At 53.3% G+C, this 57,671-nt stretch carries 56 protein-coding genes and 1 riboswitch (2 of these 57 only partly in view); of the genes, 42 read left to right on the forward strand and 14 right to left on the reverse strand.

Annotated features, from left to right (window positions below; translation table 11 throughout):
- Positions 1-12, reverse strand: the 5' end (the start) of a protein-coding gene (locus MKX70_RS11435; protein WP_042239353.1) for a CPBP family intramembrane glutamic endopeptidase. The gene continues 1,695 nt to the left of window position 1, outside the view; only the first 12 of its 1,707 coding nucleotides appear in the window; it begins with the start codon at positions 10-12; its stop codon lies off the left edge, out of view.
- Between the two features lie 286 nt (positions 13-298).
- Between MKX70_RS11435 and MKX70_RS11440 the strand changes: the two genes are divergently transcribed.
- A complete protein-coding gene (locus tag MKX70_RS11440) occupies positions 299-1,666 on the forward strand; it encodes a TrkH family potassium uptake protein (protein WP_042239351.1) in 1,368 nt (455 codons plus the stop codon).
- Between the two features lie 14 nt (positions 1,667-1,680).
- Positions 1,681-2,349: a potassium channel family protein gene (locus tag MKX70_RS11445; RefSeq protein WP_042239349.1), complete on the forward strand. Its 669-nt coding sequence runs from the start codon at positions 1,681-1,683 to the stop codon at positions 2,347-2,349.
- A gap of 94 nt (positions 2,350-2,443) precedes the next feature.
- Here MKX70_RS11445 and MKX70_RS11450 read toward each other — a convergent pair whose 3' ends face one another.
- Genes MKX70_RS11450 through MKX70_RS11460 form a run of 3 tightly spaced genes read right to left on the reverse strand, consistent with a single transcriptional unit; the run spans position 2,444 to position 4,442 of the window.
- Positions 2,444-3,136 (reverse strand): hypothetical protein, encoded by a 693-nt coding sequence (locus MKX70_RS11450; protein ID WP_042239338.1) that lies wholly within the window; start codon positions 3,134-3,136, stop codon positions 2,444-2,446.
- Complete coding sequence (locus tag MKX70_RS11455; RefSeq protein ID WP_340782768.1) at positions 3,133-4,074, reverse strand: ABC transporter ATP-binding protein; 942 nt, start codon at positions 4,072-4,074, stop codon at positions 3,133-3,135. The genes MKX70_RS11450 and MKX70_RS11455 overlap by 4 nt, the downstream gene beginning before the upstream one ends.
- Positions 4,071-4,442 (reverse strand): GntR family transcriptional regulator, encoded by a 372-nt coding sequence (locus tag MKX70_RS11460; RefSeq protein WP_340840038.1) that lies wholly within the window; start codon positions 4,440-4,442, stop codon positions 4,071-4,073. Before MKX70_RS11460 ends, MKX70_RS11455 begins: the two co-directional genes overlap by 4 nt.
- Positions 4,443-4,816: 374 nt before the next feature.
- On the opposite strand from MKX70_RS11460, the gene MKX70_RS11465 reads away from it, so the two are divergent.
- The 4 genes from MKX70_RS11465 to MKX70_RS11480 all read left to right on the forward strand — a co-directional run bounded on the left by MKX70_RS11465 (position 4,817) and on the right by MKX70_RS11480 (position 10,913).
- Positions 4,817-7,084, forward strand: coding sequence for a helix-turn-helix domain-containing protein (locus tag MKX70_RS11465; protein WP_042239330.1), 2,268 nt, complete (start codon positions 4,817-4,819; stop codon positions 7,082-7,084).
- A gap of 241 nt (positions 7,085-7,325) precedes the next feature.
- Entirely contained in the window at positions 7,326-8,282 is a 957-nt protein-coding gene (locus MKX70_RS11470) for an ABC transporter permease (RefSeq protein WP_042239326.1), read from the forward strand.
- Positions 8,283-8,296: 14 nt separating this feature from the next.
- Positions 8,297-9,196 (forward strand): carbohydrate ABC transporter permease, encoded by a 900-nt coding sequence (locus tag MKX70_RS11475; RefSeq protein ID WP_340782775.1) that lies wholly within the window; start codon positions 8,297-8,299, stop codon positions 9,194-9,196.
- A gap of 61 nt (positions 9,197-9,257) precedes the next feature.
- A complete protein-coding gene (locus MKX70_RS11480) occupies positions 9,258-10,913 on the forward strand; it encodes an ABC transporter substrate-binding protein (RefSeq protein ID WP_042239325.1) in 1,656 nt (551 codons plus the stop codon).
- A gap of 81 nt (positions 10,914-10,994) precedes the next feature.
- Here MKX70_RS11480 and MKX70_RS11485 read toward each other — a convergent pair whose 3' ends face one another.
- Complete coding sequence (locus MKX70_RS11485) at positions 10,995-11,894, reverse strand: LysR family transcriptional regulator (RefSeq protein ID WP_039306940.1); 900 nt, start codon at positions 11,892-11,894, stop codon at positions 10,995-10,997.
- Between the two features lie 454 nt (positions 11,895-12,348).
- On the opposite strand from MKX70_RS11485, the gene MKX70_RS11490 reads away from it, so the two are divergent.
- The 9 genes from MKX70_RS11490 (at position 12,349) to MKX70_RS11530 (ending at position 21,827) form a co-directional block, all read left to right on the forward strand.
- On the forward strand, positions 12,349-13,014 hold the full coding sequence (locus MKX70_RS11490) for a succinate dehydrogenase cytochrome b558 subunit (RefSeq protein ID WP_042239323.1): 666 nt from the start codon (positions 12,349-12,351) through the stop codon (positions 13,012-13,014).
- A 42-nt stretch (positions 13,015-13,056) separates the two neighbouring features.
- Positions 13,057-14,799: a succinate dehydrogenase flavoprotein subunit gene (sdhA, locus tag MKX70_RS11495; RefSeq protein ID WP_042239322.1), complete on the forward strand. Its 1,743-nt coding sequence runs from the start codon at positions 13,057-13,059 to the stop codon at positions 14,797-14,799.
- A 363-nt stretch (positions 14,800-15,162) separates the two neighbouring features.
- Positions 15,163-15,927 (forward strand): succinate dehydrogenase iron-sulfur subunit, encoded by a 765-nt coding sequence (gene sdhB / locus MKX70_RS11500; RefSeq protein WP_042139785.1) that lies wholly within the window; start codon positions 15,163-15,165, stop codon positions 15,925-15,927.
- A 333-nt stretch (positions 15,928-16,260) separates the two neighbouring features.
- Positions 16,261-17,094, forward strand: coding sequence for a DUF3891 family protein (locus MKX70_RS11505; protein WP_197072992.1), 834 nt, complete (start codon positions 16,261-16,263; stop codon positions 17,092-17,094).
- A gap of 110 nt (positions 17,095-17,204) precedes the next feature.
- The gene (locus MKX70_RS11510; RefSeq protein ID WP_340840039.1) at positions 17,205-17,990 is read left to right on the forward strand and encodes a potassium channel family protein; all 786 of its coding nucleotides are present in this window, start codon (positions 17,205-17,207) and stop codon (positions 17,988-17,990) included.
- 143 nt (positions 17,991-18,133) lie between these two features.
- On the forward strand, positions 18,134-19,066 hold the full coding sequence (locus MKX70_RS11515) for a metallophosphoesterase (RefSeq protein WP_052416718.1): 933 nt from the start codon (positions 18,134-18,136) through the stop codon (positions 19,064-19,066).
- Between the two features lie 55 nt (positions 19,067-19,121).
- Entirely contained in the window at positions 19,122-19,682 is a 561-nt protein-coding gene (locus tag MKX70_RS11520; protein ID WP_052416717.1) for a GNAT family N-acetyltransferase, read from the forward strand.
- 9 nt (positions 19,683-19,691) lie between these two features.
- A complete protein-coding gene (locus MKX70_RS11525) occupies positions 19,692-20,774 on the forward strand; it encodes an RNA-guided endonuclease InsQ/TnpB family protein (protein ID WP_340841646.1) in 1,083 nt (360 codons plus the stop codon).
- 297 nt (positions 20,775-21,071) lie between these two features.
- Positions 21,072-21,827 carry an NADPH-dependent oxidoreductase gene (locus tag MKX70_RS11530; protein ID WP_445323663.1) on the forward strand — a complete coding sequence of 252 codons (756 nt, stop codon included), beginning with the start codon at positions 21,072-21,074 and terminating at the stop codon, positions 21,825-21,827.
- Between the two features lie 116 nt (positions 21,828-21,943).
- Here the strand turns inward: MKX70_RS11530 and MKX70_RS11535 are convergent, their stop codons facing one another.
- Both MKX70_RS11535 and MKX70_RS11540 read right to left on the reverse strand, forming a co-directional pair.
- Entirely contained in the window at positions 21,944-22,753 is an 810-nt protein-coding gene (locus tag MKX70_RS11535; protein ID WP_042239316.1) for a histidinol-phosphatase, read from the reverse strand.
- Positions 22,754-22,812: 59 nt separating this feature from the next.
- Positions 22,813-23,715, reverse strand: coding sequence for a LysR family transcriptional regulator (locus tag MKX70_RS11540; RefSeq protein WP_042239313.1), 903 nt, complete (start codon positions 23,713-23,715; stop codon positions 22,813-22,815).
- A gap of 399 nt (positions 23,716-24,114) precedes the next feature.
- On the opposite strand from MKX70_RS11540, the gene MKX70_RS11545 reads away from it, so the two are divergent.
- The 5 genes from MKX70_RS11545 (at position 24,115) to MKX70_RS11565 (ending at position 28,992) form a co-directional block, all read left to right on the forward strand.
- Positions 24,115-24,570: a chemotaxis protein CheX gene (locus MKX70_RS11545; protein ID WP_042239310.1), complete on the forward strand. Its 456-nt coding sequence runs from the start codon at positions 24,115-24,117 to the stop codon at positions 24,568-24,570.
- 28 nt (positions 24,571-24,598) lie between these two features.
- Positions 24,599-25,375 (forward strand): SDR family NAD(P)-dependent oxidoreductase, encoded by a 777-nt coding sequence (locus MKX70_RS11550; protein ID WP_340782796.1) that lies wholly within the window; start codon positions 24,599-24,601, stop codon positions 25,373-25,375.
- Between the two features lie 164 nt (positions 25,376-25,539).
- On the forward strand, positions 25,540-27,027 hold the full coding sequence (locus MKX70_RS11555) for a DEAD/DEAH box helicase (protein WP_340840040.1): 1,488 nt from the start codon (positions 25,540-25,542) through the stop codon (positions 27,025-27,027).
- A complete protein-coding gene (locus tag MKX70_RS11560) occupies positions 27,024-27,770 on the forward strand; it encodes an ABC transporter ATP-binding protein (protein ID WP_042139777.1) in 747 nt (248 codons plus the stop codon). The genes MKX70_RS11555 and MKX70_RS11560 overlap by 4 nt, the downstream gene beginning before the upstream one ends.
- A gap of 1 nt (position 27,771) precedes the next feature.
- On the forward strand, positions 27,772-28,992 hold the full coding sequence (locus MKX70_RS11565) for an ABC transporter permease (RefSeq protein ID WP_042239302.1): 1,221 nt from the start codon (positions 27,772-27,774) through the stop codon (positions 28,990-28,992).
- Between the two features lie 279 nt (positions 28,993-29,271).
- On the opposite strand, the gene MKX70_RS11570 is transcribed toward MKX70_RS11565, so the two are convergent.
- From MKX70_RS11570 to MKX70_RS11580, 3 genes are all read right to left on the reverse strand, one after another.
- A complete protein-coding gene (locus tag MKX70_RS11570; RefSeq protein ID WP_209994562.1) occupies positions 29,272-29,388 on the reverse strand; it encodes a YjcZ family sporulation protein in 117 nt (38 codons plus the stop codon).
- Positions 29,389-29,542: 154 nt separating this feature from the next.
- Positions 29,543-30,844 carry an aminotransferase class I/II-fold pyridoxal phosphate-dependent enzyme gene (locus tag MKX70_RS11575; RefSeq protein ID WP_042239300.1) on the reverse strand — a complete coding sequence of 434 codons (1,302 nt, stop codon included), beginning with the start codon at positions 30,842-30,844 and terminating at the stop codon, positions 29,543-29,545.
- 99 nt (positions 30,845-30,943) lie between these two features.
- Positions 30,944-31,486, reverse strand: coding sequence for a hypothetical protein (locus tag MKX70_RS11580; protein ID WP_340840041.1), 543 nt, complete (start codon positions 31,484-31,486; stop codon positions 30,944-30,946).
- Between the two features lie 200 nt (positions 31,487-31,686).
- Here MKX70_RS11580 and MKX70_RS11585 point away from each other — a divergent pair, with 200 nt between their 5' ends.
- A complete protein-coding gene (locus tag MKX70_RS11585; protein ID WP_042239294.1) occupies positions 31,687-32,472 on the forward strand; it encodes a helix-turn-helix domain-containing protein in 786 nt (261 codons plus the stop codon).
- 332 nt (positions 32,473-32,804) lie between these two features.
- The gene (gene gpmA / locus MKX70_RS11590; protein WP_042139774.1) at positions 32,805-33,554 is read left to right on the forward strand and encodes a 2,3-diphosphoglycerate-dependent phosphoglycerate mutase; all 750 of its coding nucleotides are present in this window, start codon (positions 32,805-32,807) and stop codon (positions 33,552-33,554) included.
- Between the two features lie 1,033 nt (positions 33,555-34,587).
- Here the strand turns inward: gpmA and asd are convergent.
- Together asd and MKX70_RS11600 are read right to left on the reverse strand one after the other, a co-directional pair.
- Positions 34,588-35,379 carry an archaetidylserine decarboxylase gene (asd, locus tag MKX70_RS11595; RefSeq protein ID WP_042141610.1) on the reverse strand — a complete coding sequence of 264 codons (792 nt, stop codon included), beginning with the start codon at positions 35,377-35,379 and terminating at the stop codon, positions 34,588-34,590.
- Between the two features lie 91 nt (positions 35,380-35,470).
- Entirely contained in the window at positions 35,471-36,568 is a 1,098-nt protein-coding gene (locus tag MKX70_RS11600; protein ID WP_340840043.1) for a YheC/YheD family endospore coat-associated protein, read from the reverse strand.
- Between the two features lie 253 nt (positions 36,569-36,821).
- Between MKX70_RS11600 and MKX70_RS11605 the strand changes: the two genes are divergently transcribed.
- The 8 genes from MKX70_RS11605 to MKX70_RS11640 all read left to right on the forward strand — a co-directional run bounded on the left by MKX70_RS11605 (position 36,822) and on the right by MKX70_RS11640 (position 45,515).
- Positions 36,822-37,418, forward strand: coding sequence for a hypothetical protein (locus tag MKX70_RS11605; protein ID WP_340840044.1), 597 nt, complete (start codon positions 36,822-36,824; stop codon positions 37,416-37,418).
- Positions 37,348-37,980, forward strand: a complete 633-nt coding sequence (locus MKX70_RS11610; RefSeq protein WP_340840045.1) for a hypothetical protein — start codon at positions 37,348-37,350, stop codon at positions 37,978-37,980. The genes MKX70_RS11605 and MKX70_RS11610 overlap by 71 nt, the downstream gene beginning before the upstream one ends.
- A complete protein-coding gene (locus tag MKX70_RS11615; protein ID WP_340840046.1) occupies positions 37,977-39,080 on the forward strand; it encodes a hypothetical protein in 1,104 nt (367 codons plus the stop codon). The genes MKX70_RS11610 and MKX70_RS11615 overlap by 4 nt, the downstream gene beginning before the upstream one ends.
- Positions 39,062-41,887 carry a WIAG-tail domain gene (locus MKX70_RS11620; RefSeq protein WP_340840047.1) on the forward strand — a complete coding sequence of 942 codons (2,826 nt, stop codon included), beginning with the start codon at positions 39,062-39,064 and terminating at the stop codon, positions 41,885-41,887. The genes MKX70_RS11615 and MKX70_RS11620 overlap by 19 nt, the downstream gene beginning before the upstream one ends.
- A 214-nt stretch (positions 41,888-42,101) precedes the next feature.
- Complete coding sequence (locus tag MKX70_RS11625) at positions 42,102-42,950, forward strand: glycosyltransferase family 2 protein (RefSeq protein ID WP_340840048.1); 849 nt, start codon at positions 42,102-42,104, stop codon at positions 42,948-42,950.
- Positions 42,947-44,002 (forward strand): glycosyltransferase family 2 protein, encoded by a 1,056-nt coding sequence (locus MKX70_RS11630; RefSeq protein ID WP_340840049.1) that lies wholly within the window; start codon positions 42,947-42,949, stop codon positions 44,000-44,002. The genes MKX70_RS11625 and MKX70_RS11630 overlap by 4 nt, the downstream gene beginning before the upstream one ends.
- Positions 43,999-44,736: a glycosyltransferase family 2 protein gene (locus MKX70_RS11635; RefSeq protein WP_340840050.1), complete on the forward strand. Its 738-nt coding sequence runs from the start codon at positions 43,999-44,001 to the stop codon at positions 44,734-44,736. The genes MKX70_RS11630 and MKX70_RS11635 overlap by 4 nt, the downstream gene beginning before the upstream one ends.
- Before the next feature lie 47 nt (positions 44,737-44,783).
- The gene (locus tag MKX70_RS11640) at positions 44,784-45,515 is read left to right on the forward strand and encodes a sugar phosphate nucleotidyltransferase (protein ID WP_042239281.1); all 732 of its coding nucleotides are present in this window, start codon (positions 44,784-44,786) and stop codon (positions 45,513-45,515) included.
- Positions 45,516-45,544: 29 nt separating this feature from the next.
- Here the strand turns inward: MKX70_RS11640 and MKX70_RS11645 are convergent, their stop codons facing one another.
- Positions 45,545-46,117, reverse strand: coding sequence for a GNAT family N-acetyltransferase (locus tag MKX70_RS11645; RefSeq protein ID WP_340840051.1), 573 nt, complete (start codon positions 46,115-46,117; stop codon positions 45,545-45,547).
- A 514-nt stretch (positions 46,118-46,631) separates the two neighbouring features.
- Between MKX70_RS11645 and MKX70_RS11650 the strand changes: the two genes are divergently transcribed.
- From MKX70_RS11650 to MKX70_RS11700, 11 genes are all read left to right on the forward strand, one after another.
- A complete protein-coding gene (locus tag MKX70_RS11650) occupies positions 46,632-46,925 on the forward strand; it encodes a nucleoside-diphosphate sugar epimerase (RefSeq protein WP_081751236.1) in 294 nt (97 codons plus the stop codon).
- 27 nt (positions 46,926-46,952) lie between these two features.
- The gene (locus MKX70_RS11655; RefSeq protein ID WP_042239271.1) at positions 46,953-47,294 is read left to right on the forward strand and encodes a hypothetical protein; all 342 of its coding nucleotides are present in this window, start codon (positions 46,953-46,955) and stop codon (positions 47,292-47,294) included.
- On the forward strand, positions 47,291-47,581 hold the full coding sequence (locus MKX70_RS11660; protein WP_042139766.1) for a hypothetical protein: 291 nt from the start codon (positions 47,291-47,293) through the stop codon (positions 47,579-47,581). The genes MKX70_RS11655 and MKX70_RS11660 overlap by 4 nt, the downstream gene beginning before the upstream one ends.
- A gap of 20 nt (positions 47,582-47,601) precedes the next feature.
- The gene (locus tag MKX70_RS11665) at positions 47,602-48,006 is read left to right on the forward strand and encodes a hypothetical protein (RefSeq protein ID WP_216626658.1); all 405 of its coding nucleotides are present in this window, start codon (positions 47,602-47,604) and stop codon (positions 48,004-48,006) included.
- A 189-nt stretch (positions 48,007-48,195) separates the two neighbouring features.
- Positions 48,196-48,720 carry a GNAT family N-acetyltransferase gene (locus MKX70_RS11670; protein ID WP_042239269.1) on the forward strand — a complete coding sequence of 175 codons (525 nt, stop codon included), beginning with the start codon at positions 48,196-48,198 and terminating at the stop codon, positions 48,718-48,720.
- Between the two features lie 139 nt (positions 48,721-48,859).
- Positions 48,860-48,958: riboswitch (purine riboswitch) on the forward strand.
- A gap of 62 nt (positions 48,959-49,020) precedes the next feature.
- Positions 49,021-50,358 carry a 5'-deoxyadenosine deaminase gene (locus MKX70_RS11675; protein WP_042239267.1) on the forward strand — a complete coding sequence of 446 codons (1,338 nt, stop codon included), beginning with the start codon at positions 49,021-49,023 and terminating at the stop codon, positions 50,356-50,358.
- A gap of 264 nt (positions 50,359-50,622) precedes the next feature.
- Complete coding sequence (locus MKX70_RS11680) at positions 50,623-51,261, forward strand: RNA polymerase sigma factor (RefSeq protein WP_081956677.1); 639 nt, start codon at positions 50,623-50,625, stop codon at positions 51,259-51,261.
- Positions 51,261-52,493, forward strand: coding sequence for a hypothetical protein (locus MKX70_RS11685; protein WP_042239264.1), 1,233 nt, complete (start codon positions 51,261-51,263; stop codon positions 52,491-52,493). Before MKX70_RS11680 ends, MKX70_RS11685 begins: the two co-directional genes overlap by 1 nt.
- A gap of 228 nt (positions 52,494-52,721) precedes the next feature.
- Positions 52,722-54,620 (forward strand): LTA synthase family protein, encoded by a 1,899-nt coding sequence (locus MKX70_RS11690; protein WP_042239261.1) that lies wholly within the window; start codon positions 52,722-52,724, stop codon positions 54,618-54,620.
- A gap of 8 nt (positions 54,621-54,628) precedes the next feature.
- Positions 54,629-56,062: a glycan biosynthesis hexose transferase WsfD gene (wsfD, locus tag MKX70_RS11695; RefSeq protein ID WP_042239260.1), complete on the forward strand. Its 1,434-nt coding sequence runs from the start codon at positions 54,629-54,631 to the stop codon at positions 56,060-56,062.
- 96 nt (positions 56,063-56,158) lie between these two features.
- Positions 56,159-56,332, forward strand: a complete 174-nt coding sequence (locus MKX70_RS11700) for an aspartyl-phosphate phosphatase Spo0E family protein (protein ID WP_081956676.1) — start codon at positions 56,159-56,161, stop codon at positions 56,330-56,332.
- A gap of 126 nt (positions 56,333-56,458) precedes the next feature.
- Here the strand turns inward: MKX70_RS11700 and MKX70_RS11705 are convergent, their stop codons facing one another.
- Positions 56,459-57,253, reverse strand: coding sequence for an AAA family ATPase (locus tag MKX70_RS11705; RefSeq protein ID WP_340840052.1), 795 nt, complete (start codon positions 57,251-57,253; stop codon positions 56,459-56,461).
- A gap of 272 nt (positions 57,254-57,525) precedes the next feature.
- Here MKX70_RS11705 and MKX70_RS11710 point away from each other — a divergent pair, with 272 nt between their 5' ends.
- Positions 57,526-57,671 carry the beginning of a CgeB family protein gene (locus tag MKX70_RS11710; RefSeq protein ID WP_442950494.1) on the forward strand. Its footprint extends 952 nt past the window's final position, so only the first 146 of its 1,098 coding nucleotides appear in the window; its start codon is at positions 57,526-57,528; the stop codon falls past the right edge of the window.

The raw sequence follows: 57,671 nt of genomic DNA on the forward strand, positions 1-57,671 counted from the left end.
GACGGAATTCATGAAACGCCTCCTTGAAATGAAGTACTCTTGTAATTTCCATTATAGTATTACTTGCCGGGCAGTTACAAAAAAATGCCGTATTATCGTTTTACGTGGAGAGGTCCAGACTTATGCTTGTTTATTTTCAAAGCGTATTATAAGAAAGAGAAGGATTTATATGCTTCACAAGCCGCTTCTGCTTGTATCGAAAATGAATCTTTGTGAAGTCAGGCAATAACGTATATAATTTTGTATGTTTATTTGATATTGATGAATTCGTAATAGCTAATATGGATACTGTGAAAGGATGAGAGGTTTGGCTTCACCATTCTCAAAGATTAAAGGATTCAAATTTCTGAAGCTCTCTCCGCCGCAAATTCTGGTGATTGGGTTTGCTGCTATGATTAGCATAGGTACCCTGCTCCTTATGCTCCCGTTGTCCAGTGTAACCGGGCATCCACTGGGCTTCATCGACGCGCTGTTTACGGCTACCTCTGCAGCCTGTGTGACCGGACTGGTCGTTGTGGATACGGGAACCTATTTCACCGGATTCGGACAAGCTGTCATTCTTGTACTCATTCAAATTGGCGGACTGGGCTTCATGACCATGGCCACTCTGTTTGCGCTGCTGCTGAAACGCAGAATCTCGCTGCGCGACCGGCTGATTCTTCAGGAGGCTATGAATCAGAGCTCGATGGAGGGAATCGTGCGGCTGATCCGCAAGGTGCTGGTATATTCCCTGGTGATTGAAGCTGCCGGAGCAGCCGTGCTGACCATCCGCTGGGCCGTTGATATGCCGCTGAGCCGTGCGCTATATTATGGTCTGTTTCATGCAGTATCATTGTTTAATAATGCCGGGTTTGATCTTTTTGGCGGCTATCGCAGCTTGACCGGATATGTAGCTGATCCTGCGGTAAATCTTGCAACGATATTCCTGATTGTATCCGGCGGTATCGGCTTCATTGTCATGTCGGATCTCGTGGAATTCCGCCGTACGCGCAGGCTGTCTTTGCACAGCAAGGTGGTGCTGTCGATGACCGGGGGACTTATTTTTACGGGGATGGTCGTCATCTTCATCTTCGAGTTCACCAATACCCGCACTCTTGGGCCGCTGAATTTCGGGGGCAAGCTGTGGGCTGCCCTGTTCCAATCGGTCACTCCCCGGACGGCCGGGGCCAATACGCTTGATATCACGGGGCTGCGGCAGGCAACGCAGTTTTTCATTATCATTCTGATGTTTATCGGTGCCTCTCCAGGTTCAACCGGCGGCGGAATCAAGACGACGACCTTCACGCTGATGGTCGGAGCTGTAATCTCTATGCTGCGCGGGCGGGAGGATATCGTACTATTCCGTTACCGGCTGGCCCAGGAGCGTGTGTTCAAGGCGCTGACCATTACGCTGCTGGCCCTGCTGCTGATCGTTGCGGTCTCGATGGTGCTCTCCACCACGGAGGACCGCGCTTTTCTGATGATTCTATTCGAGACAACCTCGGCGTTTGCCACCGTGGGGCTGAGTCTGGGACTGACGCCGGAGCTTACTCAGGTCGGCAAAATCCTGATCTGCCTGACCATGTTCGCCGGACGGCTTGGACTCCTGACGCTGGCCTATGCACTAGGGCCAAAACAGGGTAAACCTTTGTATAAGTATCCGGAAGGCAAAATGATAATTGGATAAGGGGAAATCGAGACATGAAAGCACAGCAATTTGTTGTAATCGGCCTGGGCCGCTTCGGTTCAAGTCTGGCGCTTGAGCTGATGTCCATGGGCTATGAGGTGCTTGGGATTGACCACCAGGAGGAGCGGGTGGAGGAGATGACCGGCAAGCTGACCCATGCGGTGATGGCGGATGCTACGGATGAAGGGATTATGCGCTCCCTCGGGGTGCGTAATTTCGACTGCGGAGTTGTGGCGATCGGGGATAATATGGAGCGGAGCATTCTGGCTGCAATTCTGCTCAAGGAGCTCGGCGTCAAGCAGGTGGTCGGCAAAGCCATCTCGATTCTGCATGGACGCGCATTGTCGAAGCTGGGCGTGGACCGGGTGATTTTTCCGGAGCGTGATATGGGAATCCGTGTGGCCCACCAGCTGGTGACACCAAACTTACTGGACTATATTGAGATCTCCAAGGACTACAAGATCGTTGAGCTGACGGTGCCTGCCTGCATGGACGGCAAAAGCCTCGCAGAGCTGAACACACGGGGCAAATACGGCTGCAGCATTATTGCCCTGAACCGCGAGGACGGCATTATCGTTGCCCCGACCGCACACGACTATGTGCATCAGGGGGATATCATGGTGGTGATCGGCTCCAATGACAGCATCGGGGAGTTCGAGGATGAAGCGGTGAATGCGGATTAGGTGCAGAATTCCAGTCTGCGTATCTCTATAAGAGAATGCAAAAAAACGCCAGGCTGACGTGCAGCCGGGCGTTTTTTGCTCTTCAGAAAGACGGCTACATCCGGATGTCAGTCCGGCGGTATACCATCCACCCAGCCCCCGCGCATAGGGCGATGATCCCCCACAGGAGGAGAGTGGTTCCAGGCTCGAACATTGCGGGATCTGTCGAGAATAATGCGAAGTTCTCCATGTACTCCATAGAGGGGAACATTTGGGAAATGAGGGCGACAGATCCGAAATACACGATGGCCAGGAGGGTTCCAATGATTACTCTGAATCTGTAAAAACAGGCGCCGATCAGGAAGGTGGCTACCGAGACATCGAGCAGCGTCAGCATGAACATGTACGCGGAGAGCAGGAGCGGCCGGTCCACATCAACCGGGAGTCCAATCGAAGGAAGAACAGCCCGGCCGATCAGATACACGGCAGTCTCCGCCAGCGCAGCCGTTATGCAGAAGGCCAGCAGGGCAAACAGCGAGCTGACGTAGAAATTGCGGCGGGTCACACTGAAGCTGCTCATCAGCGGAAAGGTAATAGCCACTGTAACGATCATGCTGACGATCATGAAGATAGACATAATATTCCGGTTCACGCTGAAGATATTGTCCGCCGTTCCCATATCCCAGGCGGGCAGAAACTTCATCATCAGTACCAGGGCGGTGTCCACACAAATGAATATACTCAGCAGAATCAAGGCGCCTCTGCGGTAATCCTTCAGGTGAAACATCATTAAACTACGGTAGCTCATCGGTTTCCGCCTCCTTGCGAATTCTCTGCATCGCGCAGCGTCAGATATACGAACAGCTTCTGCAGCGGAACCGGAGACAGCTCAATGCCCTGATCCTGGAGCATTCTGTGTTCGGCGGGGCCGGAGAGATTCTCAAGCGCAAGCAGCAGCTTGCCTCCCAGGCGTTCACTGTGCAGTACGCGGACATCCCCCAGCAGCTTCTCCAGCACGGTAGCGGGCCCGGAAGCATAGACGGCGTTGGCGGCAAAATCCTCTACAGGACCTTGGAAGGCGATACGACCTCTTTTGAGATAAACCATCCGTTCAAACAGGTTCTCCGCTTCTTCGATCAGGTGTGTAGTCATTACAAAGGTGCGTGGATAATTGCTGTAATCCTCAAGCAGGGTCCGGTAAAAGATTTCGCGCATCGAGGCATCCAGGCCGATTACCGGTTCATCCAGCAGCGTCAGCGGAGCACGGCTGGCCAGCCCCTTAATGATCCCTGCCATGGATTGGCCACCGCGTGACAGCTGCTGGTAATTCTTGCTGCCTTTAAGCTGGAATTTGTCCATCAGCTCTCTGGCCAGCGGCTCATCCCAATAGGGGTAGAAGATCGAGGCGAACTTGAAGATTTCCTTCAAGGAGTAGTTCTCCCAGGAGCGTTCATAGGTCTTGACCAGACAGATCTGACTTAGTGCCGCTGCATGCTCATTCACGTGAACGCCGCCATACGTGACCAGTCCGCTGTCTGCGAACCTCTGGCCGGCAATGAGGGAGAGCAGGGTGCTTTTGCCGCTGCCGTTGGCTCCGATCAGTCCATGAATCATCCCCGGCTCCAGGCTCAGCGAGATATCATGTACGCCCTGGCCTCCGCGGAAAATCTTGCTCACATGGCTCAAATCGAGCTTTGCGCCGGATGGAATTACCGCTGCTTCATGCTTCTTCTCCGTACCCGTCATCGGTTCTCATCCCCCTTACGGATCATTTCAGACAATTGCTCCGTAGTAATGCCCAGCTTCGCGGCCTCACGGATCATTGCCACCACATATTGCTCATAGAACTGCTGTTTGCGCTTATTCGTCAACTCGGAGCGTGCTCCCGCTGCAACAAACATTCCGATCCCCCGCTTTTTATACAAGATTCCCTGCTCTACGAGCAGATTCACACCTTTGGCCGCCGTTGCCGGATTGATGCTGTAAAAGGCTGCGAACTGGTTTGTGGAAGGCACCTGTGTCTCCTCAGGCACGGTTCCATCGATAATGTTATTCTCAATCAGCTCCGCAATCTGCACGAAAATCGGCCGGTTGTCATCCATCTGGATACCCACCGCTTCACCACCTAACTGGTTAATTACTTATGTAACTAACCTTAGTTGGAAATCGGTCCGGTGTCAAGTGACAATCCCCTGCAAAGACGGAAATGGGCTTCGGCTAAGGAATAAGTGGCAGGTGGCTTGCTAATATTTCGAAATTGTTTGAAAAAATTTCCTATGCACATATGTAAAAAGTAATTTGAAATGTTAAACTAAAAACATTGAAGTGATCCGGACGGAGAGATTTGCCGCGAGGCACAGAATAATTGTATCAGGGGGTTGGAAAATTTAAATGTAAGCGGTAACATATCGATACGGCCAGCTGAGATATGGACATAAGATAATTTCAAGGCAGCTACATATAGAGACATCCTTAGGGGGATACAAATATGAAAAAAACACCGATGATCCTGCAGCTGGCACTGATTCTATTCTGCATCATGGCAATTCCGACAGCGATTCTGACATGGTACAGCGGGTCACAGATTATACAGAACTCAGAGGTAGCCATTGGAGAATCCACGCTTGCCGGGCTGAATGCGAGCCGCAAGTTAAATGAGAACGCGCTTGCCAATCTGGCTCAGGACACGTCGCGTCTGGCGGCGACGAATATTTTTGACCGTATCCGCAGCTTTGAGACCTACGATGAAATTAACGCAAATTACAACAACGTGAGCCTGGCACTCTCCGTAACGAAAGAACTGCTGAACTTGAACCGCCGGGTAGACGGTGTGTACTCTTCGTACTTTTATCTGAATGATTCGGATTATGTGTTCTCTACTGACAACAGCATCACGACGCTGGAACGGTACGAGTCCATCGATTGGATCAATGAAGCGCTTGAAGGACGCAGAGGTATCAGCGGGGTTTGGGTTCCCCGTAAGCTGGAGTCGGGAGAAAATGTTGTATCGTATGTGTATCCCCTCAATCGTCTGTCATCCACAACCCGCGGAATTATCGTAGTCAACCTGAAAGAGAGCCAGATCGGCAAATATCTGCATGCAACAGAGAGCGGAGACAGCAACTATCTGCTGCTGGACTCGGACGGCAAAGTCATTTCCTTCAATGACCAGTCCCTGCTGCTCTCCGACGGCCTAAAGCTGCCTTTCCTTCAGGAAATACTGAACCAGGGAGCTAGTGAAGGCTACACTTTCCGCGAACTGGACGGCAAGCGGATGGTGTACGCCTGGAGCCGCTCGGCATTGTCCGGATGGTGGAATGTAAGCTGGAGCTCCATGGATGAGCTGATGATCAGATCACGGGATATGAAGGGGAATATCATTCTGCTTACCGGAGCTATCATATTGCTCGGGACGCTGCTTGCCATCTTTCTTGCAACCTGGCTGTCCAGGCCCCTCCGGCAGCTGGTACGGACGATCCGCTCGAAGAGCGACCTGGGTGTGGTCAATAAGAATGAGCTGGCCTTCCTGAATATGGCGTTCAAACGCATGCAGGAGGAAGAGGAAAGCCTGTTCCAGCTGCTGCAGGAGCGTGAGCAGGATACCCGGAGTCTTGCTGTTCACCGTCTTTTGCGGGGTGAGATTCCGCCTCGGATCACGGAGGCTTTTCCGGAAGTATGCTACAGAGTTGTTGTGGTGTCTATCGACCAGTACCGGCGGTATGTAGGCAATACCAATGTGGAGACACGCAGCTATCACCGGTATCTGCTCAATGCGAAGTATGAGAGCTTCTTCCCGGAGGGGATACTCGCCCGCAGTGTATATCATAACGATGGCTGTATAGTGATTGTGCTGAACTTTGCTCCAGATGAGTCCGGGGAGAAGGAGGAGCTGCTCCGTCAGGCGCTGGAGCAGATCCGGGATCAATCCCTCGAAATGCTGGAGCATTCAGTCACGATCGGGGTAAGTGATTTGGCTGATGCACCCGAGAGGGTTGCCCTGCGGCTGTTTGAAGCGATGGAAGTCATCAAACACCGGATGATCAACGGGGCGGGAAGCATTATGTACTGGCACGATGAAGAGGAGGGCAGCCGCAAATATCTCGATTCCGAGAGCAGTGAGCGGAGGATTCTCAACTTCCTGGATGCCGGTGATCTGGCGGGGATATTCAAAGAGCTTCAGAGCATCCGCAGCCAGATCGCTTCGGAAGAGAATATTTCCTACGATAATATTATGTTCATCTACTATCAGCTGATGGGGGCAACGATCAAGCACCTCCGCGAGAATCATATCAGCACAGGCCGGATGGTTATGGGCAGAGGGAATGTGTACTCCATTCTTGCTGCAATGGATACACTGGATGAGCTGGAGGAATATCTGCATGGTTTCTTCACTGAAATCGTACAGAGCCTGGACCGCAGCACGTGTGAAACCAATCATGCAGAACGAATCATTCATTATTTGAAGAAAAATTTCCGTGAAGAGATTGTGTTCGAGGATATGGCCAAGGAAATCGGCATCAGCTATTCTTATATGCGCAAGATCGTCTATGAGCAAACCGGCAATAGCATGATTGATTTTGTGAATCAGCTGCGGATCGAGAAGGCCAAAGAGCTGCTGCTCGATACAGAATGCTCAATCAAGCAAATCGCAGCAGAGGTTGGCTATTATAATGTTCAGAGCTTCAACCGCTTTTTCCGTAAATATGAAGGCATGCCGCCAAGCAGCTACAAATCGGCCAAGAGTAAGAGCTCCTAGGAGCCTTTTCCTGGCCGGAGGGGCTGCTTTCTTTACTTCTTGAAAGCGCTTTAATTTTGGGAATGCCTATCATATTTGATCATTATAATGCTGCAGAGGCCTTTGAGAGCGCACTTCAATCAAATTTGATGGTGATCATCAATACTCATGATTTTCAATATCAGGCAAAGGGGCTAGCATAGAAATCGAGCCGGAGGACATTGGCCGGCAAGAAGAACATTGGAGGCAGGAGGTGACAATTTTGAAAGTTGCGAGCGCTTCACAAACAAATCACAGTCCTTTACTAAAAAAGAAACAGGGATTCGGATATTATTTGCAGCGTGACTGGCAGCTCTACCTGCTCGTTATGCTTCCGCTGGCATTTGTAATCGTATTCAAATATTTGCCGATGACCGGACTTGTAATCGCTTTTAAGGATTACAAAATTGCTCGGGGCTTCTGGGGCAGTGACTGGGCCGGAATGGAGGTTTTCCAGGAGCTTTTCGCCAAGGCTGATTTCATTAAGGCCGTCCGGAATACGCTGCTGCTCAATGTGCTTGATCTCTGCTTCAGCTTCACGATGCCGATTGTACTGGCGCTGCTGCTGAATGAGGTCAAAAGCATACGCTTCAAGCGCATTAATCAGACGATACTGTACTTGCCTCACTTCCTGTCCTGGGTCATTATCGGGGCTATCGCTTACCAGCTTCTCAGTGAGGGAGGCGGTGTGGTCAACAATCTGATTGAACTCATGGGCGGTACCCGTATTCCGTTCCTGCAGGAGGACAATAACTGGCTGATCAGCTATCTGGCCATCGGCGTGTGGCAGAGTATGGGCTGGGGTACCATTATCTACCTGGCGGCGATGAGCGGGATTAACCCTGAGATGTATGAAGCGGCTACGGTCGATGGAGCAGGACGCTGGAGAAAAGTGTGGAATATCACGCTGCCTTCCATCCGTGCGACTATTGTGACCTTGCTGATCATGGCTCTGGGGAAAGTGATGGACGGCTCCTTCGAGCGTATTTACGCTCTGCAGAATAAAGCCACCACAGAGTTCACAACGACCATTCCGGTGCTGGTATACCGCTGGGGGATCGAGAGCGGCAACTTCAGCCGGGCGACAGCCATCGGATTATTCCAGTCCGTTATCGGTATTATTCTGGTCATCTCCGCGGACCGTGTAGCCAAGAAACTTGGCGAGGATGGAATATTGTAGAAAGGAGAGGAACCATGAAAGCAACAGCCGGGGGCTCTGCCGCACCCCATAAAGCACGTATAGATACCTGGGAATTTCTGATCCGCTTCGCAATCATCGTAGTCTCGCTCATATGCCTGCTGCCGTTTATTCATGTCGTATCGAAATCCCTGAGCTCTGACTCCTTTGTCATTGCCAATAAGGTCTTTCTGTGGCCGCAGGGCTTCACCATCGAAGCGTACCGTAAAATCTTCGCGGATGCCAGTATCCTCCGTTCACTGTATATCACGGTTATCGTGACTGTACTGTTCACCATTCTGGGGATGATTCTGACCATCTGCGCCGCTTACCCGCTGTCGAGAGCCCAGTTCAAGGGCCGCCGGGTCATCACCTTCATCTTCCTGTTCACGATGTACTTCAGTGGAGGCATCATCCCAGACTATATGAACATTAACAATCTGGGACTGATGGATACGATCTGGTCACTGGTTCTGCCCTTGTCGTTCAGTGCCTTCAATCTGCTGATTATGAAGACTTCGCTAACACACGGTATACCGGTAAGTCTGGAAGAATCAGCGCGGATCGACGGTGCCGGGCATTTCCGGATCCTGTTCAGCATTGTCCTGCCGCTGTCCAAGCCGATTATGGCGACACTGGCGCTCTTCTACGCAGTCGGCCGCTGGAATGCTTACCAGGATGCCCTGTTCTATATTAAGCATGAGATCTCCCTGCGGCCGCTGCAGCTCAAGCTCTATTATCTGGTTATCCAGGCGAGTGAAAGCTTCCAGCTGGAAGCCACCCAGGTCCAGCTTAGTAATCCGGAGGTCCTTAAGGCATCCGTTGTAGTATTTGCTACTCTGCCTATTCTCTGTGTGTATCCGTTCGTCCAGAAATACTTCGTTCAAGGTGTTATGCTCGGAGCGGTCAAGGAGTAATCTGGGGCTCCAGTATATAGTAATTCTATTTGAATCCGAAAATTAGAATGGGGGAATTTTGATGAATAAAAGAAAAATGTATTCGTTAATGATGGCATCAGTCATGACGGCTGGCATGCTGGCCGGATGCTCCGGGGGAAATAACAACGCTAAAAATGCAAACACTGATCCTACCACAGCCCCGGCAGAATCAGCAGCAGCCACGAACCAGACTGAAGGCAGCTTCCCTGATTACTCCAAGGGCTTCGAGAAGAAGGTCTCGCTGGATATTCCGGTCTACGAACGGGCGTATGAGGGCTGGAATGTGTCCGATAACTATTATACCCGCTGGGTACAAGCGGAATTTGGCGACAAGTACAATATCGAAGTCAATTACGTGCCGATTACCCGCGCCAAAGAGGTAACAGATTACGAGCAGCTGCTGGCATCGCATAAAGCCCCTGATATCATCTTCCATTACGATATGCCGCAAGCGCTTACTTATTATGGTGAGGATGTTATGCAGCCGCTGGACCATGCTGAAATCGAAAATTACGCACCAACGTATTGGAAAAACATGGGTCCTACTATTGAGCAGTATGGTACAGTGGATGATCAGAAAACCTTCTTCTTCGCTGCCCGCCCTGAAGCCGACAACTTCGTCAACATTATCCGCAAGGACTGGGTTGAAAAGGTTGGCATGAAGGTTGAGGATTTGACTTCGCTGGAGAAGTACAACGAGATGCTGGCGAAATGGAAAGAGGCCGGACTCGGTGTGACCGGCGGCAACCTGCTGCAGAACTTCTACAACTTTAACTATGCTTTCCGTGAATGGCCGGTTGACGCGAAATATCGTGCGCTGTATTCCGACCTTAGCGTAGCTGACCTTACCACGGCTGATACAGAGGCTTACCTACGAAACCTGAACTATCAGTATAATAACGGTCTGCTTGATAAGGAATTCTATCTGCGTAACGACGAGCCTAAAGTCAAAGCTGAATTTGTTTCCGGCAAAACAGGGAACTTCGCGTTCTACCTGGCAAACAATACGGATGTATTTGCAGCTACCCTGCAGAACAACCCGGAAGCTGAATTTGCCGTAGTGCCTCCTTACGCAGGTGTTCCGGAAGGTAACAAGCCTCAAGGACGCGCTTACTGGCCGTTCGGCTTCATCATGGGAATTAACTATGAATCGACACCTGAGGAACGTGCTGCGGTATGGATGTATCTCGAATGGCTGAGCCAGCCGGAGAACCTGTTCAAGTTCCAGAACGGTATCGAAGGGGAGAACTACACACTTGACGCAGATGGCATCGCTCTGAAGAATCCTGATTTCAAAGGCGAATCTGTCCTGGCACAGAACAATAACAAGGACTACTGGGGCCTTGTGACTGAAATTGCACAGTATCCTGATGCGGCCAAAACCCGTACGGCTAACCTGCGTAACTGGGCGCCAGCCGGGTACGAGACGCTTGCTGATGATTTAGTGAAATATTACGACGAGGTTGCGGAATTCCGCACGCCGGATGCGCTGTTCAATGTAGTGCTTGAAAAGGTAAACGAGTATAAGGCGGACCTGAACACGCTGTTCCAGGAGCTGTACGTGAAGGTCGTGCTCTCCCCGGAAGCTGAATTCGACGCCACCTATGAAGCAGCCAAGAAGACTTACCTTGAAGCAGGCTACCAGGAAGTTCTCGATGAGAAGCAAGCTGCCATTGATGCAGGTAAGTTCCGCTAATTCTATGTCATAAAATCTCTGTAACACATTCACCCGGCAAGCTAATCCGTAGCAATATGGAAGCTTGCCGGGTGATTTCTGTTATTCGCGTCCGGACAGGAATACTTCTTCAGTCACCTGCACGAGGCAGCGTGCTGCAGTGCTAAGTCCGCCGCTGCCCTGGTAGATCAGGCAAGTGGTCCGCTGCGTCTGTTCGAGCTCCTTGATGTGCAGGGAGACAAGTCCCCCGCCGTTCAGCAGCTCCGGGCGGAGGTAAGACTTCGGCAGCAGCGCAGCGGCCTTGATGGTCGGCAGCAGCCGGACAATCGCTTCGAAGGAGTCGATCTCCATCCGCACATCGGGATCAACGCCGCAGCGCTGGAACAGATCATCAGTCGTCCGGCGGTACCAGGTGCCCTTGGAGAAGAGAATCATCGGCAGCCGGGAGAGATGCTCCATCGTGAGCCGCGGAGACTGGGCCAGCGGATGGTGCTCGGCAACGACCAGCCGGAGCTGGTCCTCGAACAGCGGGATACAGCGCAGCCCCGGCTCCTGAACCTGGGAGGCGATGATGCCGACATCGCATTTGCCCTCGCTGACTGCGGTAACCATCTCATGCGTCTTCCCGGTGATCAGCTTCAGCTCAGCCGCCGGGTATTTCTCCATGTAGGCATTCACCAGCGGAGGCAGCGTGGTTTGCAGTGTGGTCAGGCTGGCTCCCAGCGTGACGAGCTGCGGTTCGCCTTCCTTGAACTTGGACAACGCTTCCAGAAACTTGGAGCGCTGCTGCCGCTGCTCCAGCGCATAGGTATAAGTAAGCCGTCCTACCTCCGTAAGCTCCAGCCGCTTGCCGAAACGGTGAAACAGGGCGACCCCGAGCCGTTCCTCCAGCTTGGATATTTTGCGGGATAGGGCTGGCTGGGACAGGTTGAGCTGGCGGGAGGCCCGGTTCAGGCTGGAATGCTCCACAACTGCAGCAAAAGCGTCTAAATCATCGTACATTACAAGCACTCCTTTGTCCCAATCTGTAAACAGCGGATTGTATTAGGTAATTGCTGGTTAAGAATTCCAATGAATGAGTGATAAAAAGCATAGCCGGGAGCCGGGAGATCGTTGATTTATATGAGAATTCGGCTGAATCTGAAGTGAATACGCAGTCTAAATGAGAATTATTATCATATTAAAAATATTCTTATGCGTTTATTGTATAACGATTAATAATTAGATTGCAATTCCCTTATAAGCGAAAAAAGAGTAACATGAAAAGTGACACAAGATATTCACATATTGTGAATAATAAAGCAAAGTCCGGGAAAACAATGAAAAGTGGTGCAAATAGACATTTTGCTGCTTGCTGCAGCCTGCCGCTGCCCTGTTTCAACTGTACTCCCGGCGGTGTATGCTCTTTAAAAAGACACTTGTGAAAACGCTGTTTTAATTGGAAAGGGGACACTTTATGAGAGGATTTTATTCCAGAAAGATTCATTCCTTGCTCGGCGTTATCCCGCTTGGGGCCTTTTTCCTTGAGCACATGCTGACGAACTTCGCAGCAGTAGAGGGTGGCGCTTCCGGTTTCACAGACAGTGTGCTCTGGCTGAACAGCCTGCCGCTGGTCTTCTTCCTGGAATTGTTCGGCATCTGGCTGCCGCTGCTGTACCATGGAGTGTACGGTCTGTACATCGCTTATCAGTCGAAGCCGAACCTGAACCGCTACAATCTGGAAAGAAACTGGCGTTATACGCTGCAACGTATCAGCGGAATCGTCACCTTCATCTTCATTGTCTGGCATCTGTACGATACCCGTGTCCAGGTGGCGCTTGGCAATGTAGAGCATGATGAGCTGGGCGGAGTTATGCATAACATTGTAACCCAGCCGCTGCTGATGACCTTCTACATCATCGGTATCGTAGCAGCCTGCTTCCATTTCTCCAATGGTCTATGGTCCTTCCTCATCAGCTGGGGTATCACTGTGGGGCCGCGTTCACAGCGGGTGTCCTCTATCCTCTGTCTCGGTGTATTCGTACTGGTTACCTTCATGTTCGTACTGTCACTGGTGACGTTCCGTGATGATGAATTTCAAACCGCAGCCACCGCGATGCAGTCGCTCAGCAGCGTTATTTAGGAATACAGGAGCAACTTAAGCGTAATTTAGGAGGGAACAATCATGGCATCAGCCGATATTATCATCGTGGGCGGCGGTCTGGCCGGCCTGATGGCTACCATCAAAGCCGCCGAATCCGGCGCGCATGTACATCTATTCTCACTGGTCCCTGTCAAAAGATCGCATTCGGTCTGCGCGCAAGGCGGCATCAACGGCGCTGTGAATACAAAGGGCGAGGGCGACTCGCCCTGGGAGCATTTCGACGATACCGTCTACGGCGGCGACTTCCTGGCCAACCAGCCTCCGGTCAAAGCGATGTGCGAAGCCGCACCGGGCATTATTCACCTGATGGACCGGATGGGCGTTATGTTCAACCGCACACCGGAGGGGCTGCTTGATTTCCGCCGGTTCGGCGGGACGAAGCGCCACCGGACAGCGTTCGCCGGAGCGACAACCGGCCAGCAGCTGCTGTATGCGCTGGATGAGCAGGTGCGCCGCTGGGAAGCCGAAGGCCTGGTGACCAAAAGCGAGAACTGGGAGTTCCTCTCCGTCATTCTCGATGACGAACGCGTATGCCGCGGCATCAGCGCCCAGAATCTGAAGACGATGGAAATTCAGACCTTCCCGGCGGATGCGGTCATTCTGGCCAGCGGCGGTCCGGGGATTATTTTCGGCAAAACGACGAATTCGGTCATCAACACAGGAACCGCTGCAAGCGCTGTATATCAGCAGGGTGTGCATTATGCGAACGGGGAATTCATCCAGATCCACCCGACAGCCATCCCGGGCGATGACAAGCTGCGGCTGATGTCGGAATCAGCGCGCGGAGAAGGCGGACGTATCTGGACCTATAAGGACGGTAAACCGTGGTATTTCCTCGAAGAGAAATATCCCTCTTACGGCAATCTGGTGCCGCGCGATATCGCAACACGTGAGATTTTCAATGTGTGTGTGGATCAGGGGCTGGGCATTAACGGCGAGAACATGGTGTACCTGGATCTTTCGCATAAGGACCCGAAGGAGCTCGACGTCAAGCTGGGCGGCATTATCGAGATCTACGAGAAGTTCATGGGGGATGATCCCCGCAAAATTCCGATGAAAATCTTCCCCGCTGTGCATTATTCGATGGGCGGCATGTGGGTCGACTATAACCAGATGACGAATATTCCCGGTCTCTTCGCCGCAGGGGAATGTGAATATCAATATCACGGGGCGAACCGCCTTGGAGCAAATTCGCTGGTATCGGCGATCTATGGCGGCATGGTATCGGGGCCGAAGGCTGTGGAATATATCAAGGGGCTCAAGAAGTCGGTTCAGGATATCTCCTCCACGGTGTTTGACAGCTTCCACAAGACGCAAGAAGACAAATATGAGTCTCTGCTGGGGATGACAGGCACGGAGAATGCTTACGTAATCCACAAGGAGCTTGGCGAATGGATGACGGCCAACATGACCGTGGTGCGTGAGAACAAGAAGCTGGAAGCGACCATCGGCAAAATCAAAGAGCTAAAGGAACGCTACGGCCGCATCAACATGAGCGATACTTCACGCTGGAGCAACCAGGGCGTAGCCTTCACCCGCCAGCTGTGGAATATGCTGGAGCTGTCAGAAGCCATGACCCTCGGAGCGCTGCTGCGCAACGAGAGCCGGGGCGCGCATTACAAGCCGGAGTTCCCTACCCGCAATGATGAGGAATTCCTCAAGACGACCAAAGCCGCCTGGACGGCTGACGGCCCGCAGATCTCATATGAGGAAGTGGATGTGTCGCTGATTCCTCCGCGGGTGCGGGATTACTCGAAGGACTAACAGGGTTGTAGCGTTCTATTGTATTTTGTACAGCAGAATCGCCCGGTTGAGCGTTTTAAAAGGCAATCTAATGTATTCTGTGCAACAGAATTTGGCTGCAGGAGCTCAAAAGGGGCTAATTGCAAAATTCAAATGTACAAACTGCAATAGAATGCAATTTAAGGCCGGAAATACCTGATTTGATTGTATGAAATACAATAGAACTCGCATCCATACTAAGTCCATCTCCAATTGCAACGAACTGACCAAGACTGATTGCATAGAAGTAATATACCCGGAGCTAAGTTTATGCTTGCGAAGCTAGTTTTGTACGAAATCATGCGATGAGGTTTATGCTCACAAAACTTTTAGGAGGTAACTGACATGGCGGAAACTGCAGCAGCTCCCAAAAACGTAAAATTTATCATTACCCGCCAAGACGAGCCGGAAACGAACCCGTATACGGAGGAGTTCGAGCTTGCCTACCGTCCGGGAATGAATGTGATCAGCGCGCTTATGGAAATCCAGCGCAATCCGGTGAACGCGAAGGGTGACAATACAGTCCCGGTGTGCTGGGAATCGAACTGTCTGGAGGAAGTATGCGGCGCCTGTTCCATGGTGATCAACGGCAAGCCGCGGCAGGCCTGCGCAGCGCTGATCGATAACCTGGAGCAGCCGGTGCGCATTGAGCCGATGAAGACCTTCCCCGTGGTCCGTGACCTGGTGATTGACCGCAGCCGGATGTTCAATGCCCTGAAGCGGGTTAAGGCCTGGATTCCGATCGACGGCACGTATGACCTGGGTCCGGGACCCCGGATGCCGGAGAAGAAGCGTCAGTGGGCTTATGAGTTATCCAAGTGCATGACCTGCGGTGTCTGCCTGGAGGCATGCCCGAATGTCAATGAGAAGACCAATTTCATCGGTCCTGCGGCTATTTCGCAGGTGCGCCTGTTCAACGCCCACCCTACGGGCGAGATGAACTCTGACGAACGTCTGGAAGCGCTGATGGAAGACGGCGGCATCGACGGCTGCGGCAACTCGCAGAACTGCGTGCGCGCCTGCCCGAAGGGAATTCCGCTGACCACCTCCATTGCCGAGATCAATAAGCAGACGACTAAGCATATGTTCAAGCGCTGGCTGGGCGTGTAACTATACAGCTTGCATTTTCTTTACGATTTATATCTGCGGCAGTGTAATCAGCTGCTGTCCTTAAATCACAGGCCGTTCAGGAGTATTTCCTGAACGGCCTGTTTGCGCCAGGAGTTCATTTCCTTTTCCGGTTGGAACTGGAAAGGGCTATTGCAGCAGAATATGTTTCTTTCAGGCTATTAAACGGGTACATTTTTAGACAGTCTTCTTACTGGGTCATGATCATACATAGAGTGGCTGGATCACCCGGATTCTAATCAATATAGGGAATTATGTTATAATCCATATAGTTAAATGCAGTATTCAAGCAGTGGACAACGGGGAGGAATTACAGTGATTTGTCGTGAACAGGACGGAGCGTTTGTGATGGTGAAGCAGCATGAGCACGGCCTGCTGGCCGGGGAATTTGCGAAGTGGTTCAAGGAAGAGCATACGCCTGCGGAAGGCCGCCGGGCTGAAGTGCTGCGGGCGGTGAGCAATCATGACCGGGGCTGGATTGATCTCGACGAGACGCCGTTCTGGAACGATGCAGAGGGGGCGCCATACAGCTTCATCGACTTCCCCGTTGTGCCTAAGCTGACCTTCTACAGACGGGGCATCGACGAGGTTGAATCAGATACACCTTATGGGGCGCTGCTGTGCAGCTCGCATTTCGAACGGCTGATCGAAGTATCCGGTGAGGAATGCCCGGAGCTGACACAGTATCTGCAGGATGAAGCGGAGCGCAGAGCCCGTATCCACCGCGAGCTGGAGCAGAGCCGGCCGCTTGAAGAAGGCGAACTGTATTATGACGCCAGACTGCTGCAGTTCTGTGATGACCTGTCGCTGTTTCTGGCGCTGAGCGAGCCGGGCAGCGCCGAGTCCGAGAAGCATCCCTGGTTCGCAGACGGCTTCTCGGGCAGCGAGGAATTCAGCTTCACCTCAGGCAAGGCTATTCAGGCAGAGTGGCAGGATAAGTCCACGCTGATTCTGGACCCGTTCCCATTCACCAAGGATGTCGGGATATGTTTTAAGCAGCGCCGGGTTAGCCGGAAGGACATTAAGCTTAAGGGCATCGCTGCAGCTTACAGGGAGACACCTGAGGAAGAGTGCCGGATTACTGTAACCAGCAGACCCGGAGAAGAGCCGAAGGTGAAGTCCGGTGCTGGCGGGCACACAACGGGCTAATGGAAGTGGGGAATATAAGCGGTTATGAGCGGTGAGGCATTATCAGCGGAATACCGGTAACTTTTCCCGATAAAAGCTTGCCGGATGCAGAGAACAGGAGAATAAAGGCCATGGCGTGGTGGATATGGATTTTCAATTTTGCTGTAATCATATTGCTGGCGCTGTGGTCTCTCCGGATCAAGCTGAGCTGGATGGGCAAAGGAGTTCTGCTGGCCCCCATTCTGATCTATGCCCTGATTTCGGTTGAGGATCTGCTGGACCTGATCGATCTAGGCACCATTGTGCCCGGCAACAAGGGACTGCGCGGTCTGATTCTGATTTTTGTCCTGGCTTCGGTCCTATTTTATATTCTGTTTATTTTTCATGAGATCAAGGACTCCAACAGCAAGGAAGTCAGGCTGCAGCATACACTGGTCCGGATCAGCATCGCTGCGTTTAGCTGCATTATTTTTTTTACAGTTGTATATACATCCATATATAAGCTGTTTGGCCAGTCTTCCTTCCAGGGCGAGGGGATAGGCCAGGATCTGCTCAGCCAGCTGATCACCTTCCTGTACTTCAGCGTAGCTACATTTACGACAGTCGGGTACGGGGATGTGGCTCCCATAGATAACACTTCGCGGCTTGTTGTAGTCATGCAGATCTGCTTCAGCTTCATAACCGTTGCCTATGCCCTGTCCATGCTGGGCTTGTTCCGCAAAATTCTCGGACCCGACACCACTGAAGAAGAGATTGAAGCGGCCATAGAAGTGGACATTGATGACAAAGTGGAAGAAGCTGTAACAGATAAGCATGAGGAGAGGGAGCAGGAAGAACAGGAAGCACAGGATGAACAGGAAGCACAGGATGCCGGAATTCCGCCGAAGCGGCCTGGAAGCGATAAGGGGTCAGATTAACCCGCAGATTAGCCTGACGATTAGCCGTATCTCAGGCGCTGACGGATGAACTGGAAGTGTTGCCAATAAGCGCAGCATGCTCAGTATACGAACATAAACGGCATTAACCGAATAGATTTGAGGATAGAAAGGAGAATCTCCCTATGAGTACAAAATCGTCCGGGGGCTCTCCCAGGTCTGACCTGCCGGCGGCAGGTACCGGCGGTTATACCCCTCCGCAGAAAGAGGGGGCTGGCAGCCGCAAAATGACCCGCCGCCAGTTCCTCGCCCGGGGGGCGGCAACCGTAGTTGGCGCCGGCCTGCTTACCGGCGGCTATGCCTGGCAGGGCGAGCCTAACTGGCTGGAGATTACGCGGAGGGAGCTGCCTCTGAAGGACCTCCCTTCAGCTTTTGCCGGAACCCGGCTCGTTCATTTCAGCGATGTGCATCTGGGCTTCAACAAGGATGCGCATGATCTGGCCCGGCTGACTAAGCACATCAAGGAGGAGAAGCCGGATCTGATCTGCTTCACCGGGGATATTGTGGACAGCTATGCCGAGGATTTGACAGACTCGGTCGCTATTCTGGCAGAGCTTGAAGCTCCGCTGGGCAAGTATGCCATCCTAGGCAACCATGATTACAAGAATACGGAGCTGCTTACCCGCCTGCTGAACGAATCCGGCTTCCGTGTGCTGCGGAACCAGTCCTACCTGATCAAGCAGGGCGGAGCCGTGATGGCGGTGGCTGGACTCGACGATATGCTGCATGGCAAGCCGGACCCGGAGGCCGCAATCGAGGGCATCCCGGACGGCACGTTCACGGTGCTGATGATGCATGAGCCGGATTACGCCGATACGGCGGAAGGGTATCCGTTTCACCTGCAGCTCTCAGGGCACAGCCACGGCGGTCAGATCCGTCTGCCGCTGCTGGGTGCGCCGTTCACGCCTTACGGCTCGCAGAAATACATAGACGGCCTGTATTACACAGAGAATAAGGCGATGCCGGTGTATGTGAACAGGGGATTCGGCGAAACCATGATGCCGCTGCGCTTCATGTGCCGGCCGGAGCTTACTGTACTGACTCTGCGCCGGGAGTAAGACGGCAGAGCTTGAGGATGCGGCTTAACGAGAGCAGCAGAAGAGGGTGAAGTTCATGAGCACTTATGAAGCGATTATGGGTATGGCGCTGCAGGGAGCGGCGGTAGAACTGAAAAGTATGACATCCGCTGACGGCGCAGTGCTGCGGGCGCTGCTCTCCCATCCGGAGGTGCAGCCGCATATTCAGCTGCGCCAGGGCTCATCCTCCCAGCAGGGCGTTCTGGATAAGCTGGTGAACCGGATGCTGCATGGTTATGACCCTTGCGCATTGCATGCAGGCATCTATCTCAAAGGACAGCCGGAGCTGATCGGGTCGGTCTCCCTGCAGAACTGGAACCGGCATGAGGGCAAGGCGGTGCTGGGGTATATGCTTAATCCAACATGGTGGGGGCGCGGCTTCGCCACTGAAGCATTGGGGCTGCTGCTGGCCTACGGGTTCCGCGAACTGGAACTGCTGAAGGTGGAGGGACGCTGCCGCGGGGACAACCTCAGATCAGAGCAGGTGATGCTCAAGAATGGTCTGACCCTGGAGCGGACACTGCCGATGGCGGACGGCTCGGGCGATGTAATGAAAGTATTCACAAACTCAAATCGCAAAGAAGCTCATTCTTTTTAATTGGAGAAGGTGAATGGAATCCTTATTACAACAAAAATAAAATTATTGCCGAAACAAGAACAATATCAAGCACTTAAACGTACAATGGAACAGTTTAACCAGGCATGTAATCGAATTAGTATAATTGCTTACGAGAGTAATTGCTTTTCTAAAGTAAAACTTCAGCAATTGTGTTATTACCCAATTCGTATAGAATTTGAAAATCTTTCTTCTCAATTGATTATTCGTGCAATCGCCAAGGTTTGTGAAGCATACAAGTTAAATAAAAAAACAAAATGTCAATTCAAATTAGACGGTGCCATTGTGTATGACCAACGTATCCTATCTTTAAAAGGATTGGGAAATGTCTCTTTAGCTACCGTTGAAGGTCGTATTAAAGTTCCTATGTTTATTAGTGGCTACCATATTTCCGTCATGCAAGATAGACGTATTCGAGGTCAAGCGGATCTTGTTTTTGTAAATGGTGTTTTCTACCTTTTATTAGTTTTAGAAATTCCTGAAGGTGAAAGAATCAATACATCTGAAGTATTAGGTATTGATTTAGGTATTGTTAATATTGCAACAGATAGTAAAGGTGAATTTTTTAGTGGTGCAAAGATCAATAACCTTCGCAAGCGATATTCCCGTCTGCGCACCAAACTGCAATCCAAAGGAACTAAGGCTGCGAAAAGAAGGTTACAACAGCGTGCTAGAAAAGAGCGTCGTATGGCCCGTGATATAAACCATTGCATCTCTAAGAATATCGTTGAAAAGGCTCAAAGGCACTCTTCTGTCATTGCATTAGAAAACCTTAATGGTATCTCAAAAAACAAGCAGAAGAGTAAGACGGTTATGAAGTCGCAACGACAACGATTAAGCAGATGGTCATTCTTCCAGTTACGTCAATTCATAGAATATAAGGCTCGAATGAATGGCGTTCCTGTTGTGTTCGTTGACCCGAAGTACACAAGCCAAGAATGTTCTTCCTGTGGTCATACAGACAAAGAAAACCGAAAAACTCAAGACCAGTTTGAATGTGTGTCGTGCGGATTCGTTGCTAACGCCGACTACAATGCTTCTCTTAATATTAGGAGAAGGGCTATTGTCAGCTAGCCGAACGTAGGAGTACTCAGGTATTACTTACAATCCCACTGTTTAGCTGTGGGTAGGCTGATATTGTTACACAAATGAAATAATGCCGTTATCAAACTCTAACAGTCTCCGGTTAAACTAAGTACATGACCCCCTTTTGAAAATATAACTGCTGTTGGGACCCGATGATTCGGGTCCATTTTTTTGTGGCGAGCACTATGCCGGAATCCGGTTTCGCTTGTTTCTGCTGGCGGTAGCCGGAGTCATTAGGCTATGATGGATATACAGAAACAGCATTTGGCGAGGAGGACATAGCTCTTGAACGAAGTGATTAGACTACTTACGAACCACCGCTCTTTCCGGCAATATACAAGGCAGGCGGTAGAACCAGAGAAGCTGAAGACCATAATTGAGGCAGCCCAGGCCGCTCCATCCTGGGTGAACGGCCAGCAGGTATCGGTCATTGCGGTACGCAGCGAAGAACGGAAGCAGCAGCTGTCGGTATTGAGCGGGAACCAGAAGCATGTGGCCGAAGCGCCGGTATTCCTGGTGTTCTGCATGGACTTTCACCGGGCCCGGCTGGCGGCAGAGCTGGAAGACCAGCCGTTTGAAGCGGCAGGGGATGTGGATGCGCTGCTGGTCGGTGCAACCGATGTCGGCATTGCGTTAGCGAATGCGGTGGCTGCTGCGGAGTCGCTGGGACTTGGGATTATTCCGATCGGCGGCGTGCGCCGCCGCACAGCGGAAGTGATCGAGCTGCTGCAGCTGCCCGAATATGTATTCCCGGTAGCCGGCCTGTGTATCGGCTATCCGGGCGAAGAGCTGCCGAAGAAGCCGCGTCTTCCTATGGCGGCTGTGTATCATGAAGAAACCTATAACCCTGATCAGAAGGCCCTGATCCAGGAGTACAATGAGACCCACCGTGAGTCGCTTAGGGCTCAAGGGCTGACCGGGAGGGATTGGAGCAGTACGATTGCCCGCTTCTATGCCCTGAATCCGCAGTACGGAGACGCGGGGCGGACGCTGAAGCAGCAGGGCTTCACCTGTGATAATCTCAATAAGGAACAACCATAGCAAAAATGCACCGCAGCGGTAACGGCGGACGATGGCAATCATCGTCAACAGCGTAACCGCATGCGGTGCATTTATTTTTGTCCAGCCGGGGATTAAGCCGCCCCAATATCCTACAGCTATAGTCCTACTGTAATCTTCTCACGCCGTTTGTAGTAGACCCAGTGCTTAAATCCGATCTCCTTAAGCCGCACGGCAACGTTATTGCGCTGATCAGCCACCCGGGAAGGCTTATGGGCATCGGAGCCGAAGCTGACCTCCACGCCGAAATGAAGCGCCCGCTCCAGAATCTCATCCGACGGATACCAGCCGCCGCACAGCTTGGTGCCGCCCGAGGTGTTGATCTCGATGGCCAGCCCGCATTCGCTGATTGCGCTTAAGGCTTCATCAATCTCCCGGGGAGCGGAGATCTCCGAGAACTGCGGATAATTGCCCTTCATCGCATCAATGTGTCCGAGGATCTGGAACATGCCGCTGCGCGCGGATTCGGCGATCAGCCGGTAGTACTCCGCTTTGGCTTCCAGCTTCTGCTTAGGGCCCAGACCCTTCCAGCGGCTTTTATTAAAGATGCTGTTGCCGTCCACGCTGTGCACCGAACCGATCACATAGTCAAACGGATAGGCGGCAAGCGTCTTCCGGTACAGCTCTGCATGCTCGGGGAAATAGTCGGACTCAATGCCGAGCAGGACATCAATACGGCCTTCGTACTCCTTTTGCAGAGCCAGTACCTCCTCCACGTAGTGGACAAGCTCCGATTTGGCCATCGCGATACGCGGAAAAGCCTGCTCGGACGGACTTCCGAAATAGGGCGTGTGATCGGAAATCCCGATCACATCAAGACCCGCGGTTATCCCTGCTTCAATATAATCCCTGATGCTTCCGTCAGCATGACCGCAGCGGAAATGATGGGTATGCAGGTCGAAATTCATAGAGGTAACATCTCCTTAGGCCAAAGTGGCAGAATAGGTTGCAGGTTGGTGATTATTAGTTACTCTGAGCCGATGAATTGGGTTTCGGGCATTCCCTTAAGATCGCTCAGAAACTGCCTCATGGCCGAATTGACGTACTTGCCGGATTTGGTGATGACGCCTACAGGGTGGGTGACCTCGAGCTCGATGATCGGGACGATTTTGAGCGTGCCGTTTCGGACCTCGGCGGTTACAGACTGTTTGGAAATAACGGCTGCCCCGAGATCCAGCTCCACCATCCGTTTCACCTCTTCGCTGCTGGTCAGCTCCATGATGACCTGGGGCTGGATACCGTGTTTGGCCAGTACTTCATCGGCGAATTTCCGGCCGACGGTGTCCGGGGACAGCAGGATAAGCGGTGTTTTGCCAAGCGCCTCAATACCGGCCGATTTGACCTGGGCCAGAGGATGGCGGGGCGAGACGACCAGTTCAAAGGTATCATAATACAGGACGGAAGTTGTCATTCCGGGACTGCGGCCGATCAGATAGCCGATTCCGACATCAACAAGACCATTCTCGACATGCTGATAGATTTGTGAAGAGGACATGGACGAGATCGAGGTTTTGATATGCGGGAACTGGTCCTGGAAATAGGACAGAATCCGCGGCAAAATCTGAATGGCAATGGAGGTGGTCGTTCCGAGAATAATGTGCCCCTGGGGATTCTCCTCGAGATCCGCAAGACGCTGCTTAAGTTCTTCAACGATACCTACAATCTGCTCCGCATGCGTGAGGAATACTTGGCCCCGGTCTGTCAGGGTTACAGGCTGATTCCGGTCCACAAGCTGGGTTTTGAATTCTTCTTCGAGACTTTTGATCTGTGCTGAAACCGCCGGTTGGGTCAAATTGAGTAGTTCTCCCGCCTTGCGGAAGCTCATCGTTTTGGAAATGGTAATCAGTGTTTCAAGCTGGCTGATATTCATGGACTGCCCCCTAATGGCTACCGGATTGGTGCCGCCGTATATTGTATCGCTGTGGGAAAGTGACTACTTTCCAGAGGACGTTTGCGCCGTTAACAGCTTGATGGGCCAGGGTCTGCATGCTGCGGATTGTCTGCCAGAAAATGTGGGGGGAAATACGCAGTGAGTGCTGCACCCGGAAGGAATTGCGCCGCAAATCTTACGTTCAGTGTTGGCATTTGATTAAATTATAGGAGATTACACCCGGCAGGGCAATGTCGCTGTCCAAACTATCTTGTGAAATCATTCGACAAGACCATTAATTTTTGGTGAATAATGCCGATATATGAAGTATAATAAATCATTATTGCTTAGGACTTTTGGTATATGACTAAAGCCTGGTCGAGGGGGGACAGCACTTTCATGAAAGCAGAAGTAATCAATCCGTTTCTAGAGTCTGCACGAATTGTTATTGAACAGGTGATACAAGTCTCGCCGTCTACCGGTATTCTGGGTATTAAGGACATTGAACTGATCGATAATCATATATGGATTCAAGTGGGAATGACAGGTCAGCTCAGCGGGAATATTATCTTCGGAATCGCCGAGCATGTGGCGCTTAAGATGGTGTCGGCCATGATGGGCGGCTATGTGATTACGGAAATGGACGAGATGGGCCAGAGTGCCATTTCGGAGCTTGGCAACATGATCAGCGGCAATGCCAGTACTATTCTTTCCAATCAAGGGGTATCTGTAGACATTACCCCGCCGAAGCTGATGAAGTCGGAGAGCATGTCCATCCTGCCGCGCAGAGCGCTTAGTATTCCGCTTCTGATGGAGGGCATCGGGGAGCTTGATATTCAGGTTATGATCTCTTAGGCGGATAATCGGGAGCTGAACACATTCCATGGCATTACAAGGCAAGGTTGTTGTTATTACAGGAGCTTCGAGCGGCATCGGTGCGCTTACGGCACAGATGCTCAGCCAGCGTGGGGCCGTTCCCATTCTGCTGGCCCGTTCGGAAGACAAGCTGAAAGAAACCGCGGCCGGAATACCGGGCGTTTTTGGACTGTTCGTCTGTGATGTGACCGATGAGTCTGCGGTAGAGCGTACCTTCGGGGAAATCCTCAGCCAGTACGGCAGAATCGACATTCTTCTCAACAATGCCGGTTATGGCAAGTTTGCGGCTTTTACGGAGATGGAGCCCGGCGAGTTCGATGCCATGATGGACGTGAACTATATGGGGATTGTCCGCTGCACCAAGGCGGTAGTGCCTCATATGCTGGAGCGCGGCAGCGGTCAGATCGTGAATGTGGCCTCTATGGCCGGCAAAATCGGTACAGCCCGTGCGGTTGCCTATACGGCTACCAAACATGCTGTTCTCGGCTTCACCAATGCGCTCCGCCAGGAGCTCCGCAAGAGCGGCATTATTGTCTCGGCCGTGAACCCCGGACCCATCGCCACCGAATTCTTCAAGACCGCCGACCCTTCAGGCAATTATGAGAAAAGCGTAAGCCGGATCATGATGACTCCGCAGCATGTGTCTGCGAAGATTGTGAAGCTGATGGAGAAAGGCAAGGAAGAAGTGGATCTGCCCGGTCTGGCAGCCTTCGGAATTCGTCTATACGGCTTGTTCCCGCGGCTGGCGGATAAGCTGACCTATAACGCTATGAACAGAAAATGATTACTCAGCTATGAAGCAAACGGCTTGTCCCCTTTTGCATGCAGGATGGAATTACATAAATAAAATATGGCGTAGATTGGAACTTATGGCCTTCCATTTGGTGGAGAGGCCTTTTTGGCATATAATGAACATATTATCTTAAGCGAAAAGGATGAATACCTATTATGAATAAAGCTTCTTTTGCAGCCATCGGCATTCAGGAAGACCTCGTTGCCCGATTGTCTGAATTCGGCATCACCGAACCATCCCCGGTACAGGAGCAGACGATCCCGCTTCTGCTGGAAGGAAGAGATGTTCTGGCTGCATCCCAGACTGGGACAGGCAAAACTCTGGCCTACCTGCTGCCGCTGCTGCAAGGGATCCATCCGGACCAGAAAGCGGTGCAGAAGCTGGTGCTGGCACCAACCCAGGAGCTGGCGATGCAGATTCTCCGCGAAGCAGAGCGCTACGGAGCACACCGGGGCATCCGGGCGATGGGGCTGATCGGCGGGGCGGCGATCAAACGCCAGATTGACAAGCTGCGCGAGCATCCCCAGCTGGTTGTGGGGACGCCGGGACGCGTGCGGGAGCTGATCGGGCTGCGCAAGCTGAAGATGCATGAGGTGACGACGATTATTCTCGATGAGGCGGACCAGATGTTCCAGCTCAGCGGCGCGGGCGAAGTGACGAAGATCGTCAGCAGCGCGCTGCGCACACGCCAGTTGGTTATGCTGTCCGCGACCATCGGACCGGAGACCAAGCTCTTGGCTAACAAGGAAATGAAGAACATCGCAGAGGTGGGTATTGATCCCGGCATGATGACGGCCCAGAGTCTTGAACATCACTACGTGGTGTCCGAGGAGCGGAATAAGGTGGATATGCTGCGCCGGGTGATCCGCCACTACAAGCCGGAGCGGGCGATTGTGTTCGTCAATGCTACCGATGATATTGCTGAAGTGACCGCGAAGCTGAACCATCTGGGGCTTCCTGCCGCAGCGCTGTACGGGGATGCCGACAAGGTTACGCGCGCAAACGTGCTGGCCCGCTTCCGTGACGGCAAGCTCAAGGTGCTGGTCGCCAGCGACGTGGCGGCCAGAGGCCTGGACATTGAGAATCTGACGCTGGTCGTCAGCTTCGATCCGGCCTTTGACTCCGAGCACTATGTCCACCGTGCCGGACGGACGGGGCGCATGGGCAAACGCGGAATGTCCGTAACGATTGTTACGGAGCAGCAGACGTTCATCATGCGCAAATTCGCCCGCGAGCTGGATATCCAGCTGGACGAGCGGGAAATGGCCTTTGGGAAGGCGCTGGCGGAGGGCGAGCGCAGTGAATTCCGCAGCGGCGGGGGCGGGAACGCTCGCCGCAAGGGGGTTGAACCGCGCGGCGGCGAAGCTGCGCCGCGCGCCGGCAAGCCGCAGGTGCGGACCTCGGCGGCTGGCACAGCCGGAGGGACGGGCGGCGAAGCGCCGGCAGGGCAGCCGGGCGCAGCGGCTGGCAGCGGTGTTACGGTGCGGCGTGAGCAGCACCGGCCGGGGATTGCCGCGGGCACGCGCAGCGCGGCGACACCTGCGGGCAAGGCACGCAGCAATGCGGAGCGGGACAAGAACCGCAAGAATAAGGGAGCCCCGAAGTGGCTCAAGAACAAAACCCCGAGAGGTGACGGTCAATGAACACAGCCCCCGTATTGCAAATTACGGGTTTAAGCGGAGGTTACAGCCTGAACAAGCCGGTGCTTCATGATATCGGCTTGCAGGTGCAGCCCGGTGAAATGGTCGGGCTTATCGGTCTGAACGGTGCGGGCAAAAGTACAACCATGAAGCATATTCTTGGTCTGATGTCCCCGCATAAAGGTGAGATTACCGTACAGGGCAAGACGCGCAGCAGCGACCCCGAGAGCTATCACAGCGCACTGTCCTTTGTACCGGAATCCCCTCTGCTCTATGAGGAAATGACAGTCCGCGAGCATGTTGAATTCACTGCCAGAGCTTATGGCGTGGAGCGAAGTGATTACGAATCGCGCACCAGCCAGCTGGCCGCACTCTTTAATATGGAGGACAAGATGGATACCCTGTCCTCCCATCTATCCAAAGGCATGAAGCAAAAGGTAATGATTATGTGCGCTTTCGTAGCGCGTCCGGCACTCTATGTCATCGATGAGCCGTTTCTCGGCCTTGATCCGCTGGGCATCCGCTCGCTGCTGGATTTCATGCTGGATCTGAAGAAATCCGGGGCGTCGATTCTGCTTAGCTCGCATATTCTCTCCACCATCGAGAACTATTGTGACCGGTTCATTGTGCTTCACCGCGGGATGGTCATCGCCGAGGGAACACTTGCCGAGATGACGGCGAAGGCCGGGCTGCAGGGCTTGAATTTGGAGCAGCTGTTCTACGAGCTGGTTCAGGGAGGGAAATGATATGGATTTGAAGGAGCTGCGCCGGCAGCGGCGCAGCCGGTTCACAGGAAGCCTGATCCCCTATATGGGTTATATCATTCAGAGCGGTGTAGCCATGGTGTTTCTGCTGGTCCTGATTATCTTCTCGGCCTGGTATACTGCACTGCTGCGCGATATTCCGGCAGGCATTCCCATCCGCTGGATTATGCTGGTCCTGCTGGTGCCTGCGGCGGTGCACAGCAGCTTCCGGACCTATCTGCAGACTCCGGATACGATCTTCCTGCTGCCGCAGGGCCACCGGATGAAGGAGTATTTCGCCCCTTCATGGGTCAGCGGGAATGTGTGGAAGATCCTGCGCCTGGCTTTTGTACTGATTACGTTATGGCCGCTGTACATACGCACGGATACATCCCATAAGGGACTGCTGGTTACGCTGCTGGTCCTTATCCTGGTGAAGCTGCTCGCCAGCTACGGGTTATGGCGGGAGACTGCTATGCTCTCCCGTCCGGCCGCCATAGGCTACAACCTGCTGCGCTGGGCAGTGGGCATCCTAATGGTTGCTGCCTGGGTATGGCAGCCTTCTGTCCGCGCGCTGATCTTTATCGTGATTCTGGCCGCAGCCTACGCGGCCGCGCTGGCCGTACCCGGCCGGCACTCTGTTCCGTGGGAGCGCCTGATTACGATGGAGAAGAATCAGGGAACCCGGGCGCTTATGGTCCTCGGCTGGTTCGTTGATGTCCCAGGACGTGAGCAGCGGGTCTATGCCCGGCGCTATTTGTCCCGGTGGGGCGGCGGCATAACCTGGCAGCGGTCTTCCGCCTACCGGTTCCTCTTGACCAAAAGCTTCGCCAGAGGCGATATCTTCGGAATCGTCCTGCGGATTGCCGTACTGGACCTGTTCCTGGTCTGGATGAATCAGGACAGCTACACCGGCAGCGGCATTTATATCTTCTTCCTCTTCCTGATGGGGATTCAGCTGACGGCGCTGCGCAAGCTGCACAGCGAGTCGTTCTGGCTGACCGTGTATCCGCTGCCGGAAGGCAGCAAGGGCAAGGGAACCATCCAGTTTGTATTCCGGGCGCATCTGGTGCTGGCCCTGCTGACCGGACTGCCTCTTCTGCTTCAGGCGGGAGCGCGTCCGCTGCCGGTTCTGGGAACATTGGCGTGCGGAGCGCTGCTGGCCTATCTGTTCAAGGCCTATTCCACCCGTAAGGAAGCCCGGACGGATGAGGATGACTTGTAGAACAGACTCTTTTTATCAACAAAAATATGCACATGAAAAATGACCTCATACTCTGCTAACGCGGAGCGTGAGGCCATTTTTAAATAGAGGGGGTTCTCCTCTTTATTTCAAAATATATGAATTTATATGTTCACACGATGACTTATCCTTCTATTTCTCGCTGAAACAACACCGTCCCTTAAAAGGACAGCAAAGCCGTTTCTACTTGGCTGGAACAGGGAATGCTGCAACACGGGGAGCGGAGAGAGCGCAGGGCCCCCTCCAGGGATTTATTCCCGGTTAGACAAAGAGTGAACGGCTGATGATAACCAGCAGGATAAAGAGAACCAGAATTGCGCCTGTGCTTGTGAATGCACCGTGTCCGTATCCGTATCCGCCTCTAACTTCTTCGCTCATGTTCATTCCCCTTTCGCGTTTGAGTTGTTGTACTTGAGTACATCGTATTGTATGTGCGGAGGGAAGAACGTGTATAGGCCAATGCCATAGGGCAGGGCAAAAAAAAGTCAGCCCCGGAAATCCGGAGCTGACTTACGTATGCAAAGGCTGGGAATCAGGCTTTCTCCAAATCGCGGATGCCTGCATAGACCAGATCGAACAGATCCTCAAGCTGATTCTCTTCGATGCAGGAGAAGGCAATGCGCAGATCACTTTCGCCGAGGGCGATGGTGCCCAGCCCGTAATTGTGGATCAGGTGGAGCCGTAAGGTTTCAGCCGGCACGGTGAGCAGCTTCAGGCACATGAAGTACCCGGAGTTGAACGGATAATAAGTCCATACATCGTCGCCGTATTTGCCACTGTCCAGCAGTGCTTTCACTTTATTGGCCCGGCCCTTCATGATCTGGAACTTCTCTTCCTTCTGGGAAGCGAATTCCGGCGCCTTCAGCGCATCCAGTACAAAGGTCTGGGACGGATGTGCTCCGCTGGAGATGGTGGCCCGGATAATACCGAGTGTCTTCTGCTCCAGGGCAGCCAGCAGCTCTTTGTTCTCGGAAGCGTAAGTGATGAAGCCAACGCGGAAGCCCCAGACAAATTCTTCTTTAGTGGCTCCGTCAATCTTAATTGCCAGCACACGTGGGTGCAGGTTCGCGAGCTTGCCAAACAGCGATTCCTTCAGTGAATCCTCGAAAAAGAGTCCGAAATAAGCATCATCGCTGACGACTACGACATTAACGCCTTCTTCAGCGGCACGCAGGATTGCGGCAACGATGGCTTCGCCTTCTTTAACGCCTGGTGTATACCCTGTCGGGTTATTAGGGAAATTGAGCAGGACGATGGCTTTGCCGCGGTCCTTCTGGGCCAGCAGTGCATCCAGCAGTCCTTCGCTATTGAAGCTCATATCTTCGGTGAACAGCGGATAGTTAACGGTTTCGGTCAGACGGCGGATGCCGAAGGTCAGCTCGTAGTTCTCCCAGTTTTTGTCCGGATAGATGACGGCATCCCCTTGCTCTGCGAACAGATCGGCAACTATGCTAAGCCCGTGTGTCAGGGCGTTCGTAACGACCGGGTTGCTGAAGGACTTGCCTTCCAGCGACGGATTCTCCCGCAGCATCTTCTCCCGCCATACCGTGCGCAGCTCCGGCTTGCCTGCAGGAGGCGCGTAGCCGTACAGGTCTTTGGGGCTGTAGGCGGAGAGCTTATCCTGGATCACACCAAGGTGCATCGGCATCCCGTTCTCGGTAGCAATACCGATGGTGGCATTATACTTCTTAGCATGAGCCGTCGCTTCTGCAGACTGGCTCAGGATTCCCTCTTTGGGGAAATAGATTGCTTTGCCGAGATTCGAGAGCATATCGTACACATGTTCATTGCCTGCCTTGATGCTGTCATTCAATTGTCCAGCCAGTGGATTCATCAGTTTCATCCTTCCGGTATTCTTCTGGGATATATACGCTAACATTGCCTAACATTATATCACCGTGAATTGCCGCCGTCACTGAGGAATGCCGCGTTTTCATAAATACTTTTGGAATAAGCCGGGCGGATCCTCCCAGAGCTGGACTTCGACGTAACGCTCAGGGCCAGAGTCTCCTGCTGCGTTCCATTTCTGCGGCAGGCCGTATTCGCGGACTACCTCAAGGATCTCTTTCAGTGTGTAGACCTGCCCACGGTAAGGTTTGCCGTCCGCATAGCGCATTGTGGGAAATAAATCGCCGTAGGTGAAGCTGATCCGCTCAGGGTTGAAGGCCGCAACCGGGATCTTCAGCTCCATCCCCTCCGGATACCACTGCTGCAGCCAGGGGCATCGCCCCAAAGTCATGTAATGCGGATGCCGGCGGACCGGCTGGCCTCCTTTGGCGATAAATTGCTCTCTCGCCCTTTGTTCAAGGCTGCTGCGGATCTGCAGATAATCGGCGGAACGCTGGCTGGCAAAGCCCTTACTCTGCTCCCGGATATCCTGCAGCACCGTCTCCGCTAATTCAGGCGAAAGGTCAGACAGATTCCGGAAGGGGCCGGTGGATTCATCATAATAGTGAAAGAGATAGTGGTAGTCCATATACTTCCCGCCGATCTATAGAGGATGATTACTATATTTTAACAGATAGAGGGGGGATAGGGACAGTCCTGCAGGTAGGGGAAGATGTACAAAAGGGAACCGGACAAGGTATTATGAAAAGTAAGCTTACGCTTTCGAAGCGGGTTTTGTTCGAAGGAATACAGGGAAGGCATGCTCACAAAACTTTAGGAGGGACCAATATGCTGCATGCATCGCCATCCTCTTTTGTAATCCTCCCGGCCCTGGCGAAGATCGTCTGTGAACCGGGCTGGAAGTGGCAAAAAAGAGAGAAGCCGCTGCAAAATTATGATTTGTTCTATGTCTGGAGCGGGGAAGGAACCGTTGTGCGCAGCGGGGTGCCCTATCAGGTGGGGAAGGGAAGCTGCTTCCTGTTCCGCCCGGGGGATCACACCAGTGCTACGCATAATCCGCAAAAACCGCTTGTGCTTACATATATACATTTCGATGTTGCCGAAGAGGTGACGGAGATTCCTGCGCCTTACCATGAGCTGACGGAGACGGTGGAGTTCGAGCATCTGCTGGCCCGTTACGTCCGACTATTCCTGGTGCAGACCTACGCTGCAGAGGAAGAAGGCCGCCTGATCCTGAAGCAGCTGATGATTCATCTGCTGCGGCAGGACCAGGTCGTGCCGATCGAGCGCCATGTCAGCAACCAGCTGGCTGAGGTGATCCACGAGGTGGCTAACTATGTCAGCCAGCATCCAGGTGCTTCGCACCGGGTAGAGGATCTGGCCGCACGGGCGGGGCTGTCGCCGCGTTACTTCTCAATCAAGTTCAAGGAGATCACCGGCTCCTCGGTGCAGTCCTATGTGATCCGCGCCAGGATTGAACGTGCCCAGCACCTCTTACTCTACGCCGGCATGAACGTGACTGAGGTGGCGGATGCGCTGGGCTACCGCGATATATTCTTCTTCAGCCGCCAGTTCAAGCAGCACACGGGGAAAAGCCCGTCGGAGATACGCTGACAACCAGCGTGCTCTAATGCTGCTGAACTGCCTGGTGGCCCGGGAGTACAGCAGCAATAGTAAGTAAGCCCTTCTCTTCCAGGCAGGAGAAGGCCAGTCCTGCCGGATTACCGGCAGGGCTTTTTGGGGAATAGATAGTATAGAGTTCTTACGGAACGGCCCGCCCATTCAAGGCGGGGCCGTTTCTTCTATTACAATGGCTACAGGGAAGCCGGGGGCGTAAAGTTGAAGAGAGCATCCGTCTGTGACAGAATATAAGGATGAACCGCATAAGACCTGAGAAGCTGGCGCTAAGAGCAGCTGAATAAACACACGGGAGAAGGAGAGGACTTATGTACGAAATAGTACTGATACGGCATGGAGAGAGCGAATACAACCGGCAGAACCTGTTTACGGGCTGGAGTGATCCCGATCTGACGGAGAAGGGTGTGGAAGAGGCGAAGAAAGCAGGCAAGCTGCTGAAGGATGCGGGATACACGTTCGATCTTGCTTTCGCCTCGGTGCTGAAGCGTTCAATTAAGACACTAAACTATGTGCTGGATGAGATGGACCTGCTGTGGATTCCCGTGCAGAAATCGTGGAAGCTGAATGAGCGCCATTACGGAGCGCTGCAGGGCCTCAGCAAAAGTGAAACTGCACTGAAATACGGCGAGGAGCAGCTCCATATCTGGCGGCGCAGTCTCTCGGTCCGGCCTCCGATGCTGGAGCCGGATGATCCGCGTTATGCCAGAAATGATATCCGCTATAAGGAAGTGCGTCCCGGCGATATTCCGCGCGGTGAGAGCCTGGAGGATACCGTGCACCGGGTTGGCGATTTCTGGGGCAACCGGATTGTACCGCTGATCCGCAAGAAGGAACGCGTCCTGATCTCGGCGCATGGTAATACGCTGCGGGCCCTGATCAAATACATGGAGGATATTGATGAGACGGCGCTGCTGGATCTCAATATTCCAACCGGCGTCCCGCTGGTCTACAAGCTGGATGATGATGTGAAGCCGATCAGCCGCTTCTATCTCGGCGAGCCGGAAGAGGTGCAGGAGAAAGCGCGCGAGGTGGCTAATCAGAGTAAGGTTACGGAGTGATCCGGATAGTTAGAGGGATAAATTCCTTTGATTACGCTGGAAGTAGGCTAGACGAGCCGATTGTATGTGAAAAACCGAGTACAATGCACCAACGATAGGGTAAACAGGCCCAATGTATGCGAAAAACCGAATACAATGCACCAACTATAGGGCAGATGAGCCGAATGTATGCCAAAAACCGAATACAATGCGCTAACGATAGGGCAGATGAGCCGATTGTATGCGAAAACAATCATGTCTTCCAAGGCACAACTCCAACATGAAAATGAGCAGCGTGGCTAAAAAACAGAACATCGTCTTTTCATTTATTTAACATATTTTAACGGAAAACCGAACACAATTGGACTGGGTAAGCCACGTAAGCCAAATGTAATCGAAAAACCGAACACAATTGGACTGGGTGCACCGCGTAGGCCAAATGTAATCGAAAAACCGAACACAATTGGACTGGGTGCACCGCGTAGGCCAAATGTAATCGAAAAACCGAACACAATTGGACTGGGTGCGCCGCGTAGGCCAAATGTAATCGAAAAACCGAACACAATTGGACTGGGTGCGCCGCGTAGGCCAAATGTAATCGAAAAACCGAACACAATTGGACTGGGTGCGCCGCGTAGGCCAAATGTAATCGAAAAACCGAACACAATTGGACTGGGTGCGCCGCGTAGGCCAAATGTAATCGAAAAACCGAACACAATTGGACTGGGTGCGCCGCGTAGGCCGTGCGTTTATCGCAGTGCCAGACGTATTTTCACAGAAAAACCGAGTACAATGCACCAGCAACTGGGTAGATGAGCCAAATGTAAGCCGGGGTATACTGATTCACAGAGCGAAGCAGGTAAAAACACTTTTATACGATAAATTATACGATAAACGCAGGAACCATCCGGGATTCTGCGAAGGGTTTCTTCAACCCCAAATAAGCCCCGCACAAGATACACTTACGTATCTTTGTGCGGGGCTTTGTCTGTTCAGAAAGCTCTACTTGGTTTCATCTTGAGCTGTTTCATTCAAGCCGGACTCTGCCCGGCAGCTAAGTAGCCCGCTGCATCTCACCCAGCAGCTCGCCCATCTTCACCTTCGTGTCTACGGTAAGCCCATGGCGCGGGGTGAAGGTGCCGCTCTCCAGCAGAAGAACTACGGTAGAGCCGAATTCGAAATAGGCCAGATCATCGCCTATTTGCCATTCAGTAGCGGATTCATCCGTGTAGCGGATACTGCTCACATTCATTGCGCCTACCTTGACCACGGCGGTTTCGCCATAGCTGCCGGCTATATAAGTAATCAGCCGTTCGTTACGGCTCAGGACACTCTTCATATGCCGCATGCCGAAATCATTCACGGGATAAGCCCGCCCACGGATATAATCGCTCTCCCGCAGCTGTCCGGTTAACGGGGAATGAATCCGGTGATAATCGGTGGGGCTCAGGTAGAGGACGAAATAGTAGCCTTTTTTATACAATTCGAGGTGTGGAGAATGATTAAGCAAATCCTCCAGCGTATAATCCTGACCCTTCACATTCATTATTGTTCCGCAGTTAATGTCGCCCATTGCCGTAATCATGGCATCCACAGGACTGGCCACAGCCTGTTCACCGCTTGCCACCGGCCGCATTCCCGGCTTCAGGCGTCTGCTGAAGAATTCATTAAGTGTACGGTATTCTCCGGCAGTCTTCTCCGCCTCGGCGGCAGGAATATGATAGGAACGAATAAATACCGGAATCATAAAGCGGCTGAGTCTGCTATGGGAAAAAGCGCCCATTACCCGGGAAAGCCATCTGTGTGAGGATAGCTCGGTCATCAGCCGCAGCAATTGTTTAACCATGCCCATCTCCCTTCCATCATGCAGCAGCAAGGTCCCGGTAGCCAAGGACCTCACCCGCTCTGCATTATATTGACATAGAATAGAAGACAAATCAATAAGAGTTATGCCGTGCAGCCTCTTCATACAGGTATCTGGCATAGCCCATCGGGCGGCGGTAGCTTTCTTTCCAGATGGGGCCGAGCCCGGCTTTCTTGAAGCCGTAACGCTGGTCGCGCCCGTTGCATTCGATGAAATATAAGCGTCCGCTCCCCGTAACGCCGATGTCCAGACCGATATCGGCAAGGCCCGGGAGGCTCTGCTCCAGCTCACGGGCAATGGCGAGACTGAGGGAGAGGACCGACATGCGGATCCGAGCGGCTGCTTCGCCGGGGAAAGCCTTCTCCAGAGCGAAGGATGAACTCAGTGCTTCGCCTCCCCTGGCGATGTTGGATACGAAGCCGCCCGGTGCCGCCAGCTTGGCGAACATGCCGGTCACCTGCCAGTCTCCGCCCCAGCCGCGCTGTACAGTAATGCGCAGATCAAAGGGGCGGCCGTTTATCTCAGCCAGTGGTATCCGCTCCTGCACCAGGTACGGTACCGAAGAGAGTCTGGCGCGGAGTGCCCGGGGGATGGCGCCCTGATTCAGAGGCACACTGTACCAGCGTCTTGAGCCGGTAGGAGAGTAGCTCCATTTCCACCGCCCGGCCCCGCTGATCCTTGTAAGACGCATAACCCCGTTGCCTACACTTCCCCGGCAAGGCTTGAGAATGAGATCCGGATAACTGTCCATCATTTCCTTCAGGCCGGACATTCCGGCGGATGTGACTGGCAGGACCGTCTGCAGTTCCTGGTTTTGCTCCAGCAGGGCATGAATCTGATCCTTGCCGTAGCGGTTGCATGTATTGTATACCTGAATACCCTGCCGGAGCAGCCGCTGGACGCCGCTGCTGCCCGGGTCATAGATCGCCCGGTTATGGATGACCTCCGGCGTCGGAATGACTTGACTCCGGTAGCCGTGCGGACCCTTTATATATGCCCTGCTGAAGCCGGTCTGCGTATCGATGCCGGACAGCTTCAGAAAGCAAGGGGTTAATCCGTATGCGGCGGCGGCCTCCTCGTAATTAGCCAGAGATTCCTGTCCGGTTTTTAACCGGGGAACGCCCCCGTGCACAGCGGCATTTAGCAGTATCCCAACGAGCTTTTGCCCCATGTTCGTTCCTCCCGTTATCTTGAAGTAGCTTCCCGGCTGATTTTTCGTCTCCTGTCATTGTATGTGTGTACGTGCCCGTCAGGGTTGGACGGATGCGCGGCGGCAGATGCCCTTTTTTTGAAAGGCGAGAATGGAATTCCTTTATACGCTCATCTTTTTCTTAAGAAAGCTTAGCCGGAGGAATGGTGTCATCAGCCCATACTACTGCATATGATGCCTAGGAGAAACAACAGATGGAAGGAGGAGACTGCTTGTGAAGAGTTCCAAAAGAAATCAGCCTCGCAGTTCAAAAAAACGGCTCTATTATGTAGATGATCCCAATAAGACTGAACTTAGCATGTTGAAAAGCAGTCCCAAAATACTAGAAGGCAAAGAATCTGCTGCTGTAGAAGCGGTGGATACAGTGGACCGGACGCTGCAGGTCAGCGGGGTGGAAACCCTGGAAGCACCGGAGGCGGTCCGGCAGATTTTGCTTGAACCAGAGGCTATACAGGAACCGGTAGTGGAAGAGGATCAGGAGCAGCATGAGGATGTTGAATCTCTGGTGGAGCCGGCTGTCCTTGTACCCGTGGAAAAAGAGCGCCTGCAGCCCGTCTATACCGATGATCTGTCCGATGCGGCAGTCACCGGTGCCAAGATTGCTCCGCGCACGATTGACGGGTCCAAGCTGAAGTTCGGCATCATTGGTACACCATGGCTGCAGGACTATGCCGTGCAGAACATTAACATCGCGGACAAGGCGGTTACTTCCTCTAAGATTGCTCCGGAATCCATTGTCGGTGAGCATCTGGCGGAAGGCAGTATCAGCGGGGGAAGCTGCTGGATCATTCCATTGGCGGAGAAAAGCTGAAGAATGGCAGCATCGGTCCGGAGAAGCTGGCGGACCGGATTATTGGCGGAGGGCAGATTGCCGACGGAGCCATCAGCACCGGCATCTCAGTGAGTTCATCATCACGGCGGAGCTGCTGGATGACGGTGCGGTTACCGGAGAGAAAATTCTCAGCAGCAGTATTGTCAGCCGCCACATCGGCAACGGCAGCATTGACCGCTCGAAATTGGCAGATGAAGCGATAACCGGTGACAAAATCGCCGATGGAGAGATCAGCGGCGTCAAGCTGGGCGACGCTGTGATTGAAGGCCGCCACGTAGGTGAAGGCGTCATTACATCGAAGCATCTGGCTCCTGGCGCAATTGGACGGGAGCAGCTGGCTACCCGGCTGATTGGGAAAGAGCAGCTTCAGGCGGGCATCATTGACGGCGGGCATCTCGCGGACGCAGCAGTTGGATCACGGCAGATCAAGGAGAAGGCTGTCCGCAGCCAGCACTTAAGCCCGGAGAGCGTAAATGCGGAGCATATCGCTGACGGGGAAATTGAAGTAGGCATCTGGCGGACCGCAGTATTTCATTCGTGAAGCTGGCAGAGGGTGCAGTGGGTACAACACAGCTGATCGAGCAGGCGGTGACTTCCTCCAAGATCGCGGACCAGAGCATCCTGCCGCATAAGCTGGCAGATGAAGCGGTAACCACACGCCATATCGCTAAATCCGCAGTACGCGGACCGCAAATTGCCCTGCAGGCCATCACCTCGGCTCATCTGCAGCGCGAAGCCGTAGACAATTCCCACCTGGCTATGGAATCCGTCGGATCTGCGCAGCTCCAGCAGCATGCCGTTCTTGCTGGGCATTTGGCTCCCGGGGCCGTTACGGAAGAGCAGCTGGCGTATGACTCTGTTACGGGAGAACATCTTAGTCCCCAGAGTGTCAGCTCAACCAAGCTGGCGGACGGGAGTGTCATTTCCGCCAAGCTGGCCAGCGGTGCGGTTGGCGGAAATGCCCTCGCCAGAGAAGCGGTAAGCGGAGAACATATCGCCGTCTGTGCCGTTGAAGAGAAGCATCTGGCCGATGGCAGCATCAGCGACCGCGTGCTGCAGGAGGAAGCGGTTCACGCTGAACATCTGGCTCCGGGAGCTGTAGAACGCAGGCATCTCGGGGAAAATAGTGTAACTTCATCCGCCCTGCAGTCCGGTTCGGTATCGGGAGATAAGCTGGCTTCGGGAGCAGTGAAGGAAGCACACCTCGCTGCGAGTATTGTACAGCCGCATCATTTGGCCGACCATGCGGTAACTTCATTGAAATTATCGCCGGAGAGTGTTTCGACAGACAAACTTGGCGATCTATCGGTTACCTCGATCAAGCTGGCTGACGGCAGTGTGAGTGCTTCAAAGCTGGCAGCTTTAGCCGTGCAGAGCGAACATTTAGCAGCAGGTGCCGTTGGACCGGATTCCATCAGCGATACATCGGTGCAGGGCAGACATCTCGCGCCGGGAAGTGTAGGCGGAGCGCATATCCGTCCGATGTCCGTCGGTAACGGACATATCATTCCCAGCTCTGTATCCTCTATCCAGATTCAGGATGGCAGCATCGGTGCGGCCAAGCTGGCGGAGGGTGCTGTAGCCTCCCGCCATCTCGCGGCCGGAAGTGTAGCTGGCGCCACTTGGCTGAATCCTCGGTAGAAGGACAGCATATAGCCGGCGGCAGCATCAGCCTGACTCATCTGGCGGCAGAAGTCCGCAGCGGCGAGCTTCTGCCAGACGGCAGTATCAGCGGGGAGAAGCTGGCCCCGGGGGCTGTGGAATCCGTCCATCTGGCCCCGGACAGTGTGCAGACTATCCATTTGACGCCGGAAGCCGTAGAAGGGCAGCACATTCGTGCTGGCGAGATCACGCTGGCGCATCTGGCACAAGAAACGCGCAGTGCAGATCTTCTGCCGGATGGCAGCATCGTAGGCAGCAAGCTGGGAGCAGGTGCTGTCGGGGCCTTCCATTTGGCAGCAGGCAGTGTATACAGCGGGCATCTGGCTGTAGGTGCGGTAGACAGCCGTCATATCCGGCCCGGCAGCATCCAGCTGGCACATCTGTCCCAGGATACACTGACCTCAGATCTGCTGCCGGATGGCAGCATTAGCAGCGAGAAGCTGGCCGCAGGTGCGGTAAGCTCGCTGAATCTGCAGCAGGAGAGCATCTATGGCGAGCATCTGGTTGACGGTATACTGCAGGAACGGCATTTGCATTCCGGCCTGATCAAGCTTGAGCATCTGGCAGATGAAACCCGGAGTGCGGAGCTGCTGCCGGACGGCAGTATTGGCGGAAGCAAGCTGGCGGCAGGTGCGGTGGGCTCCTTCCATCTGGCTGCGGGCAGCATCTATGGCGGTCATCTGGCTCCAGATGCAGTGGACAGCCGCCATATCCGCACCGGCAGCATCCAGCTCGCACATCTGGCCTCCGAGACGCTGAGCGCCGAGCTGCTGCCGGATGGCAGCATTGACGAAAGTAAGCTGGCTGTAGGAGCTGTACATTCACAGCATTTGCAGCTGGAGAGCATCCACGGCGAGCATCTTGCGGGTGAATCGCTTGAGGAGCGGCATTTAAGTTCGGGTATCATTAAGCTGGAGCATCTGGCAGACGAAGTACGAAGTGCTGAGCTGTTGCCTGACGGCAGTATTGGAAGCAGCAAGCTGGCGGCAGAGGCAGTGGGGCCGCAGCATCTGAAGCCGCAGAGCGTCCACGGAGAGCATGTCGCGGATGGGTCGCTGGAAGGGAATCACTTGGCCTCCGGCAGCATCCTGCTGGAACATCTGGCGCAGGAAGTCCGCAGCTCTGAGCTGCTGCCGGACGGCAGTATCAGAGGAAGCAAGCTGGCGGCAGGCGCAGTGGGCTCTGTTCATCTGGCTTCCGGCAGCATCTATGGCGGTCACCTGGCACCGGAAGCAGTGGACAGCCGCCACCTGCGCGCGGGCAGCATCAAGCGTGAGCATCTGGCTGAAGATACGCTGAGCTCCGAGCTGCTGGCAGACGGCAGCATTACCGGCAGCAAGCTGACGGCAGGCGCAGTAGGTGCCCAGCATCTGCAGGCGCAGAGCATTCAGGGCGGACATCTGGCAGACGGTGCGCTGGAAGAACGTCATTTAAGCAGCGGGATTGTGACGAAGCTGGAGCATCTCGCAGCGGAAGCGCGCAATGCAGGTCAGCTGGCAGACGGCAGCATTACCGGCAGCAAGCTGGCGGCAGGCGCAGTAGGTGCCCAGCATCTGCAGGCGCAGAGCATTCAGGGCGGACATCTGGCAGACGGTGCGCTGGAAGAACGTCATTTAAGCAGCGGGATTGTGACGAAGCTGGAGCATCTCGCAGCGGAAGCGCGCAATGCAGGTCAGCTGGCAGACGGCAGCATCAACGGCAGCAAGCTGACGGCAGGCGCAGTAGGAGCCCAGCATCTGCAGGAGCAGAGCATCCAGAGCGGACATCTGACAGACGGCAGCATCACCGGCAGCAAGCTGGCGGTAGGCGCAGTAGGTGCTCAGCATCTGCAGGAGCAGAGCATCCAGAGCGGACATCTGACAGACGGCAGCATCACCGGCAGCAAGCTGGCGGTAGGCGCAGTAGATGCTCAGCATCTGCAGGAGCAGAGCATCCAGAGCGGACATCTGACAGACGGTGCACTGGAAGAGCGTCATTTGAGCAGCGGCATTGTGAAGAAGCTGGAGCATCTCGCAGCGGAGACTCGCAATGCAGGGCAGATAGCAGACGGCAGCATCACCGGCAGCAAGCTGGCGGTAGGCGCTGTAGGTGCTCAGCATCTGCAGGAGCAGAGCATCCAGAGCGGACATCTGGCAGACGGTGCACTGGAAGAGCGTCATTTGAGCAGCGGCATTGTGAAGAAGCTTGAACATCTCGCAGCGGAGACTCGCAGTGCAGTGCAGCTGGCAGACGGCAGCGTTACCGGTGAGAAGCTTGCACTTGGCAGCATCGGAACCAAACATCTGGCAGAAGGCACAGTAGGGAATGCTGAGCTTCAGGATGAAGCGGTGGATGCTTCCAAAATCACTTCATTTGCCATTCAATCCCGCCATCTGGAAGAAGACAGTGTGCAGAGCTATCATATTGCTCAAGGAGTGGTGACCGGAGACCATCTGGCGCCCGGATCAATTAATGCCGAGCATCTGTCATTCAGTCCGGTACAGAGTGCCGGGAACCGGGAGGTTCTGCAGCAGTTCGGGATGACGGCCTTCATGTTTAATGGAGACGCACAGAGCGTTGATGTTTCTGTCTCTTTTGATGAAAGCTTCGGCCATACCGGCTATGTGCTGGTCGCCATGACCAACCAGCCGTATTTCCATGCTTCGCTGAAGAACAGATCGGGCGGGGACGCGACGATTGAAGTAGTGCGCCTGCGCGAAACACCTCACTTCTATGGAGTGCTGTCCTGGATCGCCCTCGGTTCGCCTCTGGTGAAGCCGGCTGCAGATCATCGTGTGTTTGATTAGAGCGGAAGATAAACAATGCGAGAGCGCAGCCCCCGGCTGCGCTCTTTGTGTTGATAAGGCCTGCGAAATCCGGGTTCAACCGGACTCCGGCAGCGGGAGGGCATTTGTCCAAATTTCTGCACGAAGGGAGACACTTGCCGTTACCCGGGACAGCGGATTACATAGACTGTGATGTAACCCTCAGCCCGGAGACCATGCCCTGCAAGGAAGGTGGATGAGCTTGAAGCACACACGTACATCTGCCCGCCGCACGGGGCGGCGGGCTTTGCAACCCAAGCGGCGGATTTCCCGGCCGGTGCGCCCTGCCGTGCCGTTCCCTGCGGCCAATCACCCCGCTCCCTATGTGTCGGTGATCATTCCGGCTATGAATGAAGCCGGAACGATTGGCAAGGTGATTGCCGGAGCCAGGGAAGTCCATCCCCGCTGTGAGGTTATTGTTGTGGTTAACGGTTCTGCCGATAATACGGCAGAGATTGCATTGTCCCTGGGGGCACATGTCATTCACTTCGAGCAGCCGCTCGGTCATGATGTGGGCCGCAGTGTTGGAGCAGAGGCGGCCAAGGGAGAGGTCCTGCTCTTCATTGACGGGGATTTTGTGCTTAACGCTTCACAGCTGCGTCCCTTTGTGGCCGCAGTCAGTCGTGGAACAGATGTGGCTCTGAATGATTACTCCGGTCCGGTCCGCCAGGAATTCCCGCATCCGGTGGTACTCTCCAAGCATGTGCTCAACATTATGCTTGGCCGTCCGGACCTGAAGGGCTGTTCGCTGACGGCGGTGCCTCATGCACTCAGCCGCAGAGCTCTTGCCTCTCTGGGGAGCGGCCTGTTGTCACGGCCGCCTCTGGCACACGCGCAGGCGGTACTTGAGGGCCTGCAGGTGAAGGCCGTGCATAAGGTGCCGGTCGGCAGGCTGAATGCCGTACGGCCCAAGCGGGCGGGAACAGATCCCTTGCGTGAGGTTATTCTCACAGATCATCTGGATGCGGCAGGTCTGGTCCTTCAGCGCAGAGGCGAACGAGCAGGCTTCATTGACGGCAACCGGCGAAGGGGGATGGTGAGATGACAGCAGCACTGGAGCCTTCACCCGGACATCGGCAGGAGCTTCACGTATCTTCCCGTGTAAAAGCATCGGGCAGCGGCAGGGCTTCTGCCCGGCGTACCCGGCTGGGCAGCTCCGCCTCCCGGAGTAAGGCGGCCAAATCAGCCGGTACTTCGCCCCGCCGGAGCATCGCCGCCAAAGCCGCAGCTGTCCGGCGGCCGGCGGCCGGTAAAGCGGGTTCCCGCCGCACGGCCGCAGGGGCTTCTACCGCCCGCAATGCTGCCGGCAGCGGAGCAGGACAGCAGCTGCCGGCTCTGCACGGTTCATTGTCCGTGGTTATCTCGGCCAGGAATGAGGAGCAGACATTGTTGAAGCTGCTTGATCAGGTAACCCGGCTTAAGCCGCTGGAAATTATTGTTGTGCTTAACGGCTGCAGCGACCGCAGCTTCCAGCATACCCGGCTGTGCCCCCAGGCGACAATTGTGCATATTCCGGAATCTGCCGGACATGATGTGGGGCGGTCGCTTGGTGCCAAGCTCAGCCGGGGGGATATTCTGCTGTTCTTGGACGGGGATATGGTGATTCCCGCCCGGAAGATGTCTCTTTTTGCGGAGGCGGTGGATGGCGGTGTTGATGTAGCCTTGAATGATCTTGATCATCTGCTGCCGCCCTTTGCCCTCAGTGATGCGGTTACCCGCTGCAAAATGTATCTGAATGCCGTACTGGGCCGTAGTGATCTGGGCGTCAGCTCGATGACAGCTGTTCCCCATGGCTTGTCAAGGAAGGCGCTGGAGCTTATCGGCTATCGTGAGCTTATGGTGCCGCCGAAAGCGCATGCGCTCTCGATTATGCGGCAGCTGCGGGTGGAGAAGGCAGGCACGGTAAATGTGATCAAGCATAACCGGCTGCGCCAGAGCAACACAGGAGCCGGAAATGCGATGGAACAGCTAATCGCCGGTGATCATGCCGAGGCGCTGGCCCAGGTTCTTGGAGAGCAGCAGGCAAGCGGGCAGTTGTCCGAGGGCCATCTGCAGGAGCAACGCCGGCAGATGGCCGCGTGGAGGAATGCCCTATGACACTGACCAGCATTATTATTCCAACGTATAACAGGCTCGGCTTGCTGCGTTCCTGTGTTGAATCAATTAGGGCGTATACGGATTCACCCTATGAAATTATTGTAGTCGACAATGCTTCAAGTGACGGAACGGATGCTTACTGCCGCACGAATAAGCTGACTTTTGTTTCCCTTCCGGAGAACCGCGGCTTTCCGCTGGCCTGCAATCTGGGGCTGCAGCTGGCTGCGGGAGATGAGCTTTTGCTGCTGAACAATGATGTTATTGTGTCGCAGGGCTGGCTGGCGAATCTGAAGAGCGCCTTGTACTGCGCCCCGGATATCGGGATGGTCGGTCCGGTGACCAATTATGCCAGCGGACGGCAGCAGGTGGAGACGGGTTATACGGATATTGCAGGTTATCATGCTGAAGCCTGTCTGGCGAATGCTCCGGATGCGGCGAAACGGCTGGAGACCAGAAGGCTTGTAGGGCTGTGCTTATTATTTAAAAGAGAGCTCATGGATATCATCGGCCTGCTGGATGAACGCTTTTCACCGGGACATTACGAGGATGATGATTACTGTTACCGCGCCAGAATTAGGGGGTACCGGCTGCTGATCGCGGGAGATTGTCTGGTACATCATGAAGGCAGCGCCAGCTTCAAGGAAGTCTACTCGTCCTCACTTCAGGAGCTGGTGGAGCGTAACCGCAGATTATTTATGGAGAAATGGCATGTAGATCCCGCACAATTCATCTGAGGGGCCAGGCCAAAGGCTTAAGACATAGATAAAGAGGAGGAAAGTAAGTGAAAGGAGTCATACTGGCGGGCGGAACAGGAACAAGGCTTTACCCATTGACCCGGCTTATGAACAAACATTTGCTTCCGGTCGGCAAATATCCTATGGTGTGTTACGGCATTGACCGGCTGCGCCGGGGGGGGATAACCGATATTCTCCTGGTGATCAGCAAACAGTCTGCAGGACAGTACACCGACTTCTTGGGCAGCGGCGCGGAATTCGGAGTATCCCTGACTTACAAAATCCAGGAAGCTGCAGGAGGCATCGCGGAAGCGCTCGAGCTGGCAGAAGGATTTATTTTGCCGGGGGAACGGTTTGTTGTGCTGCTTGGTGACAATCTTTTTATGGATGATCTGAAGCCTTATGTGGAGAGTTATCTGCAGCAGCCGCAGGGGTCGGCGAAGGTGTTATTGAAACCGGTCGATGATGCGCGGAGATACGGGGTTCCGGTGTTTGACAGCGGAGATTCGTCCCTGATTGCTTATATCGAAGAGAAGCCCGAGCGTCCGAAGACTAAATTCTGTGTGACAGGCATTTATATGTACGACGAAGCGGTATTCGATATTATCCGCCGCGTATCCCCTTCCAACAGGGGGGAGCTGGAAATTACCGACGTGAACAATATTTATGCCGCAGAGCGCAAGCTTAGTTATGATGTGCTCAAGGGCTGGTGGAGTGACGCGGGAACGTTCCAGTCCTTGCGCGAAGCCGGAGAAAAGCTGAGAGATACGCTGCCCTGAGGGGCAGCTTTTTTAGTATAGATTAGAATTTATATGCTTTGGGGTCCCTGCAAAGTACCTGTATTCTCAGCGGAGCTAAAGCCGATGGCGGGCCGGGGGATTCTCCACCAGAGCAGGTCTTCGGTCTCCCGGTACAGCTCTGCATCCAGATGCTGCAACACGCGGTGCGAGGCAGTGTTATCCTTCTCGGTATCCGCAATAACCCAGCGTGCATCCGAATGGTTGAAGATCCAGGCCGTGATGTGCCGCACTGCTTCCGTAGCGTAGCCTTGCCCCCAGTACCTCTCATCGATGACATAACCAAGGATGACCTCGCCTTGTTCATTCGGCCCGCCTTTGAGGATTAGGAAGCCGATAATCCGCTGCTCCTCCTGATGAATAATAGCCCAATTGGTCAGCCACGGATAGTTCTGCTCATCCTGCAGAACCTTGGTGTGCCGTACCCGCATAGCATAACGCATTTCTTCGTCGTCCAGCAGAGTTGGGGATGCGGTTACGTTCAAGCCCAGCGACTGCTCCGCCGCCGCGTAATTGTCCAAGGCCAGCGCCAGTTCAGCTGCAGTCAGGGGCCGCAGATTCAGACGGTTGTCTGTAAGTCTCATAGATTACCTCCAGTTCCACGCCGGATACATAGATCCGGACAACAATAATAAAGCTACAATATCAACCAAGCATAGTCTGCTGTTGAGCTGATTGTCAATATCCTCCAGCCGGTAACCTTCCCGTTAGCCGTGGCCTTATCCGCTCCAGTCCCCACGAGTTCCCCGCCATTGCACCTCCAGTACGTCTCGAAGGAAGCAGTTGGATTTTCTCCACTTCATAATCCCGTTTTGTCTTTTGTATCCACCCTAAGTGGAAAAAAGGCATTTAATTCTTCCCTAATGTACTTTTTTTCCCAGCCAATATAGAAATAGTTGCTCTTTTTCCACTTGTTGCTCTGATTCCCGGTCATTCGATTAATTTAGGTGACGTTTTTCCACTTAATAGCCGCAGCCTCTGGAGCCGCAGCTCTAAGCTGTCTTGAAATACGCGGTCCTTCATAACTTGCGGAGTATCTCCGGCACCGTCACGGCTGATGCCGCATATGCTGTAGCAGGGCGTTTGAGCAAAGGAGACATGAAGGTGCAGAGTAAAATTACAAAAGTCCTGCAGCACATGGCCCATACGCACGAACAGATGGCTCGGATTCTCGACGCCGAACGCCACGTAGCCGTCCGTATGTCGCAAATAGTTCACGATCTGCCGGATGCGGACCCTGATTTCGGCGGATTCAGTGGGCTGGTAGAAAGCTCAGGTCAGGTTAACAAGAACATTATTGCTTACTTGAATGCACTTGCCGATCTTGAAGAAGCGATGGCAGAGGGAGTAGGCAGAGTGATCAAGGAACTAAACGGTCAGGAAGAAGAGTAAAGCGTAACCTGCGCAAGGAGGCGGAAGATGAGCAGAGAAAAGGCTTATCTGCAAATGCTGGAGTCGACCGCTGTAATCCAGTGGAACATCGCGATGATTCTCGAGGCCAAAGCGGTGGAAGCGGAAAAAGTGAAGCAGTGGACCCATCATCATATCCACGCTAGAGCATTCGACTCCCATGATGACCAGTTGAAGGAATCACTCTCCATCCACGAAGTGATCGTAGAGATGGTGGAGGGGCTGACGAAGCTGGAGAACGGGCTGTACAGTAATCTGAAAGCAGTACTGGGCAGCGGTGAAGATGAGGGCGGCGGTGACTTCGGCGGAGACGGCGGGGATGGCTTCAGCTTCGGAGACGATAGCAAATGAGCGGCGGGCTTCTCTCCGAACATGCCGTCAAGCTGGAGATGATCCGCTCGATCGCCCGCAGTCAAGCCGCGCTCGCAGCCATCCTCGAGAGCATTGCCGAAGTTACAGGGCAATCGGAGCTGACAGCCCGCAAGCTGAGCGACAATATCAGGATTCTGAGCGGGTACCAGAGTTCAATGTGCCGGATGATATCCGGTATTTCACTGCATGAGCCCAAACAGGGAGTTCCTGCTGCGCCATGGCTGAGCAAGGATTGCTCAGAGGGTACCGCTGCAAGAAGTAGATGAAGTACAGGAGGAGTAGACAGATGAAGAGAAAGAGACTTGGCAAGCTGCGCTCAGGCAGCAAGGGCCGCAGACGCACACTGCTGTTGTCACGGAAGACCAGGGTGCGCAGAGGCCTTGGACGCAAAACGCGCAGAGGACTGATCCGCAAGACGGGCAAGAGAGCGCCGCTGCTGCGTAAGAAAAGAAGACTCCGCCGCCGGCTTGTCCGCAGGGTGCATGTGGTTCAGCCGCCGGTACAGGTTGTTCCGGCAGTCGAAGCGCCGCCGGTAGCGCAGGTAGTCCCGCTCCCCCCGGATCTGGGCGTCCCTCCGGAGCTGCCGCCGGGAGACGCCTTTCAGCAGGGCTACACCGAAGCATACAACGTGGGGTTCGACGCAGGTTTCGCCAAGGGCTTCGAGGACGGGCATAAGCTGGAGCTGGGCTGAGAGAGCAGCGGCCGTGGCCTAGAAGTAGAAGGTGAACGGCTATAGAGGTTGGCAAGTTCTCCTGCCGCCTCTATAGCCTATGGACGAGACTGGAAATGGCGGCCTATCGGAATTTTCGCCCGGATATGGTAGACTTCTTAACAGAACTTTACCGGGTTCAAATGCCGGGTAGGAAAGCGGGGGCTATACATGACTCTGAATGAGATACGTAGAGCACAGAGCAGCGAAATCGGGGAGATTATGGATCTGATTTCTAAATGTGTACAAGTTATGCAGGCAGGCGGAAGCGATCAGTGGGATGAGAGCTACCCGAACCACGAAGTCCTTATGGGGGATATGGATGCAGGTACATTATTTGTCTGTATAGACAACGGGGCCATTGCCGGTATTCTTGTATTGGATGAGAATCAGGCTGAGCAATATGAAGCTGTGGAATGGACGCAGCAGACAGGCCAGCATCTGATGATGCACCGGCTTGCAGTGCATCCTGAGATTCAGGGCAAAGGGATTGCCCGCCAGCTGATTGCATTCGCCGAAGAGCTCGCCCGCAGCAGCGGGTACAGCAGCATCCGGCTGGACACTTATGCGAAGAACGAGAGGGCACTGAAGATTTATCCTTCACTTGGCTATGTGCAGAGAGGCGAGATTCATTTTCCCGGCCGGGTAGCGGCTTTTCCTGTATTTGAGAAGGTGCTGAAGGAGATTACTGGGTAGTTTATGTAATGTTATATTACATGTATAAGGATAATAATAGCTAATATTTCATTTTAATCTGTTCGAAATAGTTTTATGTTAATATTTATAACTTGTGTTGACAGAAAAGTTGTCTTTACTTTATGATGGGATTATTCAGAAGCAATTGAATAGTCCTTTTCGTATATCCTTAATAATTGGTTTAAGGGTCTCTACCGGGAACCGTAAATTTCTGGCTACGAAAATATGCTGAGGCATATTTTTGTGGCCTTTTTGTGTTAGTCATCAGCTGGACATCAACAGAACAAGGGGGAATGGGTTATGGCGAACATCCTGATCAAGCATGCGGAGATTATTACAATGAACAAGCAAGAGGAGATTATATACGGGGATATCCGCATCAAGGATAATCTGATTGTGGAGATCGGCAGCGGCCTGGAGGCGCAGGGGGAAGAGACGGTAATTGATGCCAAGAACCGCACGGTGATTCCAGGCTTTGTGCAGACCCATATTCATCTGTGCCAGACATTGTTCCGCGGCAAAGGCGATGATCTGGAGCTGATGGACTGGCTGCGCAAGCGGATCTGGCCGCTGGAGGCGGCGCATGATGAGGAGTCGCTGTATTATTCCGCTATGCTCGGCATTGGGGAGTTAATTACAAGCGGCACAACGACCATTGTGGATATGGAGACGGTGAATCATACAGACTTTGCCTTCCAGGCAATCGCAAAAAGCGGCATCCGCGCCTTGTCCGGCAAGGTGATGATGGATCAGAAGAATGCGGATGCACCGGCGGCGCTGCAGGAGGATACCGCAGCTTCTCTTCAGGAGAGCGTGGATCTGCTGGAGAAGTGGAATGGATATGGCAACGGGCGGATTCAATATGCGTTTTCCCCGCGTTTTGTCATTTCCTGCACCGAGCCGCTGCTGAAAGAGGTACGTAATCTCTCGGAATATTACGGGGTCAAGGTGCACACCCATGCTTCCGAGAATCTGGGGGAGATTGAGATTGTACAGGCGATGACCGGTATGCGTAACGTGGTGTATCTGGATCATCTGGGATTGGCTAATGAGCGCCTGATTCTGGCCCACTGCGTCTGGCTTGATGAGGAGGAGAAGCGGATTCTGCGGGACCGCGGAGTTCATGTCAGCCACTGCCCGGGCTCCAACCTGAAGCTGGCCTCCGGCATCGCCGACACTCCGGGAATGCTGCATGATCACATCCATCTTAGCCTTGGCGCGGATGGTGCCCCATGCAACAACAACCTGGATATGTTCAATGAAATGCGTCTGGCGGCGGTGATCCAGAAGCCGCAGCATGGGCCGACCACGATGGACGCCAGAAGTGTGTTCCGGATGGCAACGATCGGCGGCGCGAAGGCGGTGGGCATGGAGGATCAAATCGGCAGTATCGAGGTTGGCAAAAAAGCGGATCTGGCAATCCTCAACCTGTACAATTTCCATACCTTCCCTTCCTATGATGTAGATCCAATCTCGCGGATTGTCTATTCGGCCACCCGTGCGGATGTGGAAACGACGATTGTGGACGGACAAATCCTGATGCATAAGGGCTTGCTGAAGACCGTCGATAAGGAAACCGTGCTCCATGAAGCTAACCGTTCCATCAAAAGACTGCTGGTGAACACCCCGCTGGGGTAGCGGCTGGCATTTTAACGCAGCTACAAGTCTAGGCGAACGCTGGGCAAAGCTCTAGTTCAAGCTAAATACGATGCAGGGGACCCCGGTCCTCTGTTTTTTTTGAAGAGATAAGAATTTATATGCTTCGCGCAATAAATATTCCTTATCTTTCTCGCTGAAACGGAAGCCGTCCTTTAAAAGGACGGTGTAGCCGTTTCTACTTGGTAAAATACACGCTGTATCAGCGGAAATATTGTATTATAGGCAGGCTGGATGATAGGATGAATGAAATTTTTATTAGAAAAAGTGAACCCACCTTCCACTCTTGAGGTCAAATATAGTGAGGTGAACCCATTGGAACTGGATGGATTGGAGCAGGCAGAGGCTATCAGTGAAGAGCAGCTGCAGCAGATAATGAAGCTTTATGGGGAAGATGTGTGGAATTATATTTATTTTCTGACTAACAACAGTGATCAGGCGGACGAGCTCACGCAGGAGGTGTTCATCAAATGCTATTACCGGATCGGAACCTTCCGGGGAGCTTCCTCGCTCAAAACCTGGCTGTTCACGATTGCCCGCAATACGGTATTCTCCTACCGCAAATCGCGGTTTTTCCGCTCTGGGCTGTGGGGCGGGATGCAGCCGTTACCTGCTGCGCCTCAGGAGCGGCAGGATGCTGCGGGGCAGGCGGCTGTTGCCCGTTCGGCGGAGATGGAATATCTCGGTAACCGGCAGGTGGATGAGATCTGGAGCATGATAATGAAGCTGCCGGATAAGCTGCGTGAGGTGCTGGTGCTTGATCTTAAGGCAGAGCTGTCGGTCCGGGAAATCGCTGAGCTGATCCGGATATCCCCCGGCACCGTCAAATCGAGGCTGCACCGCGCGCGTCATAAAATCCAGGACAAACTAAGGAGGATGGAGTAATGGATAAGCGTGAACGGGAGCCGCAGTGGTATGAACTGGCCCGTAAAGGCCCGTTTCCGGAAATGAAATTTACGGAAGAAGCTGCCGATAGAGTGGCCCGGCAGATTGGAATGGACGGTTCCTCACTACACCAGGTGCTGTCATCCGGCCGGCAGCGCAGGGTGATCCGCCTGCGGATACTTTCCGCCGCCGTCATCCTCCTGTTGTTGTTCGGAGCCGGGGCGCTGGTTCTGGGAGGCGATGGGTTTGGGCGGTCTGGCGGCTTTAATCCGTTACAGGTAAGCAGCACCGGAATAATCGATCCGCCGGTTGCGGGCCAGGTTGATCTTACGGATGAAGGGCTCAGGGCGACCGCTGAACAGGTAATGCTTGAGCAGCTGGGAAAGAAGCTTCCCTTTGTGAACCTAGAGCAGCTCGAGGGGGAAGAAGAAACCCTGGCTGAATTTAAAGATGGCGATAGTTTTGCTAAAATCTGGTTTGAAACAGAGACTGGCAAGGTAGTGCGGACGTATATGGATACCTTTTTCACTCCTGAAGAAATCGATTCTAAATTCATTGATCAAGCGATGGATCAGCTGCGGAAAGCTGGTTACAAGGGGGAATTCACAGTTACCGCGCTTCACCATTCCGTCCACTACGGGACAAACGCTGATGAGCAGGGCATACAGACCGATGACGGTCTCATAGCAGAGGAAGGGCAGATTGATTACGAGAACGGCGTCTACCGCAGCTCGACGTTCAGAATGGGCGAGGATGAGGTGACTGCGGAAGTGAAGCAGGCGGGTCTTAAATCGATAAAGCTGCTTAGAGAGCAGGGAACAGAGCACTTATACTCAATCAGCCGCACCGTGGCCACGAAGTGGGATATACTCGTTCTAACCTATGGAGAAAGTGAACATGGGGCTACTACAGTACTTATGGACTATGCTACACAAGAAATAATTCAAGTACTCGATATTTCACTCTACGATGAGAAGTCATTCAGCTCCGCCGATCCAAATACGAATCTGATGGATATGCTGGATATGGATAAGGCCAAGCTTCAGCTTGCGGCTGCTGCCATCGCCGATGAAATGTTCGGCATCCGGCTGGAGGATTATACATTTGTCAAAGAGATGTCGGGCATAGGTACGATTGCCTTCAAAAGCCCGGACGGAGCAACTGTGATTACCGGCTCGTATAATCTGGACGGAGTCTTTTACATGATGCAGCAGACTGACGCTGTCGAATAATCTTTTAATATGAGCCCTGAATAGAATTCCTGATTTTCAAATGAATTAATAGTGCTTTAACCAGGACGCATGCCCCGCCAGGGCGGCGTCTTTTTACTTTAATAGAATCTCCAGTTTTGATAACTATTTCAAGTATTGCTATACTAGAGAAATCTGAACTTTTACAGAAAAGTGCAATAGAGTTTACACAGACTTTCAATAAAGAGAGTAAGAGGGGATCGTATTATTATGAACGACAAGAAACATGCGCCGGTGCAGGCTCATTTCTATATCGTTATCGGACTGGTCTGGCTGAAGCTGCTGCTGCTGAGAGGTTTGTTTTTTGACCGGATCGCCTGGGAATGGATTGCTGTGGATATTGCACCGGTGCTGCTGATTATGGGTGTGCTGGCAGTCATTACGCCCGGGCGGATGAAGAAGGCTGTCTACTGGAGCTTTAACGGCTTATTGTCGCTGCTGCTGTTCGGGGCCAGTGTGTACTTCAACCACTTCGGCTCGGTGCCGACCTATCTGGCGCTCTATGAGCTGAATCAGGTGTTCCAGGTGAAAGAAAGCGTAGAATCTACGATTGAGCTAATTGATTATCTGTTTTTTGCCGATCTGGTGATCATGATGAGCTACTTGCTGTTCCGCAGATGGAAGAATGGTTCGGTACAGCAGCAGCGTGGCAGTCAGCCTTCACGCAGAGCCCGGAGAGTCTATCTGGTCGCCCTGCTGGTGGCTATTATCGGCGGCGGTTCGTTGTCGGCCTATTCCATTGATTCTGCACGCGGAATTACGAATGAGCTGGTTCAGGCGGAAAGCGCCGGATTTCTGAACTATGAGGTGGTTGCGGCGATCAAGGCCCAGGAGGATAACGGCCTCACCGGCACAGGAGATATTAATGAAACGATAGCCAAGGTGGAGGCGCTGGAAGCTGTTTATCCATATAAGGATATCGCAGGGGGACTGCCGGATTATTTTGGATCGCAAAAGGGTAAAAATGTAATTGTAATCCAAATGGAAGCTTTTCAGAATTTCCCGCTGCATCAGTCACTGGATGGGCAGGAGCTGACACCGGTGCTGAACGGCTTGGCCGGAGAGGGCTTTTATTTCCCGCATGTCTTCCAGCAGGTCGGTCCGGGCAATACCTCGGATGCGGAATTCATGAGCAACACCTCAATCTATCCGATTGCAACACTTGCGATGTCAACGGGCTTCGGAGACCGGGAGCTGCCGGGCCTGCCGCGTCTGCTGCGGGATAAAGGGTATGAGTCGTACACTTTCCATGTGAACAAGGTTGGCTTCTGGAACCGCAATCAGCTGTATCCGGCGCTAGGCTTCAACGGCTATTATGACAAGGGATATTTCAAGAATGACCACCTTAACGCCTTCGGAGCTTCCGATGAGCAGCTGTATGCTACTGCCGTGGAGAAGCTGGCAGCGGTGCAGAAGAAGGGTACGCCTTTTTATGCCCAGCTTGTAACAGCCTCCAGCCATCATCCGTTCCAGATTCCGGACAGCTTCAAGAAGATTAAGGTTCCGGAGGATCTGCAGGGCACGATGCTGGGCGATTACCTGACTGCAGTGAATTATACGGATTATGCGGTTGGTACTTTAATTGACGGGCTGAAGCAGCAGGGCATGTGGGAGAATACTGTGCTGGTGCTGTACGGCGACCATTTCGGCCTGCAGCCGAAGGATGTCCCGGCGGAGCAGGTGGAGGAAGCGCTAGGAATCCCGTATGATGACCGGATCAGCCGCTTCAATATTCCGCTCATCATTCATGTGCCTGGCATGAAGGAGGGGCAGGCCGTGGAGCGGACCGGCGGACAGCTGGATGTGCTTCCTACTGTGGCCAACCTGCTGGGGGTATCGCTGAAGGATGAAGGCTTTACCGCTTTTGGGCATGATCTGCTGAACATTGACAGCAATGTGGTAGGGATGCGCTATTATTTGCCTACAGGCTCCTTTTTTAATGATGAGGTGATGTTCGTGCCCGGGAAAAGCTTCGCGGACGGAGAGGCCATCTCGCTGGATACGTATGAGCCGGTGGAGGATTTCAGTAAATATCAGACCGATTATGACTATATCCTGAAGCTGATGGGCTTGTCCGATGAATATGTGAAGCTGCTTCCGCAGCGCTAGGAGGAATTATGAAAAGACTATTAAAACCGGAATATCTCATAACCCTGGCCGGCTCCATATTGATCATCTACCTGCTGTTCATAAGGCCATTCATTGGAGTTGCGGACAACGGCGATTTCCTGCGGATGATGAATACGATCGGACTGAATTATTATGATGCTGCGGAGAGCTATGCCGACCGCTTTTTCAGCTTCAGTCATTCCAGGTTTTCCTATGAAAATCTGTTCACGGGCTTTTATCCTTCCTCGCAGATTCTAATTGTGCTGATTCCGAGACTGCTCGCCGGGCTGGTTCACGGGAGTTATTTTGATATCCGCCTGCTGGGCAGCGTATATGGGCTGCTGCTGCTTACCGCGACTTGGCTGATTGTGAAGCTGGTGGCCAAAGGCTCCAATATTACGGGTCTGCTGCTGGGTGCGGGCATTTTGTTTGTCTTTTATGATATCGGATATTTGGCCTATTTCAACTCCTTATTCGGCGAACCGGTATCCATGGTATTCATGCTGCTTACCTTTGCGCTGGGTCTGAGACTGACGGGGCAGGAACGGCCGACACCCAAAGAACTGACGCTCTTCTTCATCGCCGTGCTGTTCCTGATCTGCTCCAAAATTCAGAATGCACCCGTCGGCCTGGCGTTTGCGCTGATCTTCCTCCGTCTGCGGACACTGAATGGAACAGGCAGCTGGCGCAAGCTGGCGCTGCGGTTCGCGGTGGCAACGGCGCTCGTGTCCGTAATCATGTATGTGGCTGCGCCGAAGGAACTCAAGCATATCAACCTCTATCAGACGGTTTTCTTCGGAATTCTGAACGAGTCGCCGGATGTACGCGGGGATCTGCGCGATCTGGGGCTGCCGGAGCGGCTGGAAGTGCTGGCGGGTACAAATTATTTTCAGGGAGATACAGCGATCAAGCAGGATGATCCTTCGCTTACAACAGATTTCTATGACCGGGTATCCCATAAAGATGTACTTTTCTTCTATATGAAGCATCCTAACCGGTTGATAGATAACATGAAATATGCTGCCAGGAACAGCATGTCCATCCGTCCCTATTATCTCGGAAGCTATGAGAAGAGTGAGGGCAAGACGGCAGGGGCCGTAGCCTATGCATACAGCGGGTGGAGTGAATTCAAAAATAATCATGTTCCGAATTCGCTAGGTTTCCTGGTCTTGTTCTATCTCGTTTATTACGCGGGAGTGCTGTACCATTATTTCCGGGCACAAGAACCGGCGGGGCGGATCGCCGGAGAGCTGCTGCTGCTGCTGGGGCTGATTGGACTATTCTCGTTCCTGGTGCCAATCCTCGGCGACGGCCGGGCGGATATCGGCAAGCATCTGTTTTTGTTCAATGTTTGTTTCGATATGATGGCTGTGGCTATGTTTGGCTGGGTGGTGCACAAGCTGGTCATGTTTCTGAAACCTATTTGCGCTGAAAACCTCTAATTGACCCTTTTGAGAATATAGAATACAATGTGTTTGGAACTTTAGTAAAAGAGTGGAAAATGGCTTGGAACAGCCTCATCCTACAAGGGGGCCGCTATGCGTAATGATGATTACAAGGACAGAATTGAACAGGCAAGGCAGGAACTGAACAAACTAGCCCTGGAACACGGGATGCAGGATGTAAGGGTGCTTCGCCAATCGGTGAAGCTGGATGCGCTCCTAAATGAATACAGTGATTGCAATACAGAGAAGGACGACCAGCTTTATTAGAGAATCAAATTCAAAAGACACTTTAACGGCAGATGTGCCGCTAAAGTGTCTTTTTTGAGTGTATAGGAAAATAAGATATTCGTCTGTTGTGGATAAGCTTCTTTGGACATTGGAGCAGGTTTTCTATTATGTGTCCGAAGCATCCGAAGCATAATCATCACCCAACAGCTCACGGAGCATTCTCTGCCGGTCGGTCATGAAGGCCCGTGTCACCGCATAGTGGTCCGTGTCTTCCAGAGCCACAGGCGTGATATTCTCTCCCTCCAGCAGGAATATATCCGCACCCGGGTAGGACATCAGAATCGGGGAGTGAGTGGCGATGATGAACTGGGAGTTCTGTGCTGCCAGCTCATGCATCCGCACCAGCAGCGACATCTGCCGCAAGGGGGACAAGGCGGCCTCCGGCTCGTCCAGAATATAGATGCCCTGTCCGCCGAAGCGGTGGACGAAAGTGGAGAAGAAGGATTCTCCGTGGGACTGCTCATGCAGAGAATTACCTCCGTAGGAGTCTTTGATAAAACGTTCCGAGCCCGCCACGGGCTCCTCGTCCAGCTCATCGATGTAAGTAGCCACATTGTAGTAACTCTCCGCACGCAGGAAGAAGCCGTCCTTCGGCCGCTTGACCCCTTTGGCAATCCGCAGATATTCATAGAGACTCGAATGCGAGGCTCGGGTGTTAAATGAGAAGTTCAGCGTTCCGCCTTCCGGATTGAACCCCCAGGCGGCTGCGATTCCCTCCAGTACAGTCGATTTCCCTGTTCCGTTCTCCCCTACAAGGAATGTAACCTGCTTCTGAAAAGCAATCCGCTCCAAAGCCCGCACCACCGGCAGATTAAACGGATAGGTATCAAAGGAAGGCACCTGTTCACGAAGCAGGTCTACATGGCGGAGATAGAGCATCGGGTCATACATCGAACTCATTTCTAAATCCCTCCTCTTAGCCGGATAGATGGAAAGGTTGATCTTTTGATTCTATATGAATTTTGGGGTGCCCGCAAAGTACCCGACTGAAGGCTTCGGCGCTAACCCCTCACTTTGCAGGGAACTGGAGTGGATGAAATCTGCAAAGGTTCGGGCCATGCGGGCGAAAGACAGGGGGCATGTGCCAATTTCGCCGCGATACAGACAGATGTCCATGAGGCGGATGCTGACTCCGCATATAGTACACTGTCTTGAGAATATGACGGGGCAGGGTGAAGGCCGTGAAAGCAAAAAAGAGAAACGTGCGTCCGCGGGATTACCGAGACGGTTACACGCAAGGGTACCATCTCGGCTTGTGCGAAGCCGTGAAGCGTCTGAATACTCCTGTAGTAGGTGCATGCCGGCCGTTTAAGCTGAT

The organism is Paenibacillus sp. FSL R7-0312 (assembly GCF_038004445.1).
In the GTDB taxonomy this organism is placed as follows: Bacteria; Bacillota; Bacilli; order Paenibacillales; family Paenibacillaceae; genus Paenibacillus_AQ.

Coding starts and splice junctions, on each gene's coding strand:
- MKX70_RS11440 (WP_042239351.1), top strand. CDS start 299: ATGAGAGGTTTGGCTTCACCATTCTCAAAGATTAAAGGATTCAAATTT.
- MKX70_RS11445 (WP_042239349.1), top strand. CDS start 1,681: ATGAAAGCACAGCAATTTGTTGTAATCGGCCTGGGCCGCTTCGGTTCA.
- MKX70_RS11450 (WP_042239338.1), bottom strand. CDS start 3,136: ATGAGCTACCGTAGTTTAATGATGTTTCACCTGAAGGATTACCGCAGA.
- MKX70_RS11455 (WP_340782768.1), bottom strand. CDS start 4,074: ATGACGGGTACGGAGAAGAAGCATGAAGCAGCGGTAATTCCATCCGGC.
- MKX70_RS11465 (WP_042239330.1), top strand. CDS start 4,817: ATGAAAAAAACACCGATGATCCTGCAGCTGGCACTGATTCTATTCTGC.
- MKX70_RS11475 (WP_340782775.1), top strand. CDS start 8,297: ATGAAAGCAACAGCCGGGGGCTCTGCCGCACCCCATAAAGCACGTATA.
- MKX70_RS11480 (WP_042239325.1), top strand. CDS start 9,258: ATGAATAAAAGAAAAATGTATTCGTTAATGATGGCATCAGTCATGACG.
- MKX70_RS11485 (WP_039306940.1), bottom strand. CDS start 11,894: ATGTACGATGATTTAGACGCTTTTGCTGCAGTTGTGGAGCATTCCAGC.
- MKX70_RS11490 (WP_042239323.1), top strand. CDS start 12,349: ATGAGAGGATTTTATTCCAGAAAGATTCATTCCTTGCTCGGCGTTATC.
- sdhA (WP_042239322.1), top strand. CDS start 13,057: ATGGCATCAGCCGATATTATCATCGTGGGCGGCGGTCTGGCCGGCCTG.
- sdhB (WP_042139785.1), top strand. CDS start 15,163: ATGGCGGAAACTGCAGCAGCTCCCAAAAACGTAAAATTTATCATTACC.
- MKX70_RS11510 (WP_340840039.1), top strand. CDS start 17,205: ATGGCGTGGTGGATATGGATTTTCAATTTTGCTGTAATCATATTGCTG.
- MKX70_RS11515 (WP_052416718.1), top strand. CDS start 18,134: ATGAGTACAAAATCGTCCGGGGGCTCTCCCAGGTCTGACCTGCCGGCG.
- MKX70_RS11520 (WP_052416717.1), top strand. CDS start 19,122: ATGAGCACTTATGAAGCGATTATGGGTATGGCGCTGCAGGGAGCGGCG.
- MKX70_RS11535 (WP_042239316.1), bottom strand. CDS start 22,753: ATGAATTTCGACCTGCATACCCATCATTTCCGCTGCGGTCATGCTGAC.
- MKX70_RS11540 (WP_042239313.1), bottom strand. CDS start 23,715: ATGAATATCAGCCAGCTTGAAACACTGATTACCATTTCCAAAACGATG.
- MKX70_RS11545 (WP_042239310.1), top strand. CDS start 24,115: ATGAAAGCAGAAGTAATCAATCCGTTTCTAGAGTCTGCACGAATTGTT.
- MKX70_RS11550 (WP_340782796.1), top strand. CDS start 24,599: ATGGCATTACAAGGCAAGGTTGTTGTTATTACAGGAGCTTCGAGCGGC.
- MKX70_RS11555 (WP_340840040.1), top strand. CDS start 25,540: ATGAATAAAGCTTCTTTTGCAGCCATCGGCATTCAGGAAGACCTCGTT.
- MKX70_RS11560 (WP_042139777.1), top strand. CDS start 27,024: ATGAACACAGCCCCCGTATTGCAAATTACGGGTTTAAGCGGAGGTTAC.
- MKX70_RS11565 (WP_042239302.1), top strand. CDS start 27,772: ATGGATTTGAAGGAGCTGCGCCGGCAGCGGCGCAGCCGGTTCACAGGA.
- MKX70_RS11570 (WP_209994562.1), bottom strand. CDS start 29,388: ATGAGCGAAGAAGTTAGAGGCGGATACGGATACGGACACGGTGCATTC.
- MKX70_RS11575 (WP_042239300.1), bottom strand. CDS start 30,844: ATGAATCCACTGGCTGGACAATTGAATGACAGCATCAAGGCAGGCAAT.
- MKX70_RS11580 (WP_340840041.1), bottom strand. CDS start 31,486: ATGGACTACCACTATCTCTTTCACTATTATGATGAATCCACCGGCCCC.
- MKX70_RS11585 (WP_042239294.1), top strand. CDS start 31,687: ATGCTGCATGCATCGCCATCCTCTTTTGTAATCCTCCCGGCCCTGGCG.
- gpmA (WP_042139774.1), top strand. CDS start 32,805: ATGTACGAAATAGTACTGATACGGCATGGAGAGAGCGAATACAACCGG.
- asd (WP_042141610.1), bottom strand. CDS start 35,379: ATGGTTAAACAATTGCTGCGGCTGATGACCGAGCTATCCTCACACAGA.
- MKX70_RS11600 (WP_340840043.1), bottom strand. CDS start 36,568: ATGGGGCAAAAGCTCGTTGGGATACTGCTAAATGCCGCTGTGCACGGG.
- MKX70_RS11625 (WP_340840048.1), top strand. CDS start 42,102: ATGAGCTTGAAGCACACACGTACATCTGCCCGCCGCACGGGGCGGCGG.
- MKX70_RS11630 (WP_340840049.1), top strand. CDS start 42,947: ATGACAGCAGCACTGGAGCCTTCACCCGGACATCGGCAGGAGCTTCAC.
- MKX70_RS11635 (WP_340840050.1), top strand. CDS start 43,999: ATGACACTGACCAGCATTATTATTCCAACGTATAACAGGCTCGGCTTG.
- MKX70_RS11645 (WP_340840051.1), bottom strand. CDS start 46,117: ATGAGACTTACAGACAACCGTCTGAATCTGCGGCCCCTGACTGCAGCT.
- MKX70_RS11650 (WP_081751236.1), top strand. CDS start 46,632: ATGAAGGTGCAGAGTAAAATTACAAAAGTCCTGCAGCACATGGCCCAT.
- MKX70_RS11655 (WP_042239271.1), top strand. CDS start 46,953: ATGAGCAGAGAAAAGGCTTATCTGCAAATGCTGGAGTCGACCGCTGTA.
- MKX70_RS11660 (WP_042139766.1), top strand. CDS start 47,291: ATGAGCGGCGGGCTTCTCTCCGAACATGCCGTCAAGCTGGAGATGATC.
- MKX70_RS11665 (WP_216626658.1), top strand. CDS start 47,602: ATGAAGAGAAAGAGACTTGGCAAGCTGCGCTCAGGCAGCAAGGGCCGC.
- MKX70_RS11670 (WP_042239269.1), top strand. CDS start 48,196: ATGACTCTGAATGAGATACGTAGAGCACAGAGCAGCGAAATCGGGGAG.
- MKX70_RS11675 (WP_042239267.1), top strand. CDS start 49,021: ATGGCGAACATCCTGATCAAGCATGCGGAGATTATTACAATGAACAAG.
- MKX70_RS11680 (WP_081956677.1), top strand. CDS start 50,623: ATGAAATTTTTATTAGAAAAAGTGAACCCACCTTCCACTCTTGAGGTC.
- MKX70_RS11685 (WP_042239264.1), top strand. CDS start 51,261: ATGGATAAGCGTGAACGGGAGCCGCAGTGGTATGAACTGGCCCGTAAA.
- MKX70_RS11690 (WP_042239261.1), top strand. CDS start 52,722: ATGAACGACAAGAAACATGCGCCGGTGCAGGCTCATTTCTATATCGTT.
- wsfD (WP_042239260.1), top strand. CDS start 54,629: ATGAAAAGACTATTAAAACCGGAATATCTCATAACCCTGGCCGGCTCC.
- MKX70_RS11700 (WP_081956676.1), top strand. CDS start 56,159: ATGCGTAATGATGATTACAAGGACAGAATTGAACAGGCAAGGCAGGAA.
- MKX70_RS11705 (WP_340840052.1), bottom strand. CDS start 57,253: ATGAGTTCGATGTATGACCCGATGCTCTATCTCCGCCATGTAGACCTG.